The 55,978-nt window shown below is 70.1% G+C and carries 49 protein-coding genes, 3 tRNA genes and 2 pseudogenes (1 of these 54 only partly in view); 26 read left to right on the forward strand and 28 right to left on the reverse strand.

Going from position 1 to position 55,978, the window contains the following annotated elements; all coding sequences use genetic code 11:
• Window positions 1-1,061, reverse strand: a 1,061-nt coding sequence (locus ACFWZH_RS02325; RefSeq protein WP_384424634.1) for a HAMP domain-containing protein, incomplete at its 3' end; no start/stop codon positions are given.
• A gap of 331 nt (window positions 1,062-1,392) precedes the next feature.
• Between ACFWZH_RS02325 and ACFWZH_RS02330 the strand changes: the two genes are divergently transcribed.
• Complete coding sequence (locus tag ACFWZH_RS02330) at window positions 1,393-3,210, forward strand: SpoIIE family protein phosphatase (RefSeq protein WP_384424429.1); 1,818 nt, start codon at window positions 1,393-1,395, stop codon at window positions 3,208-3,210.
• A gap of 179 nt (window positions 3,211-3,389) precedes the next feature.
• Window positions 3,390-5,039: a long-chain fatty acid--CoA ligase gene (locus ACFWZH_RS02335; protein WP_384424431.1), complete on the forward strand. Its 1,650-nt coding sequence runs from the start codon at window positions 3,390-3,392 to the stop codon at window positions 5,037-5,039.
• Window positions 5,040-5,165: 126 nt separating this feature from the next.
• On the opposite strand, the gene ACFWZH_RS02340 is transcribed toward ACFWZH_RS02335, so the two are convergent.
• Both ACFWZH_RS02340 and ACFWZH_RS02345 read right to left on the reverse strand, forming a co-directional pair.
• Window positions 5,166-9,455 (reverse strand): PAS domain-containing protein, encoded by a 4,290-nt coding sequence (locus ACFWZH_RS02340; RefSeq protein ID WP_384424433.1) that lies wholly within the window; start codon window positions 9,453-9,455, stop codon window positions 5,166-5,168.
• 191 nt (window positions 9,456-9,646) lie between these two features.
• Window positions 9,647-10,345, reverse strand: a complete 699-nt coding sequence (locus ACFWZH_RS02345; protein ID WP_384424435.1) for an SSI family serine proteinase inhibitor — start codon at window positions 10,343-10,345, stop codon at window positions 9,647-9,649.
• A gap of 243 nt (window positions 10,346-10,588) precedes the next feature.
• Here ACFWZH_RS02345 and ACFWZH_RS02350 point away from each other — a divergent pair.
• A tRNA-Ser gene (locus ACFWZH_RS02350) sits at window positions 10,589-10,679 on the forward strand.
• Between the two features lie 709 nt (window positions 10,680-11,388).
• Window positions 11,389-11,461 (forward strand) — tRNA-Arg (locus tag ACFWZH_RS02355).
• A gap of 80 nt (window positions 11,462-11,541) precedes the next feature.
• Here the strand turns inward: ACFWZH_RS02355 and ACFWZH_RS02360 are convergent.
• The 13 genes from ACFWZH_RS02360 to ACFWZH_RS02420 form a co-directional block, all read right to left on the reverse strand.
• On the reverse strand, window positions 11,542-12,825 hold the full coding sequence (locus ACFWZH_RS02360) for a tyrosine-type recombinase/integrase (protein ID WP_384424437.1): 1,284 nt from the start codon (window positions 12,823-12,825) through the stop codon (window positions 11,542-11,544).
• Window positions 12,825-13,022 (reverse strand): helix-turn-helix domain-containing protein, encoded by a 198-nt coding sequence (locus tag ACFWZH_RS02365; protein WP_384424439.1) that lies wholly within the window; start codon window positions 13,020-13,022, stop codon window positions 12,825-12,827. The genes ACFWZH_RS02360 and ACFWZH_RS02365 overlap by 1 nt, the downstream gene beginning before the upstream one ends.
• Window positions 13,023-13,493: 471 nt before the next feature.
• Complete coding sequence (locus ACFWZH_RS02370) at window positions 13,494-14,969, reverse strand: ATP-binding protein (RefSeq protein ID WP_384424636.1); 1,476 nt, start codon at window positions 14,967-14,969, stop codon at window positions 13,494-13,496.
• A gap of 2 nt (window positions 14,970-14,971) precedes the next feature.
• Window positions 14,972-15,859: a bifunctional DNA primase/polymerase gene (locus tag ACFWZH_RS02375; protein WP_384424441.1), complete on the reverse strand. Its 888-nt coding sequence runs from the start codon at window positions 15,857-15,859 to the stop codon at window positions 14,972-14,974.
• A 91-nt stretch (window positions 15,860-15,950) separates the two neighbouring features.
• A complete protein-coding gene (locus tag ACFWZH_RS02380) occupies window positions 15,951-16,415 on the reverse strand; it encodes a hypothetical protein (protein ID WP_384424443.1) in 465 nt (154 codons plus the stop codon).
• 204 nt (window positions 16,416-16,619) lie between these two features.
• Entirely contained in the window at window positions 16,620-18,722 is a 2,103-nt protein-coding gene (locus ACFWZH_RS02385; RefSeq protein WP_384424445.1) for an FtsK/SpoIIIE domain-containing protein, read from the reverse strand.
• 104 nt (window positions 18,723-18,826) lie between these two features.
• Window positions 18,827-19,144, reverse strand: coding sequence for a hypothetical protein (locus tag ACFWZH_RS02390; protein ID WP_384424447.1), 318 nt, complete (start codon window positions 19,142-19,144; stop codon window positions 18,827-18,829).
• The gene (locus ACFWZH_RS02395) at window positions 19,144-19,485 is read right to left on the reverse strand and encodes an RRQRL motif-containing zinc-binding protein (RefSeq protein WP_384424638.1); all 342 of its coding nucleotides are present in this window, start codon (window positions 19,483-19,485) and stop codon (window positions 19,144-19,146) included. The genes ACFWZH_RS02390 and ACFWZH_RS02395 overlap by 1 nt, the downstream gene beginning before the upstream one ends.
• Window positions 19,485-20,348, reverse strand: coding sequence for a protein spdB (locus ACFWZH_RS02400; protein WP_384424449.1), 864 nt, complete (start codon window positions 20,346-20,348; stop codon window positions 19,485-19,487). Before ACFWZH_RS02400 ends, ACFWZH_RS02395 begins: the two co-directional genes overlap by 1 nt.
• A complete protein-coding gene (locus tag ACFWZH_RS02405) occupies window positions 20,345-20,635 on the reverse strand; it encodes a hypothetical protein (protein WP_384424640.1) in 291 nt (96 codons plus the stop codon). Before ACFWZH_RS02405 ends, ACFWZH_RS02400 begins: the two co-directional genes overlap by 4 nt.
• 98 nt (window positions 20,636-20,733) lie before the next feature.
• Complete coding sequence (locus ACFWZH_RS02410) at window positions 20,734-21,192, reverse strand: DUF3307 domain-containing protein (protein ID WP_384424451.1); 459 nt, start codon at window positions 21,190-21,192, stop codon at window positions 20,734-20,736.
• Window positions 21,193-21,244: 52 nt separating this feature from the next.
• Complete coding sequence (locus tag ACFWZH_RS02415; RefSeq protein ID WP_384424453.1) at window positions 21,245-22,057, reverse strand: DUF4097 family beta strand repeat-containing protein; 813 nt, start codon at window positions 22,055-22,057, stop codon at window positions 21,245-21,247.
• Between the two features lie 475 nt (window positions 22,058-22,532).
• The gene (locus tag ACFWZH_RS02420) at window positions 22,533-23,312 is read right to left on the reverse strand and encodes a GntR family transcriptional regulator (protein ID WP_384424455.1); all 780 of its coding nucleotides are present in this window, start codon (window positions 23,310-23,312) and stop codon (window positions 22,533-22,535) included.
• A 16-nt stretch (window positions 23,313-23,328) separates the two neighbouring features.
• On the opposite strand from ACFWZH_RS02420, the gene ACFWZH_RS02425 reads away from it, so the two are divergent.
• On the forward strand, window positions 23,329-23,808 hold the full coding sequence (locus ACFWZH_RS02425) for an NUDIX hydrolase (RefSeq protein WP_384424457.1): 480 nt from the start codon (window positions 23,329-23,331) through the stop codon (window positions 23,806-23,808).
• A 201-nt stretch (window positions 23,809-24,009) separates the two neighbouring features.
• Window positions 24,010-25,416, forward strand: a complete 1,407-nt coding sequence (locus ACFWZH_RS02430) for a hypothetical protein (RefSeq protein ID WP_384424459.1) — start codon at window positions 24,010-24,012, stop codon at window positions 25,414-25,416.
• Between the two features lie 345 nt (window positions 25,417-25,761).
• Here ACFWZH_RS02430 and ACFWZH_RS02435 read toward each other — a convergent pair whose 3' ends face one another.
• The gene (locus ACFWZH_RS02435) at window positions 25,762-26,004 is read right to left on the reverse strand and encodes a hypothetical protein (protein ID WP_384424649.1); all 243 of its coding nucleotides are present in this window, start codon (window positions 26,002-26,004) and stop codon (window positions 25,762-25,764) included.
• Here ACFWZH_RS02435 and ACFWZH_RS02440 point away from each other — a divergent pair.
• Window positions 25,894-26,256 carry an NUDIX hydrolase gene (locus ACFWZH_RS02440; protein ID WP_384424461.1) on the forward strand — a complete coding sequence of 121 codons (363 nt, stop codon included), beginning with the start codon at window positions 25,894-25,896 and terminating at the stop codon, window positions 26,254-26,256. The genes ACFWZH_RS02435 and ACFWZH_RS02440 overlap by 111 nt on opposite strands.
• 139 nt (window positions 26,257-26,395) lie before the next feature.
• Here ACFWZH_RS02440 and ACFWZH_RS02445 read toward each other — a convergent pair whose 3' ends face one another.
• The gene (locus ACFWZH_RS02445) at window positions 26,396-26,539 is read right to left on the reverse strand and encodes a hypothetical protein (protein WP_384424463.1); all 144 of its coding nucleotides are present in this window, start codon (window positions 26,537-26,539) and stop codon (window positions 26,396-26,398) included.
• A gap of 287 nt (window positions 26,540-26,826) precedes the next feature.
• On the opposite strand from ACFWZH_RS02445, the gene ACFWZH_RS02450 reads away from it, so the two are divergent.
• Window positions 26,827-27,396, forward strand: coding sequence for a DUF4145 domain-containing protein (locus ACFWZH_RS02450; RefSeq protein ID WP_384424465.1), 570 nt, complete (start codon window positions 26,827-26,829; stop codon window positions 27,394-27,396).
• A 113-nt stretch (window positions 27,397-27,509) separates the two neighbouring features.
• Here the strand turns inward: ACFWZH_RS02450 and ACFWZH_RS02455 are convergent, their stop codons facing one another.
• Both ACFWZH_RS02455 and ACFWZH_RS02460 read right to left on the reverse strand, forming a co-directional pair.
• A complete protein-coding gene (locus ACFWZH_RS02455; RefSeq protein ID WP_384424467.1) occupies window positions 27,510-29,684 on the reverse strand; it encodes a hypothetical protein in 2,175 nt (724 codons plus the stop codon).
• A 715-nt stretch (window positions 29,685-30,399) separates the two neighbouring features.
• Window positions 30,400-30,567 (reverse strand): annotated as a pseudogene (locus ACFWZH_RS02460) (GntR family transcriptional regulator); the annotation flags it as partial.
• 2 nt (window positions 30,568-30,569) lie between these two features.
• Between ACFWZH_RS02460 and ACFWZH_RS02465 the strand changes: the two are divergent.
• The 3 genes and pseudogenes from ACFWZH_RS02465 to ACFWZH_RS02475 form a co-directional block, all read left to right on the forward strand.
• Window positions 30,570-31,025 (forward strand): annotated as a pseudogene (locus ACFWZH_RS02465) (UTRA domain-containing protein); the annotation flags it as partial.
• 234 nt (window positions 31,026-31,259) lie between these two features.
• Window positions 31,260-31,448: a hypothetical protein gene (locus tag ACFWZH_RS02470; protein ID WP_384424469.1), complete on the forward strand. Its 189-nt coding sequence runs from the start codon at window positions 31,260-31,262 to the stop codon at window positions 31,446-31,448.
• A 219-nt stretch (window positions 31,449-31,667) separates the two neighbouring features.
• Window positions 31,668-31,862, forward strand: coding sequence for a hypothetical protein (locus ACFWZH_RS02475; protein WP_384424470.1), 195 nt, complete (start codon window positions 31,668-31,670; stop codon window positions 31,860-31,862).
• A gap of 392 nt (window positions 31,863-32,254) precedes the next feature.
• Here the strand turns inward: ACFWZH_RS02475 and ACFWZH_RS02480 are convergent, their stop codons facing one another.
• Window positions 32,255-32,692 (reverse strand): hypothetical protein, encoded by a 438-nt coding sequence (locus tag ACFWZH_RS02480; protein ID WP_384424472.1) that lies wholly within the window; start codon window positions 32,690-32,692, stop codon window positions 32,255-32,257.
• A gap of 506 nt (window positions 32,693-33,198) precedes the next feature.
• Here ACFWZH_RS02480 and ACFWZH_RS02485 point away from each other — a divergent pair.
• Window positions 33,199-33,272: transfer RNA gene (locus ACFWZH_RS02485), tRNA-Met, on the forward strand.
• Window positions 33,273-33,327: 55 nt separating this feature from the next.
• Here ACFWZH_RS02485 and ACFWZH_RS02490 read toward each other — a convergent pair.
• The gene (locus ACFWZH_RS02490; RefSeq protein ID WP_384424474.1) at window positions 33,328-34,119 is read right to left on the reverse strand and encodes an NAD(P)H-dependent oxidoreductase; all 792 of its coding nucleotides are present in this window, start codon (window positions 34,117-34,119) and stop codon (window positions 33,328-33,330) included.
• A gap of 148 nt (window positions 34,120-34,267) precedes the next feature.
• Here ACFWZH_RS02490 and ACFWZH_RS02495 point away from each other — a divergent pair, with 148 nt between their 5' ends.
• From ACFWZH_RS02495 to ACFWZH_RS02505, 3 genes are all read left to right on the forward strand, one after another.
• Window positions 34,268-35,344 carry a GlxA family transcriptional regulator gene (locus ACFWZH_RS02495; RefSeq protein WP_384424641.1) on the forward strand — a complete coding sequence of 359 codons (1,077 nt, stop codon included), beginning with the start codon at window positions 34,268-34,270 and terminating at the stop codon, window positions 35,342-35,344.
• A gap of 242 nt (window positions 35,345-35,586) precedes the next feature.
• A complete protein-coding gene (locus ACFWZH_RS02500; protein WP_384424643.1) occupies window positions 35,587-36,465 on the forward strand; it encodes a DUF2797 domain-containing protein in 879 nt (292 codons plus the stop codon).
• Window positions 36,466-36,706: 241 nt separating this feature from the next.
• Window positions 36,707-37,582, forward strand: coding sequence for an amidohydrolase family protein (locus tag ACFWZH_RS02505; protein WP_384424476.1), 876 nt, complete (start codon window positions 36,707-36,709; stop codon window positions 37,580-37,582).
• 51 nt (window positions 37,583-37,633) lie between these two features.
• Here the strand turns inward: ACFWZH_RS02505 and ACFWZH_RS02510 are convergent, their stop codons facing one another.
• Window positions 37,634-38,188 (reverse strand): NADPH-dependent FMN reductase, encoded by a 555-nt coding sequence (locus ACFWZH_RS02510; protein ID WP_384424478.1) that lies wholly within the window; start codon window positions 38,186-38,188, stop codon window positions 37,634-37,636.
• A gap of 397 nt (window positions 38,189-38,585) precedes the next feature.
• On the opposite strand from ACFWZH_RS02510, the gene ACFWZH_RS02515 reads away from it, so the two are divergent.
• The 6 genes from ACFWZH_RS02515 to ACFWZH_RS02540 all read left to right on the forward strand — a co-directional run bounded on the left by ACFWZH_RS02515 (window position 38,586) and on the right by ACFWZH_RS02540 (window position 47,339).
• A complete protein-coding gene (locus ACFWZH_RS02515) occupies window positions 38,586-39,287 on the forward strand; it encodes a response regulator transcription factor (RefSeq protein ID WP_384424645.1) in 702 nt (233 codons plus the stop codon).
• Window positions 39,288-39,304: 17 nt separating this feature from the next.
• Window positions 39,305-40,879 carry a sensor histidine kinase gene (locus ACFWZH_RS02520; protein WP_384424480.1) on the forward strand — a complete coding sequence of 525 codons (1,575 nt, stop codon included), beginning with the start codon at window positions 39,305-39,307 and terminating at the stop codon, window positions 40,877-40,879.
• 84 nt (window positions 40,880-40,963) lie between these two features.
• Window positions 40,964-42,295, forward strand: coding sequence for a glycosyltransferase (locus ACFWZH_RS02525; RefSeq protein ID WP_384424482.1), 1,332 nt, complete (start codon window positions 40,964-40,966; stop codon window positions 42,293-42,295).
• Entirely contained in the window at window positions 42,292-44,664 is a 2,373-nt protein-coding gene (locus tag ACFWZH_RS02530) for an ArnT family glycosyltransferase (RefSeq protein WP_384424483.1), read from the forward strand. Before ACFWZH_RS02525 ends, ACFWZH_RS02530 begins: the two co-directional genes overlap by 4 nt.
• A gap of 147 nt (window positions 44,665-44,811) precedes the next feature.
• On the forward strand, window positions 44,812-46,368 hold the full coding sequence (locus ACFWZH_RS02535) for an MFS transporter (protein WP_384424485.1): 1,557 nt from the start codon (window positions 44,812-44,814) through the stop codon (window positions 46,366-46,368).
• Between the two features lie 182 nt (window positions 46,369-46,550).
• Window positions 46,551-47,339, forward strand: a complete 789-nt coding sequence (locus ACFWZH_RS02540; protein WP_384424487.1) for a TetR/AcrR family transcriptional regulator — start codon at window positions 46,551-46,553, stop codon at window positions 47,337-47,339.
• A 52-nt stretch (window positions 47,340-47,391) separates the two neighbouring features.
• Here ACFWZH_RS02540 and ACFWZH_RS02545 read toward each other — a convergent pair whose 3' ends face one another.
• On the reverse strand, window positions 47,392-47,766 hold the full coding sequence (locus tag ACFWZH_RS02545; RefSeq protein WP_384424490.1) for a hypothetical protein: 375 nt from the start codon (window positions 47,764-47,766) through the stop codon (window positions 47,392-47,394).
• Between the two features lie 304 nt (window positions 47,767-48,070).
• Here ACFWZH_RS02545 and ACFWZH_RS02550 point away from each other — a divergent pair, with 304 nt between their 5' ends.
• Both ACFWZH_RS02550 and ACFWZH_RS02555 read left to right on the forward strand, forming a co-directional pair.
• On the forward strand, window positions 48,071-48,493 hold the full coding sequence (locus ACFWZH_RS02550) for a YciI family protein (RefSeq protein WP_384424492.1): 423 nt from the start codon (window positions 48,071-48,073) through the stop codon (window positions 48,491-48,493).
• Window positions 48,486-49,661 (forward strand): RNA polymerase sigma factor, encoded by a 1,176-nt coding sequence (locus ACFWZH_RS02555; protein ID WP_384424494.1) that lies wholly within the window; start codon window positions 48,486-48,488, stop codon window positions 49,659-49,661. Before ACFWZH_RS02550 ends, ACFWZH_RS02555 begins: the two co-directional genes overlap by 8 nt.
• Window positions 49,662-49,713: 52 nt before the next feature.
• Here ACFWZH_RS02555 and ACFWZH_RS02560 read toward each other — a convergent pair whose 3' ends face one another.
• The 3 genes from ACFWZH_RS02560 to ACFWZH_RS02570 all read right to left on the reverse strand — a co-directional run bounded on the left by ACFWZH_RS02560 (window position 49,714) and on the right by ACFWZH_RS02570 (window position 53,855).
• On the reverse strand, window positions 49,714-50,556 hold the full coding sequence (locus ACFWZH_RS02560) for a YceI family protein (protein WP_384424496.1): 843 nt from the start codon (window positions 50,554-50,556) through the stop codon (window positions 49,714-49,716).
• 213 nt (window positions 50,557-50,769) lie between these two features.
• Complete coding sequence (locus tag ACFWZH_RS02565; protein ID WP_384424498.1) at window positions 50,770-53,370, reverse strand: MFS transporter; 2,601 nt, start codon at window positions 53,368-53,370, stop codon at window positions 50,770-50,772.
• An 11-nt stretch (window positions 53,371-53,381) separates the two neighbouring features.
• Window positions 53,382-53,855: a MarR family winged helix-turn-helix transcriptional regulator gene (locus tag ACFWZH_RS02570; RefSeq protein WP_384424499.1), complete on the reverse strand. Its 474-nt coding sequence runs from the start codon at window positions 53,853-53,855 to the stop codon at window positions 53,382-53,384.
• 317 nt (window positions 53,856-54,172) lie between these two features.
• Here ACFWZH_RS02570 and ACFWZH_RS02575 point away from each other — a divergent pair, with 317 nt between their 5' ends.
• The 3 genes from ACFWZH_RS02575 to ACFWZH_RS02585 all read left to right on the forward strand — a co-directional run bounded on the left by ACFWZH_RS02575 (window position 54,173) and on the right by ACFWZH_RS02585 (window position 55,295).
• On the forward strand, window positions 54,173-54,781 hold the full coding sequence (locus tag ACFWZH_RS02575) for a DUF2975 domain-containing protein (protein WP_384424501.1): 609 nt from the start codon (window positions 54,173-54,175) through the stop codon (window positions 54,779-54,781).
• Window positions 54,781-55,005 (forward strand): helix-turn-helix domain-containing protein, encoded by a 225-nt coding sequence (locus ACFWZH_RS02580; RefSeq protein ID WP_384424503.1) that lies wholly within the window; start codon window positions 54,781-54,783, stop codon window positions 55,003-55,005. The genes ACFWZH_RS02575 and ACFWZH_RS02580 overlap by 1 nt, the downstream gene beginning before the upstream one ends.
• A 71-nt stretch (window positions 55,006-55,076) precedes the next feature.
• On the forward strand, window positions 55,077-55,295 hold the full coding sequence (locus ACFWZH_RS02585; RefSeq protein ID WP_384424505.1) for a hypothetical protein: 219 nt from the start codon (window positions 55,077-55,079) through the stop codon (window positions 55,293-55,295).
• Window positions 55,296-55,615: 320 nt separating this feature from the next.
• Here the strand turns inward: ACFWZH_RS02585 and ACFWZH_RS02590 are convergent, their stop codons facing one another.
• Window positions 55,616-55,978: the 3' portion of a DUF1707 domain-containing protein gene (locus tag ACFWZH_RS02590; protein ID WP_384424507.1), read on the reverse strand. 63 nt of this gene lie beyond the right edge of the window; 363 of the gene's 426 nt are visible here — the last part of the coding sequence; the start codon falls outside the window, past its right edge; it ends in the stop codon at window positions 55,616-55,618.

Genomic DNA, 55,978 nt, shown 5'->3' on the forward strand with positions numbered 1-55,978 from the left:
CAGACCCCGGAGACGCCTCTGACCTGAGCGCGGCCGCCGAGCTGGCCTTCGGTGCCGACCTCGCGGGCGACGCGGGTGACCTCGTCGGCGAAGGCGGAGAGCTGGTCGACCATCGTGTTGATCGTCGACTTCAGTTCGAGGATCTCGCCCCGGGCGTCCACAGTGATCTTCTGGCTCAGGTCGCCGTTGGCGACCGCCGTGGTGACCTGCGCGATGTTGCGGACCTGCCAGGTCAGGTTGGACGCCATGAAGTTGACGTTGTCGGTGAGGTCCTTCCAGACCCCGGAGACGCCTCTGACCTGGGCGCGGCCGCCGAGCTGGCCTTCGGTGCCGACCTCGCGGGCGACGCGGGTGACCTCGTCGGCGAAGGCCCGCAGCTGGTCGACCATCTTGTTGACGGTCATCTTCAGCTCCAGCAGCTCGCCGGTGGCCTCGACCGTCACCTGCTGGGTCAGGTCGCCGCGCGCCACCGCCGTGGTGACCACCGCGATGTCCCGCACCTGCGCCGTCAGTCGCGACGCCATGGTGTTGACCGCCTCGGTCACATGCAGCCAGTCGCCGGACAGCCCCTGGACCTTCGCACGGCCGCCCAGCCGGCCCTCGGTGCCGACCTCGCGGGCCACGCGGGTGACCTCGCCGGTGAACAGCGAGAGCTGGTCGACCATGCGGTTCACCCCGCTGCCCAGGCGGCGCAGATCGCCGTGCAGCTGGCGGTTGCCGTCGTGCAGGTCGACGTGCTGGGTCAGATCGCCGTCGGCCACCGCGTCCAGCACCCGGGTGGCCTTGGCGAGCGGCACGACCAGCGCTTCGAGCACGGTGTTGGCCGCTTCGATGTTCGTCGTCCAGGTCCCCTGCCCGGGGCTCGCGGAGATCCGCTCGTCGAGCCGGCCCTGGCGGAGGATCTCGCCGCGTACGCGCTGCAGCTCGGAGGCCAGATGGACGTTGCGGGCGACGATCTGGTGGAAGACGCCGACCATGTCGGCCAGTACACCGTCCGGTGTGGCGCCGTCCGGAAAGCTCTCCACGCGGGTGGTGAAGTCCCCGTCACGCAGGGCGTTCATCGCCGCGAGCAGCGGCCGCAGCTCGCTGGTGCGCACCCACTGTCCGCCCCCGTCGGACCGGGCCGCGGCGGACGGTGGCGTGGCGGGCGGCGACGGCGCGGTGGGCCGCGACGACACGGAGCGTCCGGCGGGCGCGGAGGCGGATTCGGGTGGGGGCGGGTCGAGAGCCATGGCGCACCATCCCCCGGTGGTCGTTGTGAAGAGGTCCTATTCCTGCAGAATGATCAACTTGGGTGGATATGACATAGTATAAAGCGCTCGTAATTAGTTTTTCCCGGCACACTCAGGGGGCACAGTGGCGGCGCTGTCCTCCCCGTACTCGACGGAATCCGTGTCCCGGAAGGGGCTGCCGGCCAATCAGCTCGCGGCCTCCGGAGCGCGGAAATTCGTGCGCGCGCTGCTGACCGAACGGGCGGGCGCGCCGCCCGCCACGGCGGGTCCCGGGGCCGCGGCGATCAGCTCCGAGCTCATCCACACCGCGGTGCTGCTCACGAGCGAGCTGGTCACCAACGCCGTGATGTACGCCGGCACGGACATCGACGTCACCTGCCGCCTGGAACACGGCCCGCCGCCCGACGCCGAGACGGGGGCCGGCCGGGCCAAGGTGGGCGTGGTGGTGGAGGTCTCCGACCGCCATCCGGCCCGGGGCGTACGCGGTGGAGTGGACGCCCGCACCGGTGAGCCGGGCTACGGCCTCCAGCTGGTCGGCGCACTGGCGGAGTCCTGGGGGGTGACCTACCGCAAGTCGGTCAAGACGGTCTGGTTCCGGCTGGAGGCGACCGAGGGGGAGTCGGCACTCGTCGGCGCCGCGCCCGAGCCGCGCGGCGCCGAGCCCCCGGTACGCCTGGCCCACCCCGTCGGCCAGCGCGGTCATCTGCGCGGCCACCCCGCCGAGTGGGCCGACCGCGGCGGCCCGTCCTTCCTGGCCGAGACCAGCGAGCTGCTGGCCGGGCAGCTCGACCAGGACATGGTCACCGCGCTCGCCGCCCAGCTGCTGGTGCCGCGGCTCGCCGACTGGTGCGCCGTCTGGCTGAGCGTCGAGGGCGGCGGAATGCAGCTCTCCCGCGTCTGGCACGTCGACGAGCGGCGGATCAGTCCGCTCCGCGCCGACCTGGAGGGCGAACCGCCCGTCGACATGGTCCGTACCGCCGGCACTCCCTGGCCCTGGCCGGAATGCGCCGGCGCGGCCCCTTCGGGCGGCTCCGCGCTCGCCTTCCCCCTGGTCGCCCGGGACACCGACCTGGGCGTGCTGCTGCTCGGCCGGTCCGGGCATCTGCAGATGACCGACACCGTGGTGCGGATGGTCGAGGACGTGGCGCGCCGGGTGGCGCAGGCCGTGTTCACCGCCCGCCAGTACACCCGGCAGACCACGATCAGCCTGGCGCTCCAGCGCCGGCAGCTGCCCGCGTCGCTGGCCAGCATCGTCGGCGTGGACACCGCGATCGTCTACGAACCGCACGGTGAGGGCCAGACCGTCGGCGGCGACTTCTATGACGTCTTCCCGATGGGTGACCGCCGCTGGTGCTTCCTGCTCGGCGACGTACAGGGCAAGGACCCGGAGGCGATGTCCGTCACCGGACTGGCCCGGCACCTCGTACGGCTGCTGGCGCGCGAGGGCCATGGCGTCGAATCGGTACTCGGACGACTGAATCTGGCCATGGCGGAGGAGAGCGCCGAGGCGGTGGAGCTCGGCGGTGAGCAGGCCACCTCCCGCTTCCTGAGCCTGCTCTACGGCGAGCTGGAGGTCGACCCCGGCGTGCCCGGCGCGCGCTGCACGGTCGCCAGCGCCGGCCATCCGCCGCCGCTGCACATGTTCCTCGACGGCGCCGTCGAGCCGGCCTCCGAGCCCCAGATGCTCCTGGGCATCGACGAGGGCACCGAGTACCAGGCCAGCTCCTTCGACCTCGCCCCCGGCGAGACCCTGCTCTGCGTCACCGACGGTGTCACCGAACGCCGGTGCGGGAACTGGCAGTTGGACGACAACGACGGTCTGATCGAGGTCCTGAAGGACGGCCTGGGCCTGGGAGCCAAGGCGCTGGCCGAGCACGTCCGGCGCGCGGCACACGACTTCGGCACCGGCCCGGTCGAGGACGATCTGTCGGTGCTCGTCCTCCAGGCCGTGCCGCCGACGGTCGACCCGCGGCCGTGAACGGCGAGCGGCCGGCCGGGCCCGGTTGTGCCCGTTCTTGCTGATCAGCGGCCGCCCGTGGACCCGTAAACGGCGTCGAGGGCTGGCAAGAAACACACCCCAGGGGGCGTGACATACCGGATGGTATGCGTCGACAATCGCAGCACCACTACCCGCCCGTAACAAAGCGGAGGCACCCGGTGCTGAGCACGATGCAGGACGTACCGCTCACCGTCTCGCGAATCCTGGACCACGGCTCGACCGTCCACGGTGAGTCGCAGGTCATCACCTGGACCGACGGTGAACCGCACCGGCGCACCTTCGCCGAGATCGGCCGCCGCGCCGCGCAGCTGGCCCATGGGCTGCGCGACGCGCTGTCGGTGGCCGACGACGAACGGGTCGGCACCCTCATGTGGAACAACGCCGAACACATGGAGGCGTACCTCTCCATCCCCTCCATGGGCGCGGTGCTGCACACCCTCAATCTGCGCCTGCCCGCCGAGCAGCTGGTGTGGATCATCAACCACGCCGAGGACCGGGTCGTGCTCGTCAACGGGAGCCTGCTGCCCCTGCTGGCGCCGCTGCTGGCCCAGCTGCCCAAGGTCGAGCACATCGTCGTCGTCGGCGCGGGCGACACCTCCGTCCTCGACGGCGCGCGGGCCCGGGTGCACGACTACGAGGAGCTGCTCGCCGGGCGCCCGGAGACCTACGACTGGCCGGAGACCGACGAGCGGGCGGCCGCCGCGCTGTGCTACACCTCCGGGACCACCGGCGACCCCAAGGGCGTGCTCTACAGCCACCGTTCGCTGTATCTGCACTCGATGCAGGTCAACTCCGCCGAGGCGTTCGCGCTGACCTCCCGCGACATCACCCTGCCGGTCGTGCCGATGTTCCACGTCAACGCCTGGGGGCTGCCGCACGCCGCGTTCATGGCCGGTGCCTCACTGCTGATGCCGGACCGCTTCCTGCAGCCCGCGCCGCTCGCCGAGATGATCGAGACCGTGCGGCCCACGGTCGGCGCCGCCGTCCCCACCATCTGGCAGGGCCTGCTCGCCGAACTGGACGCCACACGGCGGGACGTCGCGTGTCTGCGCACGGTCGTCATCGGCGGCTCGGCCTGCCCGCCGTCCCTGATGCGCGGCTTCGAGGAGCGGCACGGCATCCGCGTCGTCCACGCCTGGGGCATGACCGAGACCTCGCCGTTGGGCTCCGTCGCGCACCCGCCGGCCGGCGTGAGCGGCGAGGACGAGTGGGGCTACCGCGCCACCCAGGGCCGCTTCCCGGCGTCCGTGGAAGCCCGGCTGATCGGGCCCGGCGGCGAGCGGCTGCCGCACGACGGCGCGTCGGCCGGCGAGCTGGAGGTCCGCGGACCGTGGATCGCGGGCGCGTACTACGGCGGCGCACAGAGCGGACCGCTGCGCCCCGAGGACAAGTTCAGCCCCGACGGCTGGCTGCGCACCGGCGACGTCGGCACCATCACCCCGAACGGCTATCTCACCCTGACCGACCGCGCCAAGGACGTCATCAAGTCCGGCGGTGAGTGGATCTCCTCCGTCGAGCTGGAGAACCACCTGATGGCGCACCCGCACGTCGCCGAGGCCGCGGTGGTCGCCGTACCCGACGACAAGTGGGGCGAGCGGCCGCTGGCGACCGTGGTGCTCACCCAGGGCGCGACCATCGGGTACGAGGAGCTGAAGGCGTTCCTCGGCGAACGGATCGCGCGCTGGCAGCTGCCCGAGCGGTGGGCGCTGATCCCGGCGGTGCCCAAGACGAGCGTGGGCAAGTTCGACAAGAAGGTGCTGCGCCGGCAGTACGCGGACGGGGAGCTGGACGTCACGCTGCTGGCCTGAGCCGGGCGGCACGGCGCGGGGCCGGGAGTCCGCGGTGCGGGCGCCCGGCCCGCCGGCGGCCACGGGGCCCGGCCGGTGCGCGGTGCGGGCTCCCGCCCTCGTACCGCTCGCCGCCGGGCCGGACCCTCAGTTCGTACCGATCTTGGCCAGCAGGTCGACGATCCGGGCCTGCACCTCGGCGCTCGTCGAGCGCTCCGCGAGGAAGAGCACCGTCTCCCCGGCCGCCAGCCGCGGCAGCTGTGCCGGGTCCATGTCGGCGGAGGTGTAGACGACCAGCGGTGTGTGGTCGAGCAGGCCGTTGGCGCGCAGCCAGTCGACGATGCCGGCCCGCCGGCGGCGCACCTGCATCAGGTCCATGACGACGAGATTGGGCCGCATCTGCGTCGCCAGGGTGACCGCGTCGCTGTCCGCCCCGGCGCGGGCGACCTGCATCCCGCGCCGCTCCAGCGAAGCGGTCAGCGCGCCCGCGATGTCGTCGTTCTGCTCGATCAGCAGCACCCGCGGCGGGTGCTGCTCGCTGTCCCGCGGCGCCAGCGCCTTGAGGAGCACGGCCGGGTCGGCGCCGTACGCCGCCTCCCGGGTGGCCTGCCCCAGACCGGCCGTCACCAGGACCGGGACCTCGGCCGCGCCCGCCGCCTGGCGCAGCGACTGCAGCGCGGTGCGGGTGATCGGCCCGGTCAGCGGGTCGACGAAGAGCGCCGCCGGGTACGCCGCGATCTGCGCGTCCACCTCCTCGCGGGAGTTGACGATCACCGGGCGGTAGCCGCGGTCGCTGAGCGCCTGCTGGGTGGCGACGTCCGGCGCCGGCCAGACCAGCAGCCGACGCGGGTTGTCGAGCGGCTCGGGCGGCAACTCGTCGTCCATCGGCAGCGGCTGACGGTCCACCACCTCTATCGCGCCGTTCGGGCCGTCCAGCGGCTCGGGGCCCTCGCTGCCCTCGTCGGGCGCGGAGATCGCAAAGGCGCGGCCTTCACTGGCGTCCATCAGATGCGGCTGCGGCTGCGGCTGGGCCGGCTGCTTGGGCTGCGCGGGGACCGGGCTCCGGTCCGGCTGCGGCTGCGGTGCGCCCGGGTGCGGGCGCGCCCCGTCCGCCGCGGAGTCGGCCGCGAGGGCGCGCTCGCCGTCCTGCGGGGGCGCGGCGAGCTTACGGCGGCGTCCCGAACCGGCGGACGTCCCACCGGGCGGGGTGCTGCCGGGCGGCGCCGGCGGACGCTGCTGGTCGGCGATCTGCTGGGCGAACGGCACGCCCTGCCCGAGCGTGCGCACGCTGAACGCCCGGGAGTTCCCCGTCGGCTGCCCGTCGTCCTCGGCGGCGGGCGGCAGCGGTTGACGGTGCGCCGGCGCGGGGGCGTGTCCCGCAGCCTCCTCGGCGGGGCTGGGACGGCCACGGCGGCGGCCGGTGGGCGCGGGGCCAGCCGCGTCCTGAGGCGTCTGGGGCGCGCCGTCCGGGGCCGGGGCGGTACCGGGCGCCCGGAGCGCGTCGTTGCCCGCCACCGGGCCCATCCCGGGCGCCATGCCGGTCGCCGTCCCGGTCGCCGACGCCGGATCCGTCGCCCCGGCCGGCTCGGCGGGCTCGGTGCCCCCGGCCGGACCGGCGGCCTCGGTCGACTGCGCCACCAGCCCTTCGGGACCCGCCACGAACGTGCCGGACGACTCGGCGTCGGCCATCGCGGCCGCCGCGCGCTCCTCGGCGGCGGCGCGCCGGGCCCGCCGCCGACCGGTCGGCTCGGCCTCCGTCGCACCCTGCGGCGCACCGGGGTCGGCGGCCGCCTCCAGCTCGTACGCGGACTGCTCCGCGGGCGCCGTCGGCTCCGGGCCACCGGCCACCGGGCGGCGGGCACGACGGCGCCCCGTCCCGGCGCCGTCCTGTGCGGACACCTGCTCGGCGGCAGCGGGAAGTGCGGGCAGCGCGGACTGCGCCGGCTGCGGGGTCTGGTCCGCCGCGGCGGGCGGCAGCGCGAAGGCCGTGCGCGCACCGGCCGACTGCTGGGCGCCGGCCGCCGCGGCCGCCTGCACCCGCTCGCCCTGCGCGGTGCGCTCGGGCGCCTCGGCCAGCGCCCGGCGCGCCCGCCGGCCGCTCGGCTGGACCGGGCCCAGACCCTGCGGCTGCGCCTGGCCGGGCACCTGCGGCGGAACCGGAGCGGAGGCCTGACCGGGAGCCGGGGCCTGCCCCGGAACGACGGCCCGGCCCGGCATCTGCGGACGGGCGGGAACGGGCACCGGCGCCGAGGCAGCGGCACCGGCCGCAGTACGCGCCGGTGCGCCTGCCGCGGGCTCCTGAGGGCCGGCGGCCGGCTGCCCGGGCGCCTGGCCCGCGCCGGCCGGCAGCGCGGGCAGCCCGCCGCCCTCCGGCGCGTCCTGCCGGGCCCGCCGCCGGCCGGTCGGCGGTACGGCCTCGGCCCCCGCCATACCCGGCGGCAGCCCCGTACCGTCCGTGCCCGTCTGCGGGCCGCCCGCCGCCGCGCCGCCCTGCGGACCCGCCTCCGGGCCGCCGTCACGGCGCGCGCCCTCGCCCGCCGCACCACCCGGAACACCGGCACCCTGCGTACCGCCGGCCACCGGGCCGTTGCCCGCCCCCGTGGCCGGTGCGCCCGAGGCGGCGTTCTCCGCGTTCTCCGCGCTCTGTGCGTTCGGCTCCGCGCCCGCGACCGCGCGCCGGGCCCGCCGACGACCGGTCGGCTGGGCGAGGGGCTCACCGGCCCCGCCCGTGGCACCGTCACCCTGCGCCCGGCCCTCGGCGCCCGCGCCCTTGTCCCCGGGCGCCTGGCCGCCGTCCGCCGCATCGCCCTGCGTGCCGCGCGCACGGGCCGCCGGAACCGGCATCACCGTCGTCTCGTTGCCGACCGGCGCGTCCGCCCGGTCCACACCGGCCGTCGCCGTGCCGTCCGCCGACACCGGCAGCTCCAGCACATACGCGCTGCCGCCCGCACCGGGCCCACCGCCCTGCGCCCCCGGCATCTCGTGCGTCTGCATCAGCCCGCCGTGCTGCCGCACGATCCCGCGCACGATCGGCTCATGGACCGGGTCACCGCCGTCGAACGGCCCGCGCACCTCGATCCGTACGACATCGCCGCGCTTGGCCGCCGCCACCACGATCGTCGAGTCGCCGGGGATCGCCCCCATGCGCCCGCCCGCGCCGGGCCCGGCCTCACCCACCGGCATCCGGCCCGTGGAGTCCACCCCCGCGACGTCCGCGATCAGGTGCGACAGCGCCTGCGCGATCCGCTCCGGGTCCACCACCGCCTCTATCGGCGGCGCATGCACTGCGAACTGCGCCCGGCCCGGCCCGATCAGCTCGACCGCGCCCTCCACACCCGCCGCGACCACCGCGTCCAGCGACACCTTGGTGCGGTTGAGCTTCTCCTTGCCCGAGTCCAGCCGCTGGTAGCTCAGGACGTTGTCCACCAGCGTCGTCATCCGGGCGTGACCGGCCGCGAGGTGGTGCAGGATCTGGTTCGCCTCGGGCCACAGCTGGCCGGCCGGATCGGACGCGAGCGTGCCCAGCTCGCCCTTGAGCTCCTCCAGCGGCCCGCGCAGCGCCTGGTCGAGCACGGCGAGCAGCTGGGCGTGCCGGGCCGCCAGCGCGTCGAAGGCGCGTCGGTCGGTGAAGGTCATCACCGCGCCGACCAGCTGATCGCCGTCCCGCACCGGCGCCGTCGTCAGATCGACGGCCACCGCGCGCCCGTCCTTGGCCCACAGCGCCTGACCGCGCACCCGGTGCTTGCGCCCGGACTTGAGCGTGTCGGCCAGCGGCGTGTCCTCCCACGGCAGCGCCGACCCGTCCGCCCGCGAGTGGTGGATGAGCGGATGCAGTTCCTTCCCGCCCAGCTCGCTCGCCCGATAGCCGAGGATCTGCGCGGCCGACGGGTTGACGAGGACGACCTTCCCCTCCGCGTCGACCCCGACCACACCCTCGGCCGCGGCCCGCAGGATCATCTCGGTCTGCCGCTGCTGGCGGGCCAGCTCGGTCTCGGTGTCCAGCGTGCCGGTGAGATCCCGGACGACCAGCATCAGCAGCTCGTCGCCCGTGTAGCCGTTGCGGTGATCGGCGTACGCGGCCTCGAAGGCGCTCTCGTACGGGGTCCGCCCGTCCTCCAGGTTGGCGCTGGTGACCTCGACCAGCAGCTCCGTGCCGTCGGTACGCCGCGCGACCATCCGCGTCGGCTTCGTCCGCGGACCCTCGATCTCCTCGTCCCGGCGCCGCATGGAACCCGGGATGCGCTTGGAGTCGAAGGACGGCAGCAGATCGAGCAGCCCGCGCCCCACCAGGGCCGTACCGGGTGCCTCGAAGGTCTCCAGGGCGATGGTGTTGGCGTTGACGACCGTGCCGTTGCAGTTGACGAGCAACAGCGCGTCGGGGAGGGCGTCGAGTATGGCTGCGAGGCGAGCAGCGCCTCGGGATGGCCTGCTGCTCACGAGACGCTTCCCTCCTGTTACCGCACCGTGCCGACCCACCGTGGCGGATCGCTGGGATGGAGTCTACGGGCACTTGCCCGCGACGCGGAGGCGGATGACGAGGAGGTAATGGCACGGCCGTGGGCGACTCGCCGCACGCCCGACATGTGCCCCTCGTCCTGACCTGGCGCGCTACTGCGGTAGGAATCAGGTCACAAAGTGGTCCGGGGGAGCAGAGGTTCGAAGCGGCTCCAGCGGCTGATCTCACACCCGTTGGTGCGCTTGAAGTCGGCGTCGACCGGACGCCCCGCCCAGGTTCCGGACACGTGCGCGGTGGCCGGACCGCCGTACATCATCGTGCACTGCGCGCTCTGCGGAACGGGGGCGAACGGGTCCTTGCCCCACTTCGTCATCTCGTCGAGCTTGTCGCAGGCGTGCCTGGCGTCGAGGTGGCTGCCGCGGCCGGGGTGGCAGTACAGCTCGAAGGTGCCGTCGGTGCGGACCGAGCCGGAGCCGTGGACGGTGACGGTGAGGTGGTCACTGGGCGCGCGATGGCGGCCCGCACCGTGGGCGGGGCTCCGTCGGTCGGCGCCCCCCTGGTGCCCGTGGTGCCCACGCTGAGGGATCGGCTGATCGACGACACCGAGGTCGCCGATGCCGTCGGCGATGCGGGTGATGTCAGCGACGTTGGTGATGTTGTCGATGCTGCCGATGCCGGTGCCGTTGGTGATGTCGACGGGCGTCGGGCGGCCCTCGTGCCCGTGGTGGCCCGCACCGCTCGTGCCGCCACCGGACCGGTGGTGCGGCAGCGGGATCGGGGCGGCCGACGCGGCGGACGACGCCAGGGCCAGAGCGGCGGTGGCGGCGGTGGCGGCCGCGGCGATGAGGGAGGGGGTCCGGCGGTGCGGCATCACAGGCTCCAGAGAGGCGAGTGCGGGGCGGTACGCGGTACGTACGCGCCGGGGGCGCACGACACGCGTGTCGCCACGGCCCCAACACTCCTAACGCGCCGCCGCCCCCGACGTTGCGCCGCAGGAACGTCTTTGCCGGGTGGCCCGCGCGCCTAGTACCGTAGGGGGCGATTGGTGACAGCCCTTGGAGCTGTGCCATCATCTGGACACACCACAGCGTGCGTGCGCGCATGTGGGGTGTGTGGAGGCGTCGCCTAGTCCGGTCTATGGCGCCGCACTGCTAATGCGGTTTGGGGCTTACCCCCCATCGAGGGTTCAAATCCCTCCGCCTCCGCTCTTCTTCGCTCAGGCCCCGGTCACTCCGACCGGGGCCTGAGCGCTTTCGCGCACGGGGTGGCGCGGTGCGCACGGGGCGGGCGCGGTGCGCAGGGTGCGCGAGCGGGCTGGCCGGGCGAGTGGGCCGGGCGGGGCGGGCCGAGCGAGTGGGCTGGGCGAGCGCGCGAGCGGGAGCCGGGCGCGAGGCGAGGCGGTGCGGCCGCGAGGCGAGGCGGGTACGGGACCGACATCCCCCGCCGCACCACATGATCGCCACCGCCGCCTGACACCGAGGCCGACACCGAGACCGACACTGAGCTCGAGACCGGCACCGATACCGATACCGACACCGCGCACCGACACCGGGCAGTGGCACCCCGCGTCGACACCGGGCAATGGCACCCCGCGTCGACACCCGCACCGCGGACTACGCGTCCTGGCTCCCTCTGACGCCCTCGGGCCGCGCAACGTGATCACTGACTTCCGACACCCCCGGGCCGGGCGCTATGCCCCCTGCCGCCCCGGACCGCCTCGAAGACGACTACCCCCGCCCGAACTTCGTCCGGATCATCGAGAACGCTCCCCGGCCCCCGCAGCCCCCAGCAGCCATCACAAGCACATTTCCGCAGGTCAGAGGGGCTGTGCCTAATGGATTTCGCCTCACGGCGCAGGTCATGTAATGTTGTTCCCGCAACGCCGACCGGCAAGAAAAACCGCCGGAAAGCCAAGCGCTCGTAGCTTAACGGATAGAGCATCTGACTACGGATCAGAAGGTTGCAGGTTCGAATCCTGCCGAGCGCACACAGGTCAAAGGCCCCCTGGACATCGTCCAGGGGGCCTTTGACATCAGCGGGTGACATCAACGCGGGCGTCGGTCTCCGTCACGCGGCCGGCGCGCACCCCGGACCGCCCTCCTCGTCCTCGGTCGGCTCGTCAACCCCCAGGGCGTCGTCCATCCGGTCGGCCGCCGCCTTGAGAGTGGTCTGCATCACGTGCGCGTAGGTGTCCAGCGTCATCGTGATGGTGCTGTGGCCGAGTGTCTCCATGATCGTGCGGGCGTCGACGCCCTGGGCCAGCAGCAGTGAGGCGCAGGTGTGCCGGAGGTCGTGCACCCGTACGCGCCGCACCTTGGCGTCCCGGCAGAGGATCGTGAGCATGCGGTTGAGGCTGCGTGGGTCCGTCGCCCGGCCGGTGGCCGTGGTGAAGACCAGGCCGCTCGGGTGCCCGGGGACCGGCTGCCATTTGGCGCCGGCCACCTTCCGTTCCTGCTCCTGCTGCGCCTGGTGGGCGATGAGGGCGGCTACGCACTTCCGGGGCAGCGACACCGTGCGGAGCGAGCGTGCCGTTTTCGGTGTGCCGAAGAGCAGCTCACGCTTGATGCGCTGGAGATTGCGCCGGACCCGGAGCTGGCCGGCCTCCAGGTCGATGTCCGACCAGGTGAGCCCGAGGGCTTCTCCGCGGCGCAGGCCGGTGGAGATGAGCAACAGCCACAGGGCGTAGAGGCGGTGGTTGCGGGCCGTCCTGAGCAGGATTTTCGCCTCTGCGGCGTCCAACGGGCGTACCTCCTGGCGTTCGATGCTGGGCGTCTCCACGATCCGGGCGACGTTGCGGGCGATGAGTTCTTCGCGGACGGCCTGCTGGAGCGCGGACCGGAGTACGGCATGGACGTACTGGACGGTGCGTGCCGACGGCCGTCGCTTGCAGCACTTGTTCACGGCGCAGCACGTCCGGTCTTCCTTGGCGCGTGCGGCGTCGACGCCTCGAAGGCAGCAGAGGCAGCCGCCCTTGAACTCGGCGAGGAACAGCCGGATGTCGGTGGGGGAGAGGCGGTTGAGCTTCTTCTTGCCGAGGGCGGGTTTGATGTAGAGCCGTGAGAGCCCCTCGTAGCTGTTGAGCGTCGCGGGCTTGAGGCGGGCGGGCGCGATGGCGGCGAGCCAGTAGGTGAGGAATTCGCCGAACGGCATGGCGGACGTGGCGGCCGGTATGCCCTGCCGGGTCTTCTCCTGGAGTTCGATGAGCTTGCCGCTCACCTCCTCGCGCGTCTTGCCGTAGACGAACTTCCGCACTCGTGTGCCGTCGGGCCGGTAGACGTACGCGGCTGCGTGATAGCGGCCGTCGGTGCGCTTCGTGATGGTGCCTTCTCCGTTGGCGCGCCTCTTGGCCATCAGGCAGCCTCCTCAAGCTTGTTGTGGATGTAGGTACGGAGTGCGTCGAGGGGTATGCGCCGGGCGCGGCCCTCGGTGAAGCTCGGCAGGGTGCCGGAGCGGATCAGGTCGTAGACCTTGCTGCGGCTGAGCCGCAGGGCGGTCATGACCTCCGGGACGGTGAGGGTTTGGGGGTCGCTCGCGACGACGGTCAGCACGTTGAGACCTCCGGAAGAGGGCTGGACCTGCGAATGGAGTTGGTTCGGGGGCTTCTTGGGGCCCGCGCCTGTCCGAGGTGCGGATTTCTGCGTCATTGCGTCATCAGCGTCATGTGGGCTTCTGACCTGCGGTTTTGCTTGACGCGGCGGTCAGGGGGTGCGTCATCGGCGTGTCATGGGCTGCGTCACGTCATGACGCAGATGACGCAGGATGACGCAGGGCCCGTCGTCTGCGTCATGGCTTTCATTGCAGGTCAGGGGCCGTTTTCTCGCCTGCGTGACGCAGATGACGCAGCGTCTTCCCTCTTAGGACAAAAGAGGGGGTGTCTGTTGTGGTGCTGGGCGCCTTACAGCGTGAAGAAGGAGCCGCTGCGCGGCGCGACCGTTGGGCGGCGCGTTGCGCCGAACAGCAAGAGGAGCACGCCTTGCCGGTGGTGCTCTTCTTGCTTGTCCGGGTGCGCGGATCGCGGGTCAGAACACCCGCTTCTGCTCGTGTGGGGGCGGCGTGGCCAGGCGGGTCATTTCGAGGTAGCGGCCCGCGCTGGTGCGGCCCGTGTCGATGAGGACACCGCGGGCGGCCAGGGTCGGTTGGAGGCGCTTGAGTCGGTCGGAGAGGACTTTGCCCGTGGTCGGCCAGCCCTTGGGCAGGGGCCGTACCTCGTCGCTGCTGTAGAGGCCGCTGAGGAGGTGCAGCCACTCGGTGGACGTCATCCGCTGGTCCGTGCCCGGAGCGAGGGTCTCGGCGTGCCTGAGAACGGTCTGCGCGAGCAGGTCGCCCTCGATCACGTCGTCATTGAGGTCGTCCAGGCTGGCCCGGTAGGCGCTGAGCGCTCCAAGGCCGGTCGCTACGTCGAGCTGCGCGCACAGGTGAGCGAAGTCCGCCATCCGCAGGTCGGTGGGGGTCTCCGACTCGGTCGCGCGGACCTTGACCGTGAGGTCCAGGAGAGACCCGAGAATGACGGGCAGCACCTCCGCGTACTCCGCCCACAGCTCTGCCTCGGTGCGCCGGACGCGGGGCCGCTCCAGACGCAGCGGCAGAAGCCGCTCGGCGAGGTCCGGCCGGATGACGCCCACATCGATGCCCGTCAGCAGTAGGGGGCGGCGGTAGCGGGCGCGGTGGACGTCCCCGTCAGTGAACAGGGCACGCTTGACGCTCTCGGCTCCAGTGACGATGCAGCACATCGCGTCGGACAGGTCCGGGGTCATGTGGGAGAGATTGTCCAGGGCCGTGACCCACCCGGCCGCGACGGCCGCAGTCAGGTTCTCCTCATCCTTCGGGGGGCGGCGCAGATCGCTGCTCATGCCCTCGATGATCCGCAGGAGCATGCGCCCCGCTGTGGACTTGCCCGCGCCCTGAGGGCCGGTGAGGAACGGCGCGGGGACGGGCACGGACGGCCCGAGGCAGCCGATCAGCCAGGCGATGGCCAGACACTCGGTCTCCGCAGTGGCGAAGTTGCACAGCCTCAGCAGCAGGTCGATGCCTTTGCCATCGGTGTCCTTGGCCGGCAGCGGCAGTTCCCCGGTGAGCTGGGTGCGCCGCCAGCACACCTCCTGCGGGTCGGGGATGGCGATGTCCCACCCGGAGGGGTGGATGCGGACCGACTGCCCGTCGTTGCGCCCCAGGTCCAGCCACGTCGCCCCGTCGAATCCGGGCGCGACGCGGATGTGGACGGGCTGGACGTCCTCGGTCAGCGCGAGTGCTTCGATCAAGTCCAACGCCTCCTTGAGGGCAGTTCCGTTGAATACGCCGCGCCCGTCCTTGTACAGGCCGACCATGAGTTCCTGGCGATGGCTGCCCGTCGTGCCTTGGGAGCGGATGGGGCGGGCCACGGGGTGGCCGTTCTTCTGCGCGTACACGGTCCCGTCGGCGGTGCGGAAGTACCGGAAGTGCGATTGCGCGTAGTCGGTGATGACCTCGCGGGCGGGATTCTTCTCGTCGTCAGCCACGGTCACAGCCCCAACCTGGTACGGGCGTTGGCCCAGGCATCCGTGCAGTGCCGGGGGGATTCGCCCTTGGCCTGCGCGGCGGCGAACAGTCGCGCGATGTGGGCGTCGGTGAGGCAGCCGCACCCGCCGTGGGCGGAAAGTACGGCGAGGAAGGTGCGGTAGACGGTCGTGTGGACCGCGCTGCGGGCCTCGGTGATGCGCTGCTCGGCCATGGCGATGCCACGGTCCAGGTAGGCAGGCGTGCGGTGGCGGCACTCCCCGCCCCCGGCGAGCGCGGGCACGGTGACCGCTAGCGGCGCCGGGCGGGCCGTGGGGGGTTCCTTCACGACCAGCGCGCGCACGACGCCGGGCAGTTCGGTCATGGTGCCGGTTCCGGGTCCGAGCCACCGCGCGTAGGACATGAGCGACTTGATGTCGACGCCGGGCCGCACCGCGTTCGCGGACTGCATCGCACCCCGGTAGATCCAGTGCTCGCCCCGCGTCGTCGGTACCGTCCGGGTGGCGGGCAGGGCCTCACGGGCCCATGCGATGGCTGCCGCGTCGTCCAGGTCGACCACCGTCAGCCCCGCCCCACCGGGGTGGTAAGCGACGGCCTCCGCCTCACGCCACGTGGACGCCCATGCCGGCGAGGTGAGGACGCGGGGGTCGGTGGTGGCTGCGGCCCAGGCGTGGCAGACGCTGGCGCACTCGCAGGGACCGGCGGTCTTCATGTTCGGCCGGCCGCCGCACGCGTTCCCCTTGCATGCACGGCAGTTGCCGAACGGGACCTTTCCCGCCCGCAGGGGCAGCGGTGGCACGCCGACCGCCGCGAGTTCCAACGCGGTCCGCAGGTGGCTCTCGTCCAGGTGCTTTCCAGTGCGGCGGCATCGGGCCTTGCCGTCAGGTGTCATGCTGTAGGTCTCCTGTTCTGCTACGTCGGGATACGGAGACCGGGGGCGGTGGGCTGTCCTTGTCCGGGAGTGCCGCCGCCCTCGGGCGTAGCTAGCCGTTGAAGTGGTTGCGCTTGAAGACGGCCTTGCGGACGTGGAACGTGATCCCGCTCTTGGCGTCGTTCGTCTTGAAGATCTGGACCGCGACGAACCCGCCAAAGCAGACGGCGGCGAACGTGATGAGCTGAGTGATCAACGCGGTCAGCGCGGTGATGAACGTGGTCAGCAGGAACAGCCCGCCGCACACCGCGCCGAACCCGATGCCCCCGAGGGCGATGTTCACTGCCGCACGGGAAACGGGCGGCTTGGCGGCGACCGGTTCGGGCTTGGCGGGTTCGAGGGCGTAGCCGGTGACGACGCGGCCGTCGGGCAGAACCACGCTCGCCACGGTCGGGACGCTGCCCGGCTGGACGGGAACGAGCGGCGCAGCGGCGGGTGCAGCCGGGTGGATCGGGGTCGGGTAGTGGACTTCCACGGCTCGTTCTTGGGGCGCGTGGCTCATGTCTTCGGGGTACATGCGGAATCCCTTCCAGGGTCGGCTCAGGGAGGCGGAGGCGCCCCCTGCCGGGGGTGCTGTGGAGGGTGTTTCGGGCGCCCTGACCTGCGTGCCTCCCTGACTCCCTGAACGATCATTTGTCCAGGTCAGAGCCAGGGAGGCGGGTCAGGGAGGCGTTCAGGGAGTTCTCCCTGCCTCCCTGACCCGTCGGCGGTGCGCTCCCTGTCATCCGTCGACGGAAGCGGAACCGTCTCCGTCGCGGTTGGCGAGGGCGCGGGCGATGCGGTCACGGGCGACGACCATGACGCCGTCGGACTTGTAGGGCTCCGCGCCGGCGTCGTCCAGGACGCGCTTGAGGTCGATGAACGACCAGCCGCCGTAGGCGTCCGCGTTGAGCGTGGCGAGCCGTGCCAGCACGTCCTTCGTCCGCACGCGGGGTGCGTCGCCGATGACAGCGGCGATGTCGGCGAGCCGGTCGTGCTCTTCTTCTCGCTTGGTGGCGTGCAGGGTGGTGACGCCGTCGCGCAGGGCCTTGGCCCGGTCGGTGATGTTCTCGGCGGCGTCGTCGTCGATGTAGTGCGTGCGCACGGTGATGGACGACTGTCCGGCCGGGATGGTGATGCCGTCGGAGGCGACGACCAGGGTTCCCCGGTCCAGGCCCGGACGCAGCAGGTTGGGTGCCGCGCCGCCGTCGACGGCCTTGTCCCCGAGGGCCATGCGGGCTTGGGATTCGGTGCCGAGGGCGAGGGAGGCGCGGGTGTGGGCGCCCTCGCGGACCAGCTTGGGAAGGTTCTCGTTGGTCGGGTCCTGGGTGCCCTGCCACATCAGGACGTTCACGGCCCGTCCCTGGTTGTGGATCTTCCGGACGGCCATGAAGTACCGGGAGTTGGCCTTGGACCCGCCGTAGGGGCGCTTTTCGGCGTCCTTGGCGGGGCACATGAAAGCGACCTGCGCTTCGTCGACCAGCACGATCAGCGGCGGGAACACGGTGCCGGGCGGGGCCTGGATGCGGCGGTTCATCTCGTCCACCGCGCCCTCAACCATCTCGGTCACCTGGATCACGTGCTCATCCGTCGGGCCCTGGATCAAGGTCGTGGCGAGCCCGTCGAACATGGCCCAGTCGCCCACGCCCTTGAGGTCACCCATGAGGAACTGCACCGACTTGTCCAGCGCGAGCCACAGGGCCAGGGAGCGCAGGGCCACGGTCTTGCCCTGGTTGGACAAGCCCGTGATGAGCAGGTGGCGCTGGTAGAGGCTCAGCGCGGCAGCGTCCCCGCGCAGGTCCTGGCCCCAGGGGGCGCGGCCCTTGGCGTAGTCGGCGGTCATCGTGTCGTCGGTGACCAGCGGCGACGGGCCGATCGGCTCGTCCAGCGCCCCGGAGTCGGCCACCCACAGCCGGACCGTGCGGGCCGCCTGGGGGATGGTGATGAACACTTCGTGTTCGTGCCGGGTGAGGTTCTCGGCGAGCTTGCGGCGCTTGCCCTGTACCTCGTTGGTCGACACCCCGGAGGGCAGGGTGACGTCGACTTCAACGCCGCATCCGGCGATCCGGATCGGGCCGAGCATGGAGGCGCCGGCGTCGCCCATCTCCTTGATGGCTCGCGCCAGGGCGGGCACTCCGAGGTCGCGCAGGGCCTTGACCACGATGGACGGCGTGATCGGCTCACCCTCGCCGTTGCGGACGTTGGCGGGCAGTGCCCAGGCGGGGGCGGCGTGCTGCTTGCGGCCGACCGACCACAGGGCCAGCAGAGCCAAGAACGGGCCGAGCGAGAGTGCCGGGCCCCAGACGACCTGCACGATCCGGATCAGCAGGGCGATGAAGTCGACCGTCGCGGACAGCGGCGTGATGACGTCCCCGAGGTGGCCCGTGTTGAGGGCCATCACCACTCCCAGGGCGACCAGGACACCGATGCTCATGCCAGCGCCGACCGCCGCACCCTTCGCGGCCTCCACGGGCGAGTGGAGCAGGTCCATGCGGCGATGGTGGCGAGCGGTACGGAAGCGCTGAAGCTTCTCCTCCCACTCCTCCGCCATCTCCAGGTTCCCCGCGGCTTCGGCGGCCCGCATCATGCGCTCGTAGCGGGCGCCGGTGCGGCCGTCCCAGGTGCGGCGGCCCACGATCCGGCCCCCGTTGAAGGTGTAGAGGCTGTGCCGGGCCACGGCGCGAGCGGCGGTCTTGGTGGTGTCGTGGGTGACTACGTGCCTCACGCCCCGCCCGGAGCGCACCCATAGCGGCACGGGCCGCGTGGGCGGGGCGTCCGGCACCACGGTCAACACCGTGGGGGCGGCGTCGGTGGCCTTGTGGAGGTGCACGACGTTCTCGGTCATGCTGGAAGTTCTCCTGACTGCCCCCTCGGGGGCGGGAGTTGTTGAAGGGAGAGGCGGGGTGGCCGGGTCCGTGGAAAGAGCGGCCACCCCGCTGTTGTGGCTGGTCAGAACCAGCCGGAAGACTTCTTCGCCGCCTTGGCGCGGGCGGCCTGGGTGATGAGGCGCTGACGCTCGCCGTGCAGGGCGCTCAGCTCCGCGTTCAGCCGCATCTCGGCAGCGCTGCCGGTGGAGTCGATCTGCTCCTCGGCACGGCCCGTGCTGCGACCCCGGGCGGCGCGGTAGGAGCCGCTGGCTAGGGCGCGGGCCATAGCCCGGCGCTCACGACCGTTCATCGGCCACAACTCGCCCCGGCGAACTGCTTCCAACTTCTTCTCGGTAGCCCGGATCTCGCGGTTCAGACGGCGCAGGTCGGAGTTGCCCATCACGCACTCCTAGGAGGGGTAGAAGGGAAAGCGCAGGGCACGCAGGTGCCGAGCGACGTGGGAATGACGTAGCCCGCATCCGTCCGGCATTGCGGGCAGGTGCGGCGGGCGCGGTTCGCCGCCGCAAGCGCCGCCCACCGGCCCGGCGTCATCGGCCGGACCGGCTTGGCCAGGTCGACGCGGTAGAGGTAGGCGACCAGTGGCCTCCGGCGGCGGCGCGGCCGTTCGAGCTGAGCGGCCACGTCCTGACCGCCAGGGCGCAGGCCACGCGCCCGCAGTTGGCGGCGGGTGGCGTACCCGTCAGGGGCAAGGCGCCACCGGAACACCAGCAGCGCCCCCATCACGCGGCCACGCGCTTCCACGCGGCGCGCAAGCGGAACTCGGCGGCGGAGTGGCCGGCCGCCCGGAAGTGAACGGACATCTCCCGGTAGGACAAGGGCGGTGTCCGGCTAGTACGGATCTCCTCCACCACCGCGTCCAGGGCCTCATCGGTGAGAGTGGGTGCCGCTTCAAGGGCGGCGCCCCTGACCGCTTCGGAGGGGCCCCACACCGGAAGCTCCCAGCGGGGTGTGACGCCGACCGTGACGGGGGTCGTCACGCTGGTCAGCGCCTTGCCGGTCTCCTCGCTCGCCCGTGTCGTCTCCAGCGTCGACCACGCCTTGGAGAGCGTCTTGGCGGTCACGGCCTGGACGCGTGCGACGCGCGCCCCGGCCCCCGTCACGGCCGTCAGCCGGGTCTCCTCCGTAGCCGCTTCAGCGTGGAGCCGGGCGCGTGCCACGGCCGCCTCGTCCCGGGCCTCCTGCTGGATACCCCGGATCGACTCCAGCGCCGTCGGAGTAAGCGCCGTGCGCTCCCACAGCCCGTGGACCAGCCACAGGGCCTTGGCCGCGATCGGCAGCCACGCCACGGCCAGCCACGCGCCCGCCGCGTCGTCGGCGGTGAGGGCGTGGGCGACCAGGACACCGGCAGCGACCAGCCCGAACGACCAGCCGACGGCCGTCACCGCGCGGCTGTGGTCGCCCTGCGCAGCAAGCCGCCGCTCATAGGCGAGGGTCGCCAGCCAGCCGCCGTCGATCCCGAGACCGACGACCAGCGCGACGGGCCACGGCACGGCCGTGCCCAGCCACATCACGACCACGGCCAGGGTGAGCACCATGGACACCGCCGTCATCGCCACGGCGGGCAGCACGGTCTTGCCCTTCATGCCGCTGCTCCCGTCCCCGCCCTCTGGGCGCGAGCGGCCCGCACGAACGGCACCGTGCGGGTCAATGCGTCGGCGTACAGGGCGTCCCAACCGGCGACCTCGTCGCCGGACTCGGCCGACTCCCGCAAGTCCCGCAGGACTTCGCTAGCCACGTCCCGGCGAGCGCGCCGCTCCTGGTCCGTCTCCTTCTCCAGCGGGCCACGGAACAGATCGACGTCGATGCCGAGCGCCAGCTCAACGAACTCCGTCTCGTTTGCCGCCTCTTGACCAGCGACGAAAGTGCGCATGCGCATGGTGGATCTCTCCTTGTCAGGTACGTCGGGATGGCGCGGGGCGGTCAGCTGTCCTTGTCCGGGAGTGCGACCGCCCCGCGAAGAACCAGGGGTCAGACGGTGGCGATGACCAGCGCGGCGACCAGCAGCCACAGGAGGTGCCAGCTCTGATCGAGGTGGAATGCTCCGGTGCCGGGGCCCGTGGTGTCCGCCTCCTCGCCAGGCCGGCGCACGACGGTCACGTACTCGGGGTATCCGGCGCGGCCCAGCGCCTTGGCCAGCCAAAGGAGCGTGCTGCGCCGGTCCGCCCAGTAGTGGGAGGCGGCGTCCACGGTCATGCCGATGGCGATGCCGGTCAGGGTGAGATGCAGGTGGAGCAGCGTGGCGACGACGGCCAGGGCGACGGCTTTCGTCAGGGTGAGCGTGGCGACGTGGCGGGCGCAGGCCAGGCGACCGGCCCAGCCCTCGTCACCCTTGGTGGACGCTTGGCAGGACGACTGCACCCAGTGGTCTCCCAGAACGTGCGCGACGTACAGGGCGATGAAGACGGCGGCGAAGAGGGCAGCGTGCACGGTGGCGGACTCCTGTCCGAAGAGAAAGGGGGTGGGCGGCGCGGTGCGGGTGCTAGCTGATCTGGACGTAGCCGCTGGTCACGCGGCGGCGGACGTTCAGGTGCGAGGCGCCCGTGATGCGCGCGCAGCCCGAGGTGGCGCTGACCGTGAGACGGCCGGTGGCCTGCGCCGTCGCGGCCATCCGGACGTTGCCGGACGTGAGGTTCAGCCGGGCGGCGTGGCCGCTGTAGGCGCCGATTCCGAGATTGCCGGAGGTGAGGTTGGCGTCCAGCGGGCCGGTGACCTCGTTGACGATGACGCTGCCGCTGGTGGCTGTGACGTCCAGATCGCCAACGCGGTCAGCGACCAGGGACCCGGAGGTGCCGTCGTACTCCAGCCGGGCGAGCGTGCCCGTGACGACAGTGTCGGCGGAGTGCGTGCTGATCAGCGCCACGGACCTGGCAGGCAGGTGGACTTCGGCGGTGATCGGGGTGACCGCGTCGCCGGCCGGGCCGGTGGCGGTGACCTCGCGGCCGTTGACGAAGACCTTGCCGCCCCCGTTACCGGAGACGTAGACGTTGCCGCCCACGATCTGCACTCCGCTACCGCCGGAGAACGTCATGGTGCTGCCGCCCATGCGGATGGTGGTGCTGCCGCTCATGCCGCCGGCCGCGTCCGGGACGCGGACCCTGAGGTTCTGCCCTGTGAGGCTGACGGCGGTGTCGCGGATCGCATCGGCGGACGGGCCCGAGGTGGCCTCGGTCTTCAGCACCACCCGCGCCTGCTTCAGCGCCGGGTCGACGACGACGCGGATGCTGCCCGCGTTCATCGTCAGGTCCAGGGCAATCGGGCCGATGGCGTTCACGGGGATCGTGCGCTCGGTCATGGAAGAACTCCTGACTACGTCGGGATAGAGAGACCGGGCGCGGCGGGCTGTCCTTGTCCGGGAGTGCCGCCGCGCCGGGTGCGAGGGCCGGAACCGCAAGAAGCGGTCGGCCAAGTGCCCCGGCAGGGAGTCGAACCCTGCCCACGACCATCGGGGCGGGTGATGCGGTGTCTCCTTCGGGAGCGCGCTCCCGTTTCAGGCGTATGGAGACGTGACCTTTCGGTCTAAGCCCTCCGGTGAATGACAAGGCGCCGGGCCGCCTCCCCCCGTCCGCTGCGGGGCTCCTGGGTGGTGGTGCACCTGGGCGCCGGTAAAGGCGTCCAGGCAGGCAATGCACGGGGCAGATGGCCCCTGAACTCCTTCACTCATGTACTTATGTGCAGGAGTTGCTGCCATGAGAATGCCCAACTCCTTTACATGAGTCAACCCGCCGCGAGGGCTTTCTTCGCGACGGGCTGGAGGAGTTGAGTCGGCGTCAGTCTCCCGCAGGGATGCGGTAGTCGAGAACGAACTGGTCAGCGGCCATGACGGTGTCGCAGACCTCGACCACCCGGCCGTCCTCGCTCTCCGCGTTCCGGATCAGGTGGATCACGGGTGAGCCGGGGCTCAGGCTCAGGGCACCGGTCTCCTGCTTCGTGGCGAGTCGGGCGCGCACGGTCTCCGTGAACTCCTTCAGCATGTGCCCGTTCTCCTCCAGGCGCGCGTAGATGCCACCGCCTCCAGGGTTCTCCGCGAGCAGCTCGGGGATGTCCTCGGCGATGTCCCACGGGAGGTACGACGTCGCTTCCTCCGTCGGCGTCCCGTTGCTGAAGTACAGACGCCGACGCGCCAGCACCTTCGTGCCGGTGGTGACGCCCAGGCGCTCCGCGATCTCCTCGGGCGCCTCGGTGGGACCGACGTACAGCACCGTCACGCCTGCAGTCTTCCCGGCCTGCTCGGACTCCGCGAGGTAGGCCGCCTTGCCGGCCTTGCGGTGGGACCGGCGGAAGCGGTCGGACGACTTACGGCGTACCGGCGGCTGGCTCTTCACGAACGAGCCCTTGCCGTGGTGGGTGTCAATCAAGCCGGTGGGCCGGAGCTCCGCCACGGCCTTGCGCGCCGTGCCCTGGGACACGGAGTAGCGGGCCATGAGTTCCGACTCGCTGGGAACCTTGGCTCCTGCGGGAAGGACTCCGGACCTGATCTGCTGAGCCAGGTCTTCCGCGATCTGTAGGTACCGTGGCTGACCTGAGTCTCTAGAGGCTGCTGTGCCCATGTCCTTCAGTCCTCCTATGCTCCTGTACATGAGTAACGCTAACCGGGAAGGCCGGTCAATGTCGCTTCACTCGGTTTCGGTGGCTGGAGTCGTGGTCCGCGAAGACGGCCGCGTTCTCGTGATCAAGCGTGCGGACAACGGCGCCTGGGAAGCTCCGGGCGGCGTCCTTGAACTGGACGAAAGGCCCGAGGAAGGCGCCTGCCGAGAGGTCCTGGAAGAGACCGGAATCAAGGTCGAGACGGAGCGCCTGACCGGCGTCTACAAGAACATGAAGCGCGGCGTCGTCGCCCTGGTCTTCCGTTGTCGACCTGCGGGCGGCGAGGAGCGTACGTCGGACGAGTCCGTTGACGTGCGCTGGTTCACCCGCGAAGAGGTTGAGCGCCACATGGTGGAGGCTTACGCGGTGCGGGTTCTTGATGCGCTCGATGCCATGGGCGCGCAGGTGCGCGCCCATGATGGCTGTCGGCTGCTGTCCCAGGGGTATCCGTCAGCTTGACGTCGGAGATCGGCGGGTCGACCAAGGACATGACTGATCAGGTCCACAGCTCGCCCCGGCTGCCAAGCGGCGTACGGGCGGCCTCCGACCATGCTCGACCAGACTGGGCAGGGCATCGGCCGGACCCGCTCCGCAGCGAAAGATGCGAAACAGGTTGCGGTCGCCTAAAGAAGCGGTAGATAGTATCTATTCTCCGCTGCTTTGGACGGTGAGATGATGCTGCGCGGACATGCTATGTCCTCTGACGTCGCTGTGACCATCAACGACTTTACCCCGATCGTCAGAGAGCTTCGCAGGCAAGGGTGGAACGGAATTCAGGGCCACTCCGAAGAGAGCACCCAAAAGCTTGCGCGTTCTGGGGGAGTAGACGTGGCCAGGCTCGGTAGCATCAGGAGAGAGGGGATATTCTCCCCCTTGGGGGTTTCGGAAGTCTTCTTTCGAGGTGGCGACATCTACTACGTGCAGATCGTCTCTCGCCGAATGCCGCGGTTGCGGTTCGATGACACCGAAGAGCTCTACTTTACCTTGGCGGGAATGCGGAGGACTATTCACGAGAAGAAGATTCTGCAAATCGGGATCGTTTCTGCCCAGAATGACTCGATCGAAGAAAAATTGAAGAACCTCGTGAATGACGTCGAGACTGCAATTTCGGCTACAGTCGACGGTCGTAGAGTGCGCCATTTCTCCTATGATTGGCGCGCTCGTCAGGCGCCGCGGAGTCGCATTGAGGTAATTAAGAAGCGGTTTGATGAGGAAGGAATTGACCTCAGCGTAGCCGAAGCGGAACTGGATCCCGTCAGGCTCGCGGCAGCCCTTATCCTTGAGAATGACTCAAATAGATCACTGCTTCTGGAGCTCAAAACGGCTGGATTTGCTCGGGAGACCGACATCCTTGCTCGCAGAGGAGCCAAGGCGGAGGAAACCAAAGAGGCCCTTGAGGTCCTCAAGTCAGGCGGGCTTGTGAAGTCTGAGCACCTTCTGCAGTGCAGGAAGACGAACTCGATGCTGATCCGAGTTAGCTCGGTCGAAGCGCTGGACGTTGAATCCGTTTCTGGGCTCACATGTGCGAGCTGTTCGCGAAAGTTCAAGGACGAGCTCGTCATTCAGGGGCATTCCGTTTCTTCGCTCGGCCGAGAATTGAGCAACAGTAGTAATTGGATGACCTACTGGGTGACCGATAAACTCGTGAGCGTCGGAGTTCCTTTGAGTTCCATCTACTGGAACCTGGAGGAATCTGGTGAGGAAGTCGACATTATTGTGGACTTCATGGGTGAGCTCTGGCTGATCGAGCTTAAGGATCGCGAATTTGGGGCTGGGGACGCTCATCCCTTTAATTATAGAACCGTGCGATATGGGTCTGATCGGTCCTTCATCATCTCCACTGACAAGGTTTCTCCGGATGCCAAAAAGGTCTTCAATGAACTCAATCGCACGGCGCGGCCGAGTCATGGGCACCTAGTGAATGGTCCGCAATACATTGAAGGACTGTCTAGCGTTTCTGTCGTATTCGGTGAAGAGGTGAATCGAACAGCCTCTGAGCGTGCCCATTCTTATCTAGAAGTGCCACAACTGCTGACGGGATATGAGCTAAAAGGCGTGCTTCAGTAGGAAACAGCAAGTGCGGTCAGCATCCATACTGCCCGTGACCTTTACTCCCACCGGGCAACGCGCAGCTTACGGCCCTGAGAGCCGTCTATCTGCCGAGGTGGTCCGACTGACATCAGTCTCTGACATCAACGTTGGCGTACGTCGGGCGACGAGCGCATAGGGGAAGGCGGCGAACGGTGGGCTGCAGAAGGTGCGGCGCACCCTGTGGGATGCATGTGCACCCGCCTACGGATCAGAAGGTTGCAGGTTCGAATCCTGCCGAGCGCACAGCAGGTCAAAGCCCCCGCCGGGATCTCCCGGAGGGGGCTTTGACGTGCCGTACAGCAGCGAAGTACAGCAACCAGTTCAGCCGGTGCCACCCATCGCCTCGGAGAGCTGGCCCAGGGCCGAGCGCACCTCTTCGTCACTCGCCTCGGCGTAGACCTCCATCGTCATCGCGATCTGTGAGTGCCGCAGGATGCGCTGAGCAACCTTGGGGTGGACCTTCAGGGCGACCAGCAGCGAGCTGCAGGTGTGCCGGGTGTTCCGCAGCGGGATGACCCGGAGGCCGGCGTACGGCGCGAGGTCTGGGAAGAGACGGGCATCCACGTCGAGGTGGACGAGCTCACTGGGGTCTACAAGAACACGGCCCGAGGCATCGTGGCCCTGGTCTTCCGCTGCAAGCCGGTCGGTGGCGAGGAACGCACCTCCAGCGAGTCGACGGCGGTCACCTGGCTCACGCCCGACGAGGTGGCCGAGTCCATGTCCGAGGTCTACGCGATCCGGTTCCTCGATGCCCTAGATGGGGCCGGCCCTCACGTGCGGAGCCATGACGGCAAGCGGCTGACGCCGGCGCGATAGAACTTTCCCTACTTCATCAAGGCTCGCTGCGCTCGCTTCCAGGCCCCGCGGTAGGGGCAGTTCAGGAGCACACCACACGTTGACGCAGGAGCGTTAACGTTCCCGGCCTCCCTGGAACTGCAAGCAGTCAGGTCAGAGATCAGAGGTGCCGCGCACGCGCGGCGGCGCCGGCCGTCGCCGCCGCGCCACCCTCCTTGCCTTCGTCACCGGGCCGCGCGCCGTCGCTGTCCGCGCCCAAAAGGGGGCGAAAGACCAGGCCGGGGGTGGGGACGGTCGGCTCCACGGCTTTAGCCACCTCCCCGGTTCGGGGCCCGCGTCGAGCAAGACCAGGGAGCCACCTGTTCAAATTCCGGGCAGCTCACAAACCTGCCCGAGTTGCCGGCCAGCGTACGGCCCCCTGATCATGCTCGACCCCAACCGGGCAGGACATCGGCCAAACCCGCTCCGCCGACCTTCGCAAAAGCCTCCTCGTAACCGCGCTGCTTGGATATTCTTCTTCCCATGCCTTGGGATGAGCGACACTCTTTCCGAGATTGCCCATGGTGCGGTCTCACCAATACGCGACTGACGATGATCACCGCTGATCAATTAGTGGTCGACAAATGGGGTCAGCGAAAATTCTGGGCGACTCTCGGGTGCCCAGCCTGCGGTAATGCCGTAATGGTACGCCACGGCGCGCCTGACTCTGATGACATCAGGGCGTATGAGGTTGTCCCAACTGCCAAGCATGCCGAGACGGACATCAAACACCTGCCAGATGACGTGTCTCGCTACTACAAAGATGCTCTACGGGTCCTCCGTGTTGGCGTACCGGATGCCGCAGCAGTACAGCTCAGACGAACTCTAGAAGCTGCCGCCGCTCATTATGAGATCAAAGAGAAGATCCTCATGAGGAGCATCGATAAACTGATCGCCGATGGTCACGTCACACAGTCATTCGCCCCACTCCTTCACCACATCCGATCTATTGGGAATGTAGGCGCACACGCCAGCGATGAACGGGTAGATCAGGAAGCAGCAGAGCGGGCGCTTCGCTTCACGACTCAGCTCCTCCGAAACCTGTTCGAAATTCCAGGCGAACTCGAAGAACTAGCGACTGACGGAAAATCAACGGCGACAAATTCCACCCGAACACAATAGAAGTAGCCCCCCTTGTAGTTCCAGATGGCGGCCCTTCCCTCCTGTGAGGGCTGGGCCGCATCACATTTAGGCGCGTAGCGCGCACGATGATTTGTCACTATGCCGGCGAACCACTAGCCCCTTCGGCGGGCAAACTCCACAAGGCTCTCACTCGCAGTCAACACCTGAGGAGAAAGCTCAAGATCACGGAGCTGCGGACGTGAAATCCCCAATTTTGCAAATTCTGCAAGGTCCAATAGGTACATACTGTTGCGCAGCTCTACACAGCCAATGTATTGCAGAAAGTCGAGTGCCGTGCGAGCTCGCCGGTTCTCCCCGATGACCAGATTGTCCACAAGTGGCTGGTAGAGAGCAGCCTCCCCCTTCTTCGCATCCTTAAAGCGCAGCACAATTCGCCGCATCTCCAGATAGAGAGCCCACGCCTCGCGGGCGCTTGATCGAAGAACGGTCGGATCTACCTTCTTCTGATACTGGGTCCAGGGATACGACAAATCTTCACACAGGACGTGAAGGCGTGTGGATTCAACGCGAATCCGAACATTGTCGCTGATGAGATTAGACACATTGAGCAAAACCGGAGCCTCGCCCTCATCCCCTGCTCCAAATACTTGTACGTCTTTAGCCGCTACCAGCAAGTCTTGACAGGAAATATAAACGCTCGGCCCGAACTTGAAGGAGTTACCTTCACCGCCAAGCATTACGTCGGGAACTTCATAGATTTCAGCATGACTCAACTCCCGCGGAAACGTCAGACTTAGGTTCCCTTCGAACGAGGCAAAAGTGAGCGGCCTCGTAGCCAGTTGGGTCTCCTCTCCCCTCTTCGAGAGGACGGCATAGGTGGCATAGATCCTGTTGCTTTTTCTCCCAGCTGTGAAATACAGGATGTCGTCCGCAACACACATTGACTTAAAAGACTCATAGAGAGCGCCGAAAAGCTCGGAATGACAGGTGGAAACAGATCCTCCTTTGACCTGAGTCAGGGCATGCGTGAAGTAAGCGAACATCGGCGAATGCTTCCATTCTGCGGAAAGGAGTCGATTGCGAATGGATACACCGGAATCGCCTGACATGGTGGCGCTTGCGAGCGAGCGCGCCGTAACATAATCACGGAAGATCACGTTGAACCAACCGGATTCTCGCAAGAAAGGATGGTTCGCCAACTGGCTATGGACAGCAGATTCGTACGGCTCCCGCAAGCGCTCGGGCAAGTGGGCCGGAAGATCTACTGGCACTGAGACCCTCTCGACATAGTCGAGAAGCCGCGCACATTGCTCTTCAGGAGTGTACAAAGTCAACGACAAGCGGCGGGCGCCGAAAGACTCAAACTCGGAGGTCTTGGTGAATTGAGTCACGAATTTTTCCTGCTCGCGAATCAGCAGGTGGTCAATAACTTGGGCAACCAAGTGCCAGTGAGCCGTTCCCTCTGCCGCGTCAGAGGATGAGAACTCGCGGTGGAGGGTCGTGAAGTTATCCACTGCCAGAAACTCTGCAGCCACATCCAGCACCGGAGCGTAGCCGAGAAAGTCACGAACTGCCGAGTCATTCCAGATATCGGAGCTACCACTTGAAATCACTGACGATAGGCGGATAAAAAGAGCGTCGCGGGCCTTCTCGAACGGTGCAACATAGCGGTGGTGAATGGCCTCCTTACTTGATGCTGCATAAACCTCCACCATTCGATCGTTAAGATAGGTTTCAGCCTGGGTACGCCCGAAGGGGAGGATCTCGAAGTGCGAATATTGAATCCTCCGTTCATTGAAGAGATCCGTTAGAGACCTAGCACTCTCGGCGCGAGACAGCATGATCATCGCTGGCCGGCCTGACATATCGGCTGCCGTTTCTGCCACGCCGTGGAGAAATGCATGGAAGTTCGCCTGCCCTGAGCGAATCTCGGCTTCGTCGAGAGCGTCAATGATCAGTGTCGCACGCCCCGCTTTCATCTCTTCAACGAAGCGGCCAGATGCGCCTGCGCCCATCGACTTCCAAAGAGCACCTTCCAGTGTGTTGCTGCCTACGTGGAGTGTTGACAGATCAAGGACAGGTGCTTTAAGCGTGAGACTAAGGTATCTCGCCGCCGTGGTTTTTCCTACAGATGCCGGGGCGGTAATCAGAATCAGCGAAGGGGTCAGTGGGTCGCTGGCTCGCACTGTTCGCACTTCAGGAACTACATAATTACCCTGAGGCGTGCACTCTTCGCGAACGCCCTGCGCGTCTGAAATGAGGCCCACCCAAGATTCTTGCACTCCGCACAGTTGCGCGAGATCGCTGAGAAGCACGTTTGCCCCCACCCCGAAGATTATCTGAACTTACACACTTAACACAGTGGCCCTTCCCCTGTCTCGCGATTCGCTTTTTTGATCAGTGCTCAACGTCAGCAGGGTGCCTCTCGCCGGCTTGTCATGCCAGGCTCGCGCCTGAACGTGCGGGGGGCGCGTGGGGCCCGTGGGCCCCCAGGCGTGCCCCCATGCACCAATTTGGGCCGCCGCGCCTCTTTACATTCGGCAAGGAACTGTGCCATGACGCCGGAAAATCTGGTGTGGAATGGTGTCGGTTTTGTTGGTGCCCCATGCATCGGGGGCCGTGGTTCGTGTACGTGGTGGCTGAGCGTAAGGAGGCTGCGGGGCAGGGCGCAGATGGAGTGACGCTGGGGTTCCCCTGTTGTCCTACGTGTCGCTGCTAGCCGAAGGCCGCCGCCGGCAGCTGAGTGTCCACTTCGCCTCCCTCGCACGCGGGAGGATCTGTTGGCGGGAGGCGGTGACCGCGGCTGATCGCTACGCGACGCACGTCACGCAAAGCCCCGGCCATGTCCATCACCAGCAGCCGTAGCTCGTTCGGGGATAGAAAGCCGCCGCCGCTGTCCTCGGTGCTCAAGTAGCAGGGCCTGCCGTCGGGGCTTGACCACGGGAGTAGCCGCAGTTCGTTGTGGGGCGTCATTGTCCGCTCGTCCTCTCATGGGGCATGTGGTGGGTGGTGAAGAGTGCGTCGGCGCGATCTCCGGGAAGCAGCAGGAGCGCGGCCTCGACCACGCGTCCCATGGGGTCGGACACCACTCGCGCCGACGGCCTTCATGTCCGCGCGGAACGGGGAGCCAACGGGCTGCTCGTGTGCCGACGAACGGACAACGCGTACGCGCTGCCGAGGGGTGGCGACATATGTGCCAGGGCCAGCGCGACAAGCAGGGAGATTGGGAAAGCCGGACCGAGGCGAAGGTGCCGGCACCTGCCGAGATCGCGTCGAGCCTCGGTATCGACGAGGGCGACCTGTACGTCCGCACCGTGTACGAGTTCCTCGCCGACCGCAAGCCGGTGCAGCTGTCGACGAGTTGGGACCCGTACGACCTCACGGCCGGCACGCTCGTCGTCCTCCCGGAGGGTGGGCCGCACGCCGGGGTGGTTGTGGTGAACCGCATGGCCCAGATCGGCATCACCGTCAGCCACGCTGTGGAGCAGCCGGAGCCGCGGCAAGCCAATGCCGAGGAGGCGTCACTCCTCGGCATCCAAAAGGCCAGCCTCGTCACGCACATTCGGCGGACGTACTACAGCGACCAGGGGCGGCCCGTGGAGACGGCGAACATCGTCGTCCCCGCCGCTCTGTGCGAGATCGTCTACGAGATCCCCATTAGCCGTTAGTGGAGCCGGGCGTTCCGACGGGTTCCAATGCATGGCTCACCTATGGGCCTGCCGGCCATGAACGCTGCTGAATGGCACCCTCCAACTCATCCAGCCCACCAGCACACCTGGAAAGGGTGTGGGCGGGCCGCTGCATTATTGCCTCGCCGGAGGGCCCCAGCCTGCGTACGGTCATGCGTTGGGGGATGACGGAGCGGGAGGACGGCACGGGCCGTACCGGAAATTAGGAGGACGGTGAGCAGGAGACGCTACGTTGCCAGGGGTGTACCCGGCGGCTACCGGATCTGGGACAACCGAGGGCGTCGTTGGTGGGGCGACTTCTACGAGTTGTGCCCTGACGATCTCCTTGCCGAGCTCAACGGCCAGGCGAACCAGGCCCGGATCATTGCTCTGATGAGGCGGTACAAAGCTCAGAAGCGGTAGGCGCCGCCGAGGAGTGGATGGTGAGAGCGTGCACCACAAACGCACCAGATCACGCAGGGAACAGCGGGTAAGCACGGTCAAGGCGGCCGAGCCCGACGAAGCCGCGGATCAGTCGATCGCGCGGTTCAGCGCCCGAACGGGCAACAGACGGCTGCAGCCTCCCAAGCTCAGGGCTTGGAGGTCTGCTCCTGTCCTGGGACGATCGTCTAGCCTCGGTGCATGGACCAGGTGGAGAACGGTCGACTGTCGGACGATGAGTTCAAGGAGTTCCTCAGCTTCTTGAAGAGGTTCTGCTCCCACGATCTAGATCAGTGGGAGGCGTGGCAGACCACCACTCCTTACGGTCCGGTCTACGTCAACATGACCAGGAGCCTTCCGCCGGGAACCGACCCGAGCGCCTTCCGCTCGATCTGAAACGGCGACGTGTATGCACACACAGCTTCCAGAGTGTCCGTGCTGCGGTCAGGACTGGGTTCATCCCTACCGGTTCAAGGACGACGGGTCTCTGTTCTCCCTGTGCATTGAATGTGACTCCTTCTGGTGGCCGCATGAGGCCCTGGAGATCTCCAACGCACGCTTCCTTGATGACGTAGTGGCTGCGCGGCTTGGGGTAGGCGGAAACCCCTGGACAACTCGCGTATGGGCCGATGTGATCGAGCCAGTCGGGGCGGTCCGCTGACATCCGCAGCTGACATCAACGTCGGCGAACAGCAGTGGTTCTGAGCGAGCCTGGGCGGCCCTACTGGTCACCCGGGCAGAGGCCGTGGCTGCACTTAGAACGAACTTGTAAGGCGGTGGTCGACCTGTCATGTCAGCCGCAGCCGATCGCAGACCCGGGCGTTGAGGATCATGAACGACCGCCGCTCGATGAAGCGGGAAAGGGCCGGCCGTACGTCGCCATTCACGAGGTCGGCGCCACACATGTATAGCTCGGGTCGGTTGGACAGCAGCTCGAAGTCCCGCATGGCGTCTTCGAAGCGGCACAGCACTCCCGGCTCGGTGGCCGAGTCGATGACGAGGACATGGGTGTGCAAGGCCAGAGGTGTCTGCCGAGCCCACTTCACGACCTCGTCATCCGAGACGCCGTACAGCGCCAGTGAGCGGTGTGGCAGGTCTCGCCAGTCGATCCCGCTGCCTGTCCACGGGAGCATGCTGAGGTACGCATCGAACTGGGCCGACAGGAGCACAGGCTGCGGGGCGGCATCATGCTCCTGGAGCCAGGGCCCGATCTGATCTATGCGCATGCTCAAGAGGCTAGGTCGGCCGAATCACACGGCACCTTCCCTTCCGGTACTGATCAACATCAGCTGCTAGCCCGGTAGCGGGTTGTGGGGCGGTGGTTGCTGTACAGCAGCGGAGTACAGCAACCACCGCAACCCATCACGGCTCTCAATGCGCCCACGAGGCCGTGAAGTGACCGATACGACCTTCGCTGACCGATCTAGTTAGAGCAACGGATCAGAAGGTTGCAGGTTCGAATCCTGCCGAGCGCACAGAGATCGAAGGCCCCCTGGACATCGTCCAGGGGGCCTTCGGCGTCAGTGGGTGGTGTCGGCGTGGGCGCCCGGTGTGCGTCGCGCGGCCGGCGGCCGGCGGTTGGCGGTTGGTGGGCGGCGGTTGGTGGTTGTGGGGAGGTCGTGGAGGGTGGGGTGTCGGGGGGAGTTGGGTGGTGGTCGGGGGTGCGGTGGGGGTGGGGTGGGAAAAACGATTAGGCGTTGGGGCGGGAGTCGCGTAGTGTTCGGGGAACCGACGCGGGGTGGAGCAGCTCGGTAGCTCGCTGGGCTCATAACCCAGAGGTCGCAGGTTCAAATCCTGTCCCCGCTACTGATGCCGTAGGCCCAGTGGATTTGTGTCCACTGGGCCTACGGCTTTTTTGCGTTCAGTCGTGGGTCGGGGGTGGTGGGGAGGTGTAGTGGGCGGCCGGGCCGGTGGGGGTCGGGGTCAGGTGGGGGTGGAGGAGGAGGTCGTCGTCGTAGTCGCCGGTGTTCTGGTGCCGGAAGGGGAGCGGCTCGGCGGTGGGGAGGGTGTGCAGGCGCTCCCGTAGGCGGGCGGCGGCGGTCCCGTAGGCGGTGGGGGTGGCGCGGTCCGCGCCCGGGATCAGGAGGGGCGGGACGACGGAGATCCCCGTGTACCAGAGGGTGCCGTGCTGGAGGGGGAAGAGGAGGTCGTTGAGGTCGCCGTTGACGCCGCGCGGGCCGAGGGTCGCGGCGCGGGCGCCGGCGGTGGTGATGACCATGGCGCGCTTGCCGGTGAGTCTGCCGTCGCCGTAGCGGCGGGGGCGGCCGGTGGCGGCGTCGTGGAGGCCGAAGGCGAAGCCCTTGACGAAGACGCGGTCGAACCAGCCCTTGAGGATGGCCGGCATTCCGTACCACCAGAGGGGGAACTGGACGATCAGGGTGTCCGCCCAGGTGAGTTTGCGCTGTTCGGCGGCGATGTCGGGGCTCAAGTGGCCGTTGGTGTAGGCGCGTTCGGAGGCCTCGCCGACCAGGAGGCGGTCGGACGGGTCGTGGCCGTAGTCGTCGGCGTCGACCACCGGGTTCCACTTCATGGCGTACAGGTCGGAGACGCGGTACTGGTGGCCGTGGGCTTCGAGGGTGCGCAGGCCCTCCGTCTTGAGGGCGCCGCTCAGGGAGCGCTGGTCGGGGTGTGCGAACAGCCAGAGGACCTTCATGGCGTCCACTGTCCGGGGTGGGCGGGACGGCGCACGAGTGGCCGGATGGTCATAGAGTGCAAGGATCGGGCCATGGGCCATGGGCCATGGGCCATGGGCCATGGGGCGTGAGGCGGCGAAGGCGGGCGTGATGGGTGCGGTGGGTGTGATGGGTGTGGTGGAGGGGCGTGGTGGGGGTTCGGGGTGGTCGGCGGGTGGTGAGGGGCGGCGGCACCGGGTGGCCGTGCTGGTGCGGGACGGGATGCTGCCGATCGAGGTGGGGATCGTGCACCGGATCTTCGGGGAGGCCCGGTCGGCCGCCGGGGAGCCGCTGTACGAGCTGGTGACCTGCGCGCTGCGGCCCGGTGAGGTGCGTACCGACACCGACTTCACGGTGAACGTCGCGCACGGTCCCGAGGCGCTGGCGGAGGCCGACACCGTGGTCGTGCCGGCGGCCAACGCGGACTACGACCCGGGGGAGGAGCGGTGTGCCGGGCTGCTGGGCGCGGCGATGGCCGACGCGCTGCGGCGGATCCGGCCCGGCACCCGGGTGGCGTCGATCTGTACGGGGGCGTTCGTGCTGGCCGCGGCCGGGCTGCTGGACGGGCGGCGGGCGACTACGCACTGGCGGTCGGTGGACGACTTCCGACGGCTGTTCCCGGCCGTCGAGCTGGACGCGGATGTGCTGTACACGGACGAAGGGGATGTACTGACCGCGGCCGGGGTCGCGTCGGGGATCGATCTGTGTCTGCACATGGTCCGCTGTGATCACGGTGCGGCGGTGGCCAATGACGTCGCGCGGCGGACGGTCGTGCCGCCGCACCGGGAGGGCGGTCAGGCGCAGTACATCCGGCGGCCGATTCCGGAGCCGCAGGTGTCCTCCACCGGGGCGGCACGGGCCTGGGCGCTGGAGCACCTGGACCGGCCGCTGAGCCTGCGGGAGCTGGCCGCCCGGGAGTCGATGAGCGTACGGACCTTCACCCGGCGCTTCCGGGAGGAGGTCGGGGTCTCGCCGCTGCAGTGGCTGACCCAGCAACGGATCGAACGGGCACGGCAGTTGCTGGAGGAGACGGAGCTGACGGTGGACCGGATCGCGGCGGAGGCGGGTTTCGGGACGGCGGCCTCGCTGCGCGCGCATCTCCAGTCGGCGTTGGGGGTGTCGCCGCGGGCGTATCGGAGCACGTTTCGGGGGGCTGGGGGCGGGGCCGCCGGTAGCGGCAGCGGTGGTGGTGGGCTGGTGGCGTGAGCGTGGGGGGGCCTGGTGCGGTGGGCGGCGCGGGGAGTCCGGGGCCGGGCGGGCGGGGTGTGGTGCGGTGGCGGGGCGTTGTCAGTGGGCGGTCGTACGCTGGCGATGTGTGGCGGTGTACGGGACCACGCTGGTCAGGCGGCGGGTCGGGCAAGGGGACGGGGTCGGTGCCGGGGCCGGAGGGGCCGTTCGGGCAGCGGCTCGGCTGGTACTGCGCCGAGCGGGGCGAGGAGCGGGTCAGCATGCTCCCCGCGGGCAAACGGCTGGCGTTCGCCGCGCAGGGGGAGCGGCGCTGCCTGGGGGTGCGGCGGGCCGGGGGCTGGATCGTCTGCCCGTATGCGGCGGTGCTCGACGGGGCGAGCGCCAAGGACCAGTGCGCGCGCTGTGCCCAGCTGGACCGTTCGCGGTCGGTGGCCGCCGACACCATGGCCGACGATCCGCGCCCGTACGGCGTCTATCTCGCGTACTTCGGTCCCGGTCTGCTCAAAGTGGGGATCACGGCCGCCGAGCGCGGCTCGGCGCGCCTGGTGGAGCAGGGCGCGGTGGCGTACGCCTGGCTGGGGCGCGGGCCCTTGATGGCGGCGCGGCGGGCGGAGGCGCTGCTGGGGAGCGCGCTGGGGGTGCCCGACCGGTTCGCGAAGGCGGCGAAGCGGGCGGCGCGCGGGGCGCTGCCGCCCGTGCCGGAGCGGGCCGCCGAACTGGCCCAACTGCACGGCAGGGCAAGGGAGCTGGCGGGCTGGCCCGAAGCGCTGGAGCCGGTGGCGTTCGCCTGTACGGACCATACGGAGCTGTTCGGGCTCGACCGTATTCCGCACGAGGTGGCGGAGTTGGGTGCGATGACGGCGGGCGCGGAGATCGTGGGGGAGGTGCTGGCCGGGGTGGGCCCGGATGTGTATGTGCGGCTGGCCGGGGAGGTCGAGGGGGAGGCGGCCGGGGAGGCGGCAGGGGTGGTCGGTGGAGCGGCCGGTGGAGCGGCCGGTGGGGTGGTTGCGGTGCTCGATGCCAGGGGGTTGGCGGGGTGGGTGCTGGGGGCGGCTTCGGGGCGGGTGACGACCGTCCCGGTCCGCGCGGCGGTGTCCCGGATGAGGGAGCGGGAGGGCGAGCAGGAGGGATTGTTCTGAGCCGGGGGAGGGGGTGGCAGGGCCTCTTCGGTGCCTGGTGGACCTAGTAGGCAGCCTGGCGGGCCGAGTGGGCAGGCCGAGTGGGCGGGCCGAGCGGGCAGGCCGAGTGAGCCGAGCGGAGCTGGCCAGGCCGAGTGGGACCGGCTAGACCGAGTGGGACTGGTGGGCCCTGTGGCGGGCCTGGTAGGTCTGGACGTGGGCGGCCCGCGCGAGGGTCGGAAGCGTCGAGGAGGGGGCCTCAGTGGCGGACGGCGATGAGCGGGTCGGTGCGTTCTGGCGCGGGTTGGGGCTGCCGGGGCTGATCGATGTGCATACCCACTTCATGCCCGAGCGGGTGATGGCGAAGGTCTGGGCGTACTTCGACGCCGCCGGGCCGCTGGTGGGCCGCAGATGGCCGATCGAGTACCGCTTCGAGGAGGACGAGCGGCTGGAGGTGCTGCGCGGCTTCGGCGTACGGGCGTTCACGTCGATGGTCTACCCCCACAAGCCGGGGATGGCGCGGTGGCTCAACGGATGGGCTGCCGACTTCGCGGCCCGTACGCCCGACTGCCTGCGAACCGCGACGTTCTTCCCGGAGGACACGGCCGCGGCGTATGTCCGCGACGAACTGGCCGACGGGGCACGGGTCTTCAAGGCGCATGTGCAGGTGGGGGCCTATGACCCGGCCGACGCGCTGCTCGACCCGGTGTGGGGCGCCGTGGCGGAGGCGGACGTGCCGGTGGTCGTCCACTGCGGGTCGGGGCCCGTGCCGGGGAAGCACACCGGGCCCGAGCCGATCGCGCGGCTGCTGGCCCGCCACCCTCGACTGCGGTTGATCATCGCGCACATGGGGATGCCGGAGTACGCGGACTTCCTGGACCTCGCGCAGCGCTATCCGGGCGTGCACCTGGACACGACGATGGCCTTCACGGACTTCTCCGAGCGGGACGCGCCCTTTCCGCGGGCGGAGCGCGGCCGGCTCGGGGACCTCGGCGACCGGGTGCTGTTCGGCAGCGACTTCCCCAACATCCCCTACGGGTACGCCCATGCGCTGGAGGCGCTGACCCGGCTGGAGATGGGGGACGAGTGGCTGCGGGGGGTCTGTTACGGGAATGCGGCGCGGCTGTTCGGCGTGTGAGGGGGCGGGCGGGCCGGGACCGGTGCTGCGGGCACCCGATCACACGAGGCGTCAGGCCGGATCGGGGCCGGACGGGGCGGTGACGGCTGCGGCGAGATGAGCCATGGCCGTCGCCAGGTCGGCGAGGGTGGGCTCGTCCGCGACCCGTTCGGTGACGGCGTCGATCTTCCGGCCGATGGCGGGGATTTCGCGGCAGGCGGCGGAGACGACCTCGCCGGTCATCATGCGCAGGGTCTCGCGGAGCTGGGCGTTGGCGTGGTCGCCGCCGGTGGGGAACGGGGAGGCGGTGAGCACCGCGACCGGCTTGTCGACGCATTCGCCGCTGCTGACCAGCCAGTCGAGCGCGTTCTTGAGGACGCCGGGGACCCCGTGCGCGTACTCGGGGCTGACGAGGAGCAGCGCATCGGCGGCCGCAACGGCCCCGCGCAGGGCGGCGACGGGGGCGGGGGGAGTGGCGTCCTCGCCGTCCAGGTCGGGGTTGAAGTGCGGCAGTGCGCCGATGTCCGCGGTGGTGACCGGCCCGTCCCAGAAGCCGAGGGCGGAACGCAGTACCGCCCCGTTGGAGGAGCGGGCTCGCAGGCTGCCGGAGAGGGCGAGGAGTCTCATGGGGTGACGGTACGGGGTGCGGCGCAGCGCGGCCGAGGAGGCCCCTCGGATGAGGGGAAAGCGCAGGTCAGGGCGATTGTCAGTGGTGGGTGCAATGCTTGGGAAGTGGTGATCGACCTGGACCGCGCGGGGGGCGGCCCAGGTCCGCTGCGGCGGGGGACAGGGGACAGGGGACAGGGGACGGGGGACCGACGGGGGAGAGGGGCGCGGGGAGGAACAAGGGGGAGGAACACGGGGAGTTGGTTTCTCAGGAGATTCACAGAAAGGGGAAAGGAAGCTCTCACGAGGGTGGGTCAGGCTCGAGGGCATGACCGTGACTTCGTCGTCCTCAGCTCCCCTTCGTGTGCCGGCAGCGGCCTCGTCTTCCACGGGTGCGCCCGGCAAGCAGCCGGAGCTGTTGCGGGCCGACGGCAGCCCCGTACGGGTGCTGGTCGTGGACGACGAGTCCTCGCTCGCCGATCTGCTGTCCCTCGCGCTGCGCTACGAGGGCTGGGCCATACGCTCGGAGGGGGACGGCGCGGGTGCGCTGCGCTGTGCGCGCAGTTGGCGGCCGGACGCGGTGCTGCTCGACGTGATGCTGCCCGACATGGACGGGCTGACGGTGCTCGGGCGCCTGCGGCGTGAGCTGCCGGACGTGCCGGTGTTGTTCCTGACCGCCAAGGACGCGGTCGAGGACCGGATCGCCGGGCTCACGGCGGGGGGCGACGACTACGTCACCAAGCCCTTCAGCCTGGAAGAGGTGGTGGCCCGGCTGCGGGGGCTGCTGAGGCGGGCCGGGGCGGCCGCCGCACGCAGTGAATCGCGGCTGACCGTGGGCGATCTGGTGCTCGACGAGGACAGCCACGAGGTGTGGCGGGACGGCCAGGAGATCCATCTGACGGCCACCGAGTTCGAGCTGCTGCGTTATCTGATGCGCAATCCGCGGCGGGTGCTGAGCAAGACGCAGATCCTCGACCGGGTCTGGAGCTATGACTTCGGCGGTCAGGCGAACGTCGTGGAGCTGTACATCTCGTATCTGCGGCGCAAGATCGACGCGGGGCGGGAGCCGATGATCCACACCCGGCGGGGCGCGGGCTATCTGATCAAGCCGGTGGGGTAAGGCGGGTGGTGAGCGGCGTGTCCCGCCCCCGGCGCCGTTGGTCGCTACGGGCGCGGCTCGTGGTGTCGGCCGTGGCGCTGATCGCCGTCGTCGGAGCCGTCATCGGGGTGGTGACGACGATCGCGCTGCACTCCTATCTGCAGGGCGAGTTGGACAAGCAGCTGGGCGAATCCGTCGAGCGGGCGCAGGGGTTTCGGCTGCATGCTCCTCCGCGCGGCGGACCGCTGGACTTCGTGGCGATGGGGGGCCAGCCGCTGGGGACGGTGGGGGCGCTGATCGGACCCGACGGCACGGTCGGCCTCGCGGCGAAGCTGAGCGATTCGACGAGCCGGGAGCCGGGCGAGCGACTGGCGGGGTTGACCCGGGGCCAGGTCAGGGCGCTGAGCGCGGTACCACGGGACGGTAGGCCGCACACCGCCGAGATCCCCGGGCTCGGTGACTACCGCGTGAGGTCCGCCAAGGACGGCTCGCTGCTGCTCGGACTGCCGCTCGCGCGTGTCCAGGGCACGGTCGGCAGGCTCGTGGTCATCGAGGAGTGTGTGACGGCCGCCGGGCTGATCGCGGCCGGAATCGCCGGCTCCTCCATGGTCGGCTTCGCGCTGCGGCCGCTGCGCCGGGTCGCCGCCACCGCCACCCGTGTCTCCGAACTCCCCCTCCACCAGGGTGAGGTGGTGCTGCACGTCCGTGTGCCGGAGTCCGAGGCGGACGGGCGTACGGAGGTGGGACAGGTCGGTGCGGCGCTGAACCGGCTGCTGGGGCATGTCGGCTCGGCGCTCTCGGCCCGCCAGGAGAGCGAGACGCGGGTCCGGCGGTTCGTCGCCGACGCCAGCCATGAGCTGCGTACGCCGCTGGCGTCGATCCGGGGCTATGCCGAGCTGACCCGGCGCGGGGACGAACGGCCGGGGCCGGTGACGCGGCACGCCCTGGGGCGGATCGAGTCGGAGGCGGAGCGGATGACGGGGCTGGTGGAGGACCTGCTGCTGCTCGCCCGGCTCGACTCCGGGCGCCCGCTCTCGTATGAGAGCACCGATCTCTCGCCGTTGGTGGTGGACGCGGTCAGCGATGCACGAGTGGCCGGGCCCGACCACCGGTGGCGGTTGGAACTGCCCGATGAGCCGGTGTTGGTGTACGGCGACGGCGGCCGGCTGCACCAGATATTGGTGAACCTGCTGGCCAATGCCCGTACGCACACCCCGGAGGGGACGACGGTCACGGCGCGGGTGCGCGGCGCCGGGCAGGAGGGCGCCGGGCAGGAGGGCGCGTACGGAGGCGCTGACGATGACGCCCCCAAGGGCGGTGACAGGGGCGTTCAGGGAGGCGTGCGCGCAGGCGTGGTGCGGTTGGAGGTGCAGGACGACGGGCCCGGTATTCCGGCCGAGCTCCTCCCGCACGTCTTCGAGCGGTTTGCGCGCGGTGACGCCTCGCGGTCGCGTGCCGCCGGAAGTACCGGCCTCGGGCTGGCGATCGTGCAGGCGGTGGTGGCCGCGCACGGTGGCACGGTCGAGGTCGAGAGCGTGCCGGGCCGGACGGTGTTCACGGTGACGCTCCCGGTGGCGGCCTCCGGCAGCCGCCCGGTCGTCGCCGCGGTGTGATCGACCCGGCGGCACCGCCGACGCACAGCACCGGCACAGGCTCAGCACACGGCCGTGACAGCGGAGTTGGCGAGTGTCGTCGCCATGACGACGACTCAGCCGCCCCGTGCTCCACTGGGCTCCCTGCCGCCACGCGAGCATCTGCCTCTCGGGCGGATCGCGACCGTCCTCGATGTGGTCATCCCCGTCTACAACGAGGAGAGTGATCTTGAGCCGTGCGTCCGGCGCCTGCACGAGCACCTCGCCCGGACCTTCCCCTACGGCTTCCGGATCACCATCGCCGACAACGCGAGCACCGACCGTACGCCGGACGTCGCCGCCCGCCTCGACGACACGATCGACGAGGTCACGGCGGTACGACTGGAGCAGAAGGGGCGCGGCAGGGCACTGCGCACCGTGTGGTCGCTCTCCGAGGCGCCGGTGCTGGCCTACATGGACGTCGATCTGTCCACCGACCTCAACGCCCTGTTGCCGCTGGTCGCGCCGCTGATCTCGGGGCATTCGGACCTGGCGATCGGCTCCCGGCTCAGCCGCAGCTCGCGCGTCGTCCGCGGGCCGAAGCGGGAGCTCATCTCCCGTACCTACAACCTCATCCTGCGGGGCTCGCTCGCCGCACGCTTCTCTGACGCGCAGTGCGGGTTCAAGGCCATACGGGGAGACGTGGCGGCACGGCTGCTGCCGATGGTCGAGGACACCGGGTGGTTCTTCGACACCGAGATGCTGGTGCTCGCGGAGCGGGCCGGGCTGCGGATCCACGAGGTGCCGGTGGACTGGGTCGACGACCCCGACAGCACCGTGCACCTCGTGCGGACGGCCGTGGACGACCTCAAGGGCGTATGGCGGGTGGGGCGGGCCCTGGCGACCGGGGGGCTGCCGCTGGACCGGCTGGCCCGGCCGTTCGGGGACGACCCGCGGGACCGGGAGCTGTCCGGGGTGCCCGGCGGCCTGGCGCGTCAGCTGGTCGGCTTCTGTGTCGTCGGCGGGCTCAGCACGCTGTGCTATCTCGCCCTGTACTCCCTCTTCCGGCTCGGTCTGGGTCCCCAACTGGCCAACGCGGCAGCACTGTTGGTGTCGGCCGTCGGCAACACCGCCGCCAACCGGCGGCTGACCTTCGGCGTACGGGGGCGGGACCGGGCACTGCGCCATCAGGCCCAGGGGCTGGTGGTCTTCGCCATCGGGCTGGCGCTGACCAGCGGCTCTCTCGCCGCCCTCGACGCCGCCAGCGGCAACGCCTCGCACGGCACCGAACTCGCGGTGCTGGTCGCGGCCAACCTCGCGGCGACGGTGCTGCGGTTCCTGCTCTTCCGCGCCTGGGTCTTTCCGGAGCGTGAGCGCGGGGACACCACCGTCACCTTCGCAGGCGGCGAGCCGCGCGACCGGCACGACATGAACGACACCCCCAGGAGCACCCGATGACCGCGCAGCCGTCCCCCACGCCGTCCGCGGCCGCGCGGATCCTGCGCGGCCACTCCACGGATCCGCGCTGGGCACGCCCCGCACTGCTGGCGTTGTTGCTGGTCACAGCGGTGCTCTACCTGTGGAGCCTGTCCGCGTCCGAGTACGCCAACCAGTTCTACTCGGCCGCCGTACAGGCCGGCAGCGAGAGCTGGAAGGCGTTCTTCTTCGGCTCCTCCGACGCGGCGAACTCCATCACCGTCGACAAGCCGCCGGCCGCGCTGTGGCCGATGGCGCTGTCCGTACGGCTCTTCGGGCTCAGTTCCTGGGCGGTCCTGGTACCCGAGGCGCTGATGGGTGTGGCGACGGTCGGCGTGCTGTACGCGGCCGTACGGCGGCGGTTCGGCGCGGGCGCCGGCCTGCTCGCGGGCGGGGTGCTGGCGGTGACGCCGGTAGCGGCGCTGATGTTCCGCTTCAACAACCCCGATGCGCTGCTGTGCCTCCTGATGGTCTGCGCGATCGCCGCCGTGCTGCGCGCGCTGGAGGACGGCCGTACGAAGTGGCTGGTGCTGGCCGGGGTCTGCTTCGGGCTGGGGTTCCTCACCAAGACGCTCCAGGCGTGGCTGATCCTGCCGCCGCTCGCCGTGGTCCATGCCTGCTGTGCGCCGGTCGCGCCGCGCCGGCGGCTGGGACAGCTGCTGCTCGCCGGGCTGGCGATCGTGGTGTCCGGCGGCTGGTGGGTGGCGATCGTCGAGCTGTGGCCGGCGGCCTCGCGCCCGTACATCGGCGGCTCGCAGCACAACAGCTTCCTGGAGCTGACCTTCGGCTACAACGGCTTCGGACGGATCACCGGCGAGGAGACCGGCAGCGTCGGCGGGGGCGGTGCCCGTCCCGGCGGTGGCGGCGGAGGCGGATGGGGGGAGACCGGCCTCACCCGGCTCTTCTCGGCCGACATGGGCGGGCAGATCGCGTGGCTGCTGCCCGCCGCGCTGATCCTGCTGATCGTGGCGGTGTGCGTGCTGTGGCGGGCCCGGCGGGCGAGCGCCGTCGAACAGGCCGGACAGGCGGTACGAGCCGGACAGGCGGTACGAGCCGAACAGGCGGCACAAGCCGAACAGGCCGGTCAGCGGGCGGAGTTCCTGGTCTGGGGCGGCGCGCTGCTGATGACGTTCACGACCTTCAGCTTCATGTCCGGGATCTTCCACCAGTACTACAACATCGCACTGGCCCCGTACATCGCGGCGCTGGTCGGGATGGGCGCGACGCTGCTGTGGCGGCGCGGCGGGCGGCTCGCGTCGAGCGTGCTGGCCGCGACCGTCGCGGTGACCGCCGCCTGGTCGTACGTGCTGCTGGACCGTTCACCGGACTGGCTGCCGTGGCTGCGCTGGACGGTGCTGGCGCTCGGGGCGCCGGCGGCGCTGGGCCTGCTGGTGGCTCCGCGGACGGGAGCAGGGGTACGGGGGGAGACCCCGGTGCGGGCGGAGCGGCCGCTACGAGACGGGGTGCCGGCAGGCGAGGGGGCTCCGGTGCCGGACGGGGTTCCGGTGCCGGACGGGGTTCCGATGCGGGCGGGCCGTCGGGTCGCCGTGCTCGCGGCCGGGGCCGGGCTGGTGGCGGCGCTGGCCGGGCCGGTGGCGTACACGCTCGATACGGTCGGCACGCCCAAGGGCGGTTCGATCATCACGGCCGGGCCTGCTGTGCGGGGCGGTATGGGCGGACCCGGAGGCGGGGGTTTCCCCGGTGGGCGCGCCCGTGGCATGTGGCCCGGTATCAACGCCGGAGCCGACGCCAACGGAAACGGAAACGGCAGCCCCGACAGAAGCAACAACGGAGGCAACAACGGAGGCAACAACGGCATGCCGGGCGGTGCCCCAGGCGGCGCGCCCGGAGCCGGTCGGCCGGGCCAGGGCAACCCGGCGGGCCAGGCGTTCCCTCCGGGCCGGAGCCGGGGCGGGCAGGCCTTCCCCGGCCGTATCGGCGGAACGGGTGAGCGCGGCGCCGGCCGGACGGGCGGTATGGGCGGCCTGCTCAACGGCAGCAAGGTCAGTGCCAAGGCCAAGGCCCTGCTGGAGAAGGACGCGGACGACTACACCTGGGCCGCCGCGGCCGTCGGCTCCCAGAACGCCGCGAGCCACCAACTCGCCACCGAGAAGCCGGTGATGGCGATCGGCGGGTTCAACGGGAGCGACCCGTCACCGACCCTCGCCCAGTTCAAGAAGTACGTCGCGGACGGGAGGATCCACTACTTCATCGGCGGCGGACGGGGTGGCTTCGGCGGCCCCGGAGGCGGCCGGGGCAGCTCCTCGGAGATCAGCTCCTGGGTGGAGAAGACCTTCAAGAAGGTCACCGTCGGCAGCGCCACCTTCTACGACCTGACCCAGAAGGCCTAGCGAGCCGCGCTCGGGGTCTTCCCCTAAGGGGCCGATGGCTCCCCTGGCAAAGCCCTCCCCAGGAAGGTGGGCAGTAATTCAATTGTACGGCGTATAAGTCGCCCTGTACGGTGTAAAGCATCCGCTCGCACCGTACAGGGAGCCCGTATGACCTCCGTGGCCTCCGAAGCCACCACCCTGCAGCCGCCGGGCCGGCACTCCGCCCGCTGGCTGATCCTGGCCGTCATCTGCCTCGCGCAGCTCACGGTCATCCTCGACAACACCGTCCTCAACGTCGCCATCCCCTCCCTGACCGAGGACCTGGGCGCGACCACCGCCGACGTCCAGTGGATGATCAACGCCTATTCGCTGGTCCAGTCCGGCCTGCTGCTCACCGCGGGCAACTCCGCCGACCGCTACGGCCGCAAGAAGATGCTCGCCGTCGGACTGGTGCTCTTCGGCGTCGCCTCGCTCGGCGCCGCACTCGCCCAGTCCCCCGGCCAGCTGATAGCCGCCCGCGCCGGCATGGGCGTCGGCGGCGCGCTGCTGGTGACCACCACCCTCGCCGTCGTCATGCAGATCTTCGACGACGCGGAGCGCCCCCGGGCCATCGGCATCTGGAGCTCGGTCAACTCCCTGGGCTTCGCCGCCGGGCCGCTGATCGGCGGTGTACTCCTCGACCACTTCTGGTGGGGCTCGCTGTTCCTGGTCAACCTCCCCGTCGCGGTCATCGCGGTCGTGGCCGTCGTCACCCTCGTCCCCGAGTCCAAGAGCCGGGCCGGTGACCGCCCGGATCTGCTGGGCGCCCTGCTGTCCACGATCGGCATGGTCGGAGTGGTCTTCGCGATCATCTCCGGGCCGGTCGACGGGTGGCTGTCCGGCCAGGTGGTGATCTCCGCCGCCGTCGGCATCGCCGCGCTCGCCCTCTTCGCGGGGTGGGAGCTGCATGTCCCGTACCCCATGCTGGACATGCACTTCTTCCAGAACCGCCGCTTCATCGGCGCGGTCTCCGGCGGCATCCTCGTCGCCTTCGGCATGGGCGGTTCGATGTTCCTGCTCACCCAGCACCTCCAACTGGTGCTCGGGTACGGACCGTTGGACGCGGGACTGCGGATGGCACCGCTCGCCGTCACCGTCATCCTGATCAACTTCACCGGCCTGAGCGCCCGCCTGCTGCCCAAGTTCGGCACCCCCGGAATGATCGTCTCCGGCATGTCCCTGCTCGCGGCCGGCCTCGCCGCGATCTCCCTGCTCGGCGGCCACAGCTACGGCGGCATGCTGACCGGTCTGATCGTGATGGGTGTCGGCGTCGCGCTCGCCATGCCGACGATGGCCAACGCCATCATGTCCGCCATCCCGCCGGCGAAGGCCGGAGTGGGCGCCGGCGTCAACGGCACGCTGATGGAGTTCGGCCAGGGCCTGGGCGTCGCCGTCCTCGGCGCGGTCCTCAACTCCCGCTTCGTGGCGCTGCTCCCACTGGTCGCCGCGGGCGCCGGCTCGCTGCCCGCCGCCCTCGACCGGACCCGTACCGACGCCGAACGCTCCGCCGTGCAGGACGCGTTCGCCTCCGGCATCGGCACCAGCCAGCTGGTCGGCGCGACCGCGGTGTTCCTCGGCGGACTGCTCGCCGCCGTACTGCTGCGCCGGGCGGAGCGCACCGCCCAGCAGCCGACGGCACCGGGGACGGCCAACGGCCCGGAGCCGGCCGCCGCCGCGGCCGAATAGCATCGACGGTGTACGTGATCGTGAACGGCGCGTACGGGCGGTCCGCAGTACCCGGGCGACACCCCTGCGCACCGTTCACCGGCCACGACACCGACACAGCCACCCAGACACCCAGCCACCCCGTCGGCAAGGAATCCGGCCGGCGCCGGCACCGACGACGCTCAGGAACAAGGAGGGGCGCCATGGCAGCGACGGACGGCCGCGCCAGGAAGCGGCCGAGCAGCGTCTGGCTGACCGAACGGCCCCCGCTCAAACGGAAGGCGGACCAGCCGGCCGGACTCGACCTCGACAAGATCGTCGCGACCACGGTCCGGCTGCTGGACACCGAGGGCCTGGCGAAGTTCTCGATGCGCCGGCTCGCCGCCGAGCTGGGCGTCACCGCGATGTCCGTCTACTGGTACGTCGACACCAAGGACGACCTGCTGGAACTCGCCCTGGACAGCGTCATGGGCGAGATGCGGATGCCGGACGAGGCCGCCGCGGACCGGGACTGGCGCGACCACCTGCGCTCACTGGCCGGCGAATACCGCGCCCTGCTGACCGGCCACCCCTGGGTGGTCCGACTGCTGGGCATGTACATCAACATCGGCCCGCACTCCCTCGCCTTCTCCAACGCCACCATGCGGGTGATGAAGGAGAGCGGGCTGTCCCTGGAGCAGATCACCGGCGGGCTGTCCGCCGTCTTCCAGTTCGTCTACGGCTTCGCGACCATCGAGGGCCTGTTCGACGCCCGCTGCGCGGAGGCGGGGCTGCCCGTCGACGAGTACTTCCAGCAGGTGATGTCCGCGGTCCAGGGCCGTCCGGAGTTCGCCGAGACGATGGAGAACTCCACCAAGGTCATGGAGGCCCGCGGCGGGTCCACCGTGCGGGAGATGCGCGACCGGGACTTCGCCTTCGCGCTGGATCTGCAGATCGCGGGGATCGAGGCGCTGCGGGACCGGGGCGACGCCCCCGGGCCGGGCCCCCGGTAGGAGGCCCGGCCCGGCGGAGACCGCGAAACCGCGGAGCGCGTGCGGTGGACGGTTACGGTCGGACGAGGACGATCGAGTTGATCGGCGTCAGGTCCTTGTCCACGTAGTAGCCGGGGTCCATGAAGCCCTGGCAGTCGCCCGTGCCGTTGTAGCCGGTGCAGGTGCGCGCCTTGGCGCCACCGGTCTGGTTGTTGAAGACGTAGTGCCGGCCGACTTGGCCGCTGAGGTTGTGGGCGCCGTAGCTGTAGTACACGTGGGACGGACGATCGCCGTTCCACCCCGCGTTCTGCGGGTAGACGCACACGGCCCCGGACGGGCAGCCGTGCGAGGCGGCCGCCGGTGCCGCCTGGGCGCCGGCCGCGCCGACCGTGGCCAGGGCGCCGACGGCGAACGTGAGCGCCGCGGCCGTCTTCATGATCCTTCGCATGGTTCTCCCCCGTTTGTCGGTCGAGTGGGATCGTCTCTGGTCGAGCGGGATCGATCTCGCGACATGGAGTCTGTCCGGGGCGCCGGGGATGCGCCATCTTTTCGATGTGGGTCGAAAAGGGCGCTTCGTGGATCGGCGCGCCTCCACCAGAGCCCACACGGTCGCGCCACCGGACGGCCCATGCCACCGCCCCACACGAGAGCCGGAAAAAAATTCCGGCGGCGATGTCGAGAACCCGTGGCCGGCTCCGTCCCCGAGGTGAATGCGACCACAATGGGTCGCACCAGCACCGAGGAGAACCATCATGGCCAAGTACTTGCTGCTCAAGCACTACCGCGGCGCTCCGGCTGCGGTGAACGACGTGCCCATGGACCAGTGGACGCCCGAGGAGATCTCGGCGCATGTGCAGTACATGCAGGACTTCGCGGCCAGGCTGGAGAAGACCGGGGAGTTCGTCGACGGTCAGGCGCTCGCCCCCGAGGGGACGTGGGTCCGGTACGACGGCGAAGGGCGCCCGCCGGTCACCGACGGCCCGTTCGCCGAGACCAAGGACCTCATCGCCGGCTGGATGGTGATCGACGTCGACAGCCACGAGCGCGCCGTCGAGCTGGCCGGGGAGCTGTCGGCCGCCCCCGGGGCGGGCGGGAAGCCGATCCACGAGTGGCTGGAGGTGCGCCCGTTCCTGGCCGCGCCACCCACCGTCTCGGAGTGCACCTTCCATGGATGAGGCCCTGCTGCGCAGCCTCACGCCGAGCGTGCTCGCCGTCCTCGTCCGCCGCGGAGCCGACTTCGCGGCGGCCGAGGACGCCGTGCAGGACGCCCTGGTCGAGGCGGTCCGCGGCTGGCCGGCCGACCCTCCGCGGGATGCGAAGGGCTGGCTGGTCACCGTGGCCTGGCGCAAGTTCCTCGACGCCACCCGTGCCGACACCGCCCGCCGCCGGCGCGAGGACCACATCGACCAGGAGCCGGCCCCCGGGCCCGCGCCCTCGGCGGACGACACGCTCCAGCTCTACTTCCTGTGCGCCCACCCGTCGCTGACCCCGTCGTCCGCGGTCGCGCTCACACTGCGCGCCGTCGGCGGGCTGACCACCCGTCAGATCGCCCAGGCCTACCTGGTGCCCGAGGCGACCATGGCGCAGCGCATCAGCCGGGCCAAGCGCATCGTCTCCGGCGTGCGCCTGGACCAGCCCGGCGACGTCGCCACCGTGCTGCGCGTCCTCTACCTGGTCTTCAACGAGGGCTACTCCGGCGACGTCGACCTCGCCGCCGAGGCCATCCGGCTCACCCGGCAGCTCGCGGCCCAGGTCGACCACCCCGAAGTGGCGGGGCTGCTCGCCCTCATGCTGCTCCACCACGCCCGGCGCGCCACCCGGACCGCGCCCGACGGCAGCCTGGTGCCGCTCGCCGAGCAGGACCGCGGCCGGTGGGACACCGCCGCGATCGCCGAGGGCGTCGGGATCCTGCAGGCGGCCCTCGCCCGCGACCGGCTGGGCGAGTTCCAGGCCCAGGCCGCCATCGCGGCGCTCCACGCCGACGCGCCCACCGCCGAGGAGACCGACTGGGTGCAGATCGTCGAGTGGTACGACGAGCTCATGCGTCTGACCGACAGCCCGGTCGTGCGGCTCAACCGCGCGGTCGCCGTCGGCGAGGCCGACGGTCCGCGCGCCGGCCTGGCGGCGCTCGCGGCGCTGGACGACTCCTCCCCCGGCTCTTCGACCAGGGGAGACCCCGTCCCCCGCCACGCCGCGGTGGCGGCGTACCTCCACGAGCGCGACGGCGATCCGGCGACGGCGGCACGGCTGTACGCCGAGGCGGCCCAGAAGGCACCCAACCTCGCCGAGCGCGACTACCTGACGCGCCAGGCCGCCCGGCTCAACGCCCGCCGGCGCCGCTGACGGGTCGCGCGCGGACAGCGGCCACGGGCGCGCCGGCCCGCCCGCCGCGCCCTCACCCCATCGGCAGCGTCTCCCCCTGCACCGCCTGGATGTCCAGCTCCACCTTCAGCGTCGTCCCGATCGCCGCGATGCCCGCCGCCACGACCTGGTTGTAGTTCATCTTGAAGTCCTCGCGGCGCAGCTCGGCGGTGGCGCGGAAGGCGGCGCGCACCCCGCCCCACGGGTCGGGGCCGGTGCCGAGGTAGCTCAGTTCGAGGTCCACCGGCCGTACGACGCCGTGCAGCGCCAGCTCGCCGTGGACCGTCCAGCGGTCCGGGCCGGCCGGCCGCAGGCCCGAGCTGCGGTAGGTGATCTCCGGGTACTCCTCGACGTTGAGGAAGTCCTCGGAGCGCAGATGGCCGTCGCGCATACCGTTGCCGGTGTCGATCGAGGAGGCCTTGATGGCGGCCTCGACCCGCGACTCCGCCAGGTCCTCGGCGATCTCGATCCGGCCGCTGAACTCGGTGAACCGGCCGTGCACGCTGGAGATGCCCAGGTGCTGGGCGACCGCGGCCACCGTCGAGTGCATCGGGTCGATGGTCCACGGTCCGGGCGGCGGCAGCTCTGCCCCGCCCTGCCGGGCCAGTACGACGCTGCCCACGTCCATCCGGCCGCTCGCCGTCACGATCGCGCTGGAGGCGACCGGCGCGTAGCCGACGGCCGTCACGATGACCGTGTACGGGCCGGCGGGCAGCGGCCCCCCGCTGCGGATGGCGCCTTCCTCGTCCGCCGCCGCGCGCAGCACCTGTGCGCCCGTCATGTCGGTGACGGTCAGTACGGCGTGCTGGACCGCCCAGCCGTCCCGTGTGCGGACCTGCGCCCTTACGCCCGCAGCTCCCGCGCCCGTCGAATGCATTGCCTCTCCCGTTTGTTGCCTCGTGTGGGGTCTCCCCTGCTCATAGGGGGGTGAGTGGCGGGCTCCGGACGGCGGCGTGCAGGCCGTCCCCTGCCTGTGCGCAGCGCCGCCGCCGGAGCCCTGGTGGCCGGTCCGGGGCGCGTCTCCGCTCAACGCGCGCCCCGGACCGGGGTCTTGCCGCCCCGGAGGTGGTCCCCGGGGGCTTCTTCGGGGTCAGTCCCCTGGGTGCGCCAGCTCGACGTCGTAGCCGTCGACCCCGCGTGCGTCGACCGAGAGGCCGTTGGCGACCGGCGGGTAGCCGCTGGCGATGACCGTGTAGTCGCCGGCGTCCAGGTCGGTGAAGGCGTACGCGCCGTCCTCCCCGGTCGTCGAGGTGGCCACGACGTTGCCCGCCGCGTCCACCAGCGTGACCCGCGCGTCGGGCAGCGGCCGGCGGTCGGCACCGGCGCGCACGACGCCCTGCACCCGAGCCCCGGACAGCAGCTCCACCTCGATGTGGGTGGTGCCCTGCCCGCCGACCTCGACCGGCAGCGCGGACGGGCGGTGGCCGGCGGCGTTCACGGCGATGGTGAAGGTCCCCGGTGCCAGCTCGTCGAAGGCGAAGTAGCCCTCGGCGCCGGTCTTTCCGGTGGCCAGCACCTCGCCGCGGACGTCGGTGACCACGACCATCGCACCGTCGACCGGCTCGCCGGTGACCGCGGCGCGGACCTGGCCGGCGAGGCCGCTGGTGCCGCTGAGCAGGATGTCGTAGCCGTAGGGCTGGTCGCCGACGACGACCGTGGACGCCTGCGGCTGGTGCCCGTCGGCCGCGGCGATCAGCACGTACGAGCCGGCGCCGGGGGCGCTGAGCGCGTAGGAGCCGTTGGCCTGGGCGACCGCGCGGGCCAGCTGGCGCCCGCTGAGCGAGATCAGCGTCACCGCGGAGCGCGGCACGGGGCTGCCCTCCGCGTTGCGGACGAAGCCGTGCACGGACGGGCCGGCCGGGACGGCGTCGGAGCCGCCGACGGAGGCGTGGGCCTGGAGCGGCCGGGTGGCCGGCGCGGCGGCGGGCTGCGCCCAGGACGGCGTATGGGCGTCGTCGTCCGAGGTGAGCGGGGCGCCCACCAGCGCGGGCTCGCGCTCGGCGGCCGGTGCCGGGGCGGCGGCCGCGGCTGCGGCCGGGACGCCGGCGTCCGACGCGGTGGCCGCGGCGGCCTCGCTCTCGGAGCTCTGGGACAGTCCGCCCCGGGTCTTCAACGCGACCTCCTTGATGAACAGGGTGAGGAGGAAGGCGAGCAGCGCGCAGGGCGCCGCGTACAGGAAGACATCGGCGACGCCGTGGCCGTAGGCGCTCTCCATGACGGTGCGCAGCGGCGCCGGGAGGGCGTCCAGGTCCGGGATGCCGCCGCCGCTGTTGCCGGCGCCGTGCGCGGCGGCCTTGGCGGCCTTGGGCCCGAGTTCGGCCAGGCCGTCCTTGACGTAGTGGGTGACGCGGTTGGCGAGCACCGCACCGAGGGCCGAGACGCCCACCGCACCACCGAGGGAACGGAAGAAGGTCACGACGGACGAGGCGGAACCGAGGTCCTCGGGAGCGACCTGGTTCTGCGTGGCCAGCACCAGGTTCTGCATCATCATGCCGATGCCCAGGCCCATCAGGGCCATGAAGATCGCGATGTGCCAGTACTCGGTGTCGTAGCGGATGGTGCCCAGCAGACCCAGGCCCGCGGTCACCAGCACACCGCCGCTGACCAGCCAGGCCTTCCACTTGCCGGTCTTGGTGATGATCTGGCCGGAGACGGTCGAGGAGACGAACAGCCCGCCGATCATCGGGATGGTCATGACGCCGGACATCGTCGGCGACTTGCCGCGCGCCAGCTGGAAGTACTGGCTGAAGAACACGGTGCCGGCGAACATCGCGATACCGACGAACAGCGAGGCCAGCGACGCCAGGGTGATCGTCTTGTTGCGGAACAGCCGCAACGGGATGATCGGCTCCTTGGCCTTGGACTCGACGAAGACGAAGATCGCGCCGAGCACGACCGCGCCACCGACCATCGCAGCGGTCTGCCACGACATCCAGTCGTACTTGTCGCCGGCCAGCGTCACCCACACCAGCAGCAGCGAGACCGCCGCGCTGATGAAGAAGGCGCCCGCCCAGTCGACCTTGACGCCCTCGCGCCGGACGACGGGCAGCTTCAGGGTCTTCTGCAGCACGATCAGCGCGATGACCGCGAACGGCACGCCGACGTAGAAGCACCAGCGCCAGCCGAGCCAGCTGGTGTCGGTGATGACGCCGCCGAGCAGCGGACCGCCGACGGTGGCGACGGCGAAGACCGCGCCGAGGTAGCCGCTGTAACGACCGCGCTCACGCGGCGAGATCATCGCGGCCATCACGATCTGGGCCAGCGCCGACAGACCGCCCACGCCGATGCCCTGCACCACACGGCAGGCGATCAGCATGCCCGTGTTCTGCGACAGGCCGGCGACGACCGAACCCGCGACATAGATCACCAGCGCGAACTGCACCAGCAGCTTCTTGCTGAACAGGTCGGAGAGCTTGCCCCACAGGGGCGTGCTCGCCGTCATCGACAGCAGCGCGGCGGTGACCACCCAGGTGTAGGCGCTCTGCCCGCCGTCCAGATCATGAATGATCTCGGGCAGCGCGTTCGAGACGATCGTCGACGAAAGAATGGCGACGAACATGCCGAGCAGCAGCCCGGACAGCGCCTCCATTATCTGACGGTGCGTCATGGGCGCCCCGCTGGAGGTGCTGTGTCCGCCCCCTCCGTGCTTGGCGTGGCCGCCCCGCACACCTGCCGGTGTGGTCGTAGCCATGTGGTTCCTTTTCATCCTGCGGGTGTACGGGTGGTGAAGTCGTGAGGGGCCCGGGTGCGGCAGTCGCCGAAGCTCGTGCGGAGCCTGGCGAGCAGTTCGATGAGGTGCCCGACGTCGGTGTCGGTCCAGTCACCCAAGTACCGGGCGAGTGCTGCCGTGTAGCGCTCGGCGAGCTCCTCCAGGAGCGCCCGCCCGCTCGGGGACGGGCGCAGCAGCCGCGAGCGCTTGTCCGCCGGGTCGGGCTTGCGCTCGACCCAGCCGCGCTCGCAGACGTGCGCGACGTGCCGGCTGGTCACCGACATGTCGATGGCGAGCAGCTCGGCGAGCTGGCTCATCCGCATCTCGCCGTGCCGGTCGAGGAGGGTGAGGACGCCGGCCGAGGCGGGCGGGCAGTCCTGGGGCAGCATCCGCCCCATCTCGCGCTTGACGGCGCCGATGGCGCTGAGTTGCCTGGCCAGCTCCTCGTACTGACTCTGAGCGGCCATCGGCTCCTCCACGCGTCCGTCGGACTTCTCGCACATCTTTGTTGCTTGAGGCAACCATGCGACTGTACGCAATGTTGGTTGCTGAAGGCAAACGATTCGACGCCCCCGCGCTTAAAGGGGGCGAAAAGCCTGGACCGGGCATTGGTCAACGGCTACCCATGGCGCACATAAAGCCGCAGGTCGAGCAGGGGGCGCCCGCCCTGCGGTTTTCGGTCAACCTGTGGCGCGCCTCACGACTCCCGCCGCCCGCTTGACGGGACCGTATCGATTATCGATAACATCGAAAAACGATATGGTCCCGGAGGGGGAACAGGAACATGAACGACACGTCCTGGTGGACGCGGGCGATGGACCACGTGCTGGAGCTGGTCCTGGGACTGGCACTGCTGCTGGTGGGGCTCTTCAAGGTCCTCATTCCGATCCTGGGGGTGACCGGCCCACTGCCGCCCGTGGCCTCCCGCGAGGTGCGGGTCGACGCCGCCGCGCGCCTGTCCGGCGCCACCGCGTCCGGACCCGTGACACTGCACGGCACCGACCGCGCCGAGCTGACCTTCCACGCCCCCGGCCTCGGGCAGCGCGTGCTCCTGGCCCTCCCGGACATCGCGGGCGGCCTGCTGGTCGTCGTGATCCTGATGGTGCTGCTGCACATGGCCCGTACGTTCCGGGCCGGCGACTTCTTCGTGCCCGAGAACACCCGGCGCCTGACCGCCGTCGCCGTCGCCCTGGTCCTGATGGGCACTGTCGTACCGTTGCTGGACATGATGACCACGAACCTCCTGGTCCGCGGAGAAGTCATGGCACAGGCGGTCTCACCCGCCAAGGACTATGCGGTCGAGCCCGTGTTCCTGGCGGTCCTCGTCGGCGCCGCGGCCGGAGCGTTCCGCAACGGCACCCGCCTGCGCGCCGACACCGAAGGGCTGGTCTGATGCCGCCGGAGGAGGCGCACCAGATCGACTGCCACCTTGACCGCCTGCTGGACGAACGCGGGATGACCCTGGCCGAACTGGCCGCACGGGTCGGTGTGACCGTCGCCAACCTCTCCATCCTGAAGAACGACCGGGCCAAAGCGATCCGCTTCAGCACACTCAGTGCCATCTGCCGCGAACTGGACTGCCAGCCCGGAGACCTGCTCACCTTCGCCGCGCGGTGAGATGGCGCTCGGCCGCTTCGTACGCGCCCCAGGGGTGCCCCCGCGACACCGGTTCGCTAGGGTCCTTCCCCATGGCGACCAACCCGCAGAACCAGGCCGAGGGCAACTACGACCCGGCGGGCAGCACGCAGATGTTCCGGGCCTTCGTGGACGAGGGCGGCACCCCCCAGGCCGGCGGCCGCCGCGCCCCGGCCCCCCAGCAGTCGGCAGGCCCCCGAGTAGGCGTCATCCTCGGCGTGATCGTCGCCGTTCTGGTCGTCGCGGGCGCGGCCTGGCTGGCGCTGTCGTAACGAGTCCTGACCCAGCCGTCTTCACGCGTACGGGGCCCGGCACTGCCATGCCGGGCCCCTGATTCTTGGTCTCGCACGCCTGCCCGCTACGCGAGGCGACCGCCCCTGCTCTCGGCGCCCCGTCGTGCGTCCCGCAGCGCTTCACACAACCTGTGGACACAGGAGCGGAGTTCACCGGCGGACACGGTCGCTCCTCCGCCGAGCAACTCGGTGACGAGAGCGAGCACCGCTGCCCGTCCTGCCCCGCCCAGGGTCGCAGCTCCGGCGACTCCCGGCGCCAAGGGGGGCGAGCCTCTTCAACTGGCGGGTGGTGGGGGCTGCTACGAGCCACCCTTCTCTCCGTCCTCTCCCTCGCCGCGCGGCCACACCGCGATGGCGACCAGCACGGCCGCCCAGACGCCCAGCGGCAGCAAGGGCCAGTACGAGGTCAGTTCGTGCTTGCGGACGCAGTTCGCGCCCCAGATCGCTGACATGATCACCGCGCCACCGAGCCAGTAGCGCCACTCCTCCAGCCATTCGCGCAGGTCCTTGCGGTCCCGTTCCCGTGCGGACGGCTCGGGTGCGGGCAGGTCCGCCGTCAGCGCGGCGAGTTCTGCACCGGTATGCGCCTGGAGCGCCAGCCGCGAACGCCGTGCGTGCTCCTGCGCGTCCAGCCGCCCCTCGGTGAGCGCGGCGGCCAGCAG

Origin of the sequence: Streptomyces sp. NPDC059008, assembly GCF_042749045.1 — a bacterium.
GTDB lineage: Bacteria > Actinomycetota > Actinomycetes > Streptomycetales > Streptomycetaceae > Streptomyces.

Bases quoted from the DNA above. Each gene is read 5' to 3' on its own strand.
- ACFWZH_RS02490 (WP_384424474.1), bottom strand. From the start codon at position 34,119: ATGAAGGTCCTCTGGCTGTTCGCACACCCCGACCAGCGCTCCCTGAGC.
- ACFWZH_RS02360 (WP_384424437.1), bottom strand. From the start codon at position 12,825: ATGGCCAAGAGGCGCGCCAACGGAGAAGGCACCATCACGAAGCGCACC.
- ACFWZH_RS02510 (WP_384424478.1), bottom strand. From the start codon at position 38,188: ATGAGACTCCTCGCCCTCTCCGGCAGCCTGCGAGCCCGCTCCTCCAAC.
- ACFWZH_RS02540 (WP_384424487.1), top strand. From the start codon at position 46,551: ATGGCAGCGACGGACGGCCGCGCCAGGAAGCGGCCGAGCAGCGTCTGG.
- ACFWZH_RS02390 (WP_384424447.1), bottom strand. From the start codon at position 19,144: ATGGGCAACTCCGACCTGCGCCGTCTGAACCGCGAGATCCGGGCTACC.
- ACFWZH_RS02380 (WP_384424443.1), bottom strand. From the start codon at position 16,415: ATGTACCCCGAAGACATGAGCCACGCGCCCCAAGAACGAGCCGTGGAA.
- ACFWZH_RS02565 (WP_384424498.1), bottom strand. From the start codon at position 53,370: ATGGCTACGACCACACCGGCAGGTGTGCGGGGCGGCCACGCCAAGCAC.
- ACFWZH_RS02475 (WP_384424470.1), top strand. From the start codon at position 31,668: ATGGACCAGGTGGAGAACGGTCGACTGTCGGACGATGAGTTCAAGGAG.
- ACFWZH_RS02500 (WP_384424643.1), top strand. From the start codon at position 35,587: ATGCTCCCCGCGGGCAAACGGCTGGCGTTCGCCGCGCAGGGGGAGCGG.
- ACFWZH_RS02530 (WP_384424483.1), top strand. From the start codon at position 42,292: ATGACCGCGCAGCCGTCCCCCACGCCGTCCGCGGCCGCGCGGATCCTG.
- ACFWZH_RS02495 (WP_384424641.1), top strand. From the start codon at position 34,268: ATGGGTGTGGTGGAGGGGCGTGGTGGGGGTTCGGGGTGGTCGGCGGGT.
- ACFWZH_RS02385 (WP_384424445.1), bottom strand. From the start codon at position 18,722: ATGACCGAGAACGTCGTGCACCTCCACAAGGCCACCGACGCCGCCCCC.
- ACFWZH_RS02560 (WP_384424496.1), bottom strand. From the start codon at position 50,556: ATGCATTCGACGGGCGCGGGAGCTGCGGGCGTAAGGGCGCAGGTCCGC.
- ACFWZH_RS02585 (WP_384424505.1), top strand. From the start codon at position 55,077: ATGGCGACCAACCCGCAGAACCAGGCCGAGGGCAACTACGACCCGGCG.
- ACFWZH_RS02480 (WP_384424472.1), bottom strand. From the start codon at position 32,692: ATGCGCATAGATCAGATCGGGCCCTGGCTCCAGGAGCATGATGCCGCC.
- ACFWZH_RS02345 (WP_384424435.1), bottom strand. From the start codon at position 10,345: ATGCCGCACCGCCGGACCCCCTCCCTCATCGCCGCGGCCGCCACCGCC.
- ACFWZH_RS02575 (WP_384424501.1), top strand. From the start codon at position 54,173: ATGAACGACACGTCCTGGTGGACGCGGGCGATGGACCACGTGCTGGAG.
- ACFWZH_RS02395 (WP_384424638.1), bottom strand. From the start codon at position 19,485: ATGGGGGCGCTGCTGGTGTTCCGGTGGCGCCTTGCCCCTGACGGGTAC.
- ACFWZH_RS02375 (WP_384424441.1), bottom strand. From the start codon at position 15,859: ATGACACCTGACGGCAAGGCCCGATGCCGCCGCACTGGAAAGCACCTG.
- ACFWZH_RS02400 (WP_384424449.1), bottom strand. From the start codon at position 20,348: ATGAAGGGCAAGACCGTGCTGCCCGCCGTGGCGATGACGGCGGTGTCC.
- ACFWZH_RS02535 (WP_384424485.1), top strand. From the start codon at position 44,812: ATGACCTCCGTGGCCTCCGAAGCCACCACCCTGCAGCCGCCGGGCCGG.
- ACFWZH_RS02425 (WP_384424457.1), top strand. From the start codon at position 23,329: ATGCTCCTGTACATGAGTAACGCTAACCGGGAAGGCCGGTCAATGTCG.
- ACFWZH_RS02545 (WP_384424490.1), bottom strand. From the start codon at position 47,766: ATGCGAAGGATCATGAAGACGGCCGCGGCGCTCACGTTCGCCGTCGGC.
- ACFWZH_RS02420 (WP_384424455.1), bottom strand. From the start codon at position 23,312: ATGGGCACAGCAGCCTCTAGAGACTCAGGTCAGCCACGGTACCTACAG.
- ACFWZH_RS02450 (WP_384424465.1), top strand. From the start codon at position 26,827: ATGATCACCGCTGATCAATTAGTGGTCGACAAATGGGGTCAGCGAAAA.
- ACFWZH_RS02570 (WP_384424499.1), bottom strand. From the start codon at position 53,855: ATGGCCGCTCAGAGTCAGTACGAGGAGCTGGCCAGGCAACTCAGCGCC.
- ACFWZH_RS02555 (WP_384424494.1), top strand. From the start codon at position 48,486: ATGGATGAGGCCCTGCTGCGCAGCCTCACGCCGAGCGTGCTCGCCGTC.
- ACFWZH_RS02550 (WP_384424492.1), top strand. From the start codon at position 48,071: ATGGCCAAGTACTTGCTGCTCAAGCACTACCGCGGCGCTCCGGCTGCG.
- ACFWZH_RS02415 (WP_384424453.1), bottom strand. From the start codon at position 22,057: ATGACCGAGCGCACGATCCCCGTGAACGCCATCGGCCCGATTGCCCTG.
- ACFWZH_RS02580 (WP_384424503.1), top strand. From the start codon at position 54,781: ATGCCGCCGGAGGAGGCGCACCAGATCGACTGCCACCTTGACCGCCTG.
- ACFWZH_RS02525 (WP_384424482.1), top strand. From the start codon at position 40,964: ATGACGACGACTCAGCCGCCCCGTGCTCCACTGGGCTCCCTGCCGCCA.
- ACFWZH_RS02405 (WP_384424640.1), bottom strand. From the start codon at position 20,635: ATGCGCACTTTCGTCGCTGGTCAAGAGGCGGCAAACGAGACGGAGTTC.